Source organism: Streptomyces sp. NPDC001920 (genome assembly GCF_053594495.1).
Map to the genome: position 1 here is coordinate 169296 of NZ_JBSFEP010000014.1, position 55454 is coordinate 224749.

The following is a 55454-nucleotide window of genomic DNA, read 5'->3' on the forward strand; positions in this document are numbered from 1 at the left end:
CGTAGCACCGACCCGCACGGCAGGCGTCACAACTCGGGGGCGGGCGGCAGCTCTTCCGTACGGAAGGCGAGCCGCCCGTCCTCCACATCCACCGTCACCCGGCCGCCCTCGCCGATCCGGCCGTCCAGGAGCAGCCGGGAGAGCTGGTTGTCGACCTCCTTCTGGATGGTGCGACGCAGCGGGCGGGCGCCGTACTCCGGCTGGTAGCCGCGCTCGGAGAGCCAGTCCACGGCCGAGCCCGTGAACTCGACCGAGACGCCCTGGGCCCGGAGCAGACCGCGGGTCTGGTCGAGCAGCAGGTTGGTGATGCGCTCCAACTGCTCGTGCGTGAGCTGCTGGAAGACGACGATCTCGTCGATACGGTTGAGGAACTCGGGCCGGAAGTGCTCGCGCAGCGGCCGCAGGATCCGTTCGCGCCGTGCCTCCTCGTCGGCCACCGCGTCCCCCGCGCCGAAGCCGATCCCCGAGCCGCCCCGGCTGATCGCCTCGGAGCCCAGGTTGCTGGTCATCACGATGACCGTGTTGGTGAAGTCGACCGTCCGCCCCTGGGAGTCGGTCAGCCGGCCGTCGTCCAGGACCTGCAGCAGGATGTTGAAGACGTCCGGGTGCGCCTTCTCGACCTCGTCGAGCAGCAACAGCGCATACGGGTGACGGCGCACGACCTCCGTGAGCTGTCCGGCCTCCTCGTGCCCGACGTAACCGGGCGGGGCGCCGACCAGACGGCTCACGGTGTGCCGCTCCTGGTACTCGCTCATGTCCAGCCGGACCATCCGCTCCTCGCTGCCGAACAGCGCCTCGGCGAGCGCCCGCGCCAGCTCGGTCTTGCCGACACCGGTCGGACCGAGGAAGAGGAAGCTGCCGATCGGGCGATGCGGGCTCGCCAGTCCGGCACGCGAGCGCAGCACCGCGTCGGAGACCACGCGCACGGCCTCGTCCTGGCCGATGACCCGCTGGTGCAGATGCTCCTCCAGGCCCAGCAGCCGGTCCTTCTCCTCCTCGGTGAGGCTGCTCACCGGTATACCGGTCTGCCGCGACACGACCTCCGCGATCGCCTCGGCGGTGACCTCCAGGTGCTGGCCCTCGTCGACCTCCTCGGTGTCCGACGCCTCCGCGATGCGCTTGCGCAACTCGACGATACGGTCCCGCAGTTGCGTCGCCTGCTCGTAGCTCTCGTCGGCGACCGCCTGGTCCTTGTCCCGGTACAGCTGCTCGACCTCGCGCTCCATGGCCCGTACGTCGGTGCCCTTGGTCCGCGCCCGCAGCCGGACCCGGGCGCCCGCCTGGTCGATCAGGTCGATCGCCTTGTCCGGCAGGCGGCGGTCGGTGAGATAGCGGTCGGACAGCTCCACGGCGGCGACCAGCGCCTCGTCGGTGTAGCGGACCTGGTGGTGGGCCTCGTAACGATCGCGCAGGCCGCGCAGGATCTCGATGGCGTCCGCGGGGGTGGGCTCGGGGACGAGGATCGGCTGGAAGCGGCGGGAGAGCGCCGCGTCCTTCTCGATCCTGCGGTACTCCTCCAGGGTGGTCGCTCCGACGATGTGCAGCTCGCCGCGCGCGAGGGCCGGCTTCAGGATGTTCCCGGCGTCCATGGAGCCGCCCTCGCCACCGCCTCCGGCGCCCACGACGGTGTGCAACTCGTCGATGAAGACGATCAGTTGGTCGGAGTGCGAGCGGATCTCGCCGACGATGTTGTTGAGCCGCTCCTCGAAGTCGCCCCGGTAGCGGGTACCCGCCACCACGCCCGTCAGGTCCAGCGCGACGACCCTGCGGCCGCTGAGCACGTCGGGCACGTCGGCGTCGGCGATCCGCTGGGCCAGGCCCTCCACGACCGCCGTCTTGCCGACGCCCGCGTCACCGATCAGCACCGGGTTGTTCTTGCCGCGCCGCGAGAGCACCTCGACGGTCTGCTCGATCTCCTCCTCCCGGCCGATGACCGGGTCGATCCGGCCCCGGCGGGCGAGGTCGGTGAGGTCGCGGCCGTACTTGTCGAGGGTGGGCGTGCCGCCGTCGACACGGGGCCGCTGGTCGGTGCCCGGACGCTGCTGGGTACTGTCCTGTGCCTCGGAGGGCATGCCGGAGGGCGCGAAGCGGGCCGCGTTCAGGATGTGGCCCGCCGCGGAGTCGGGGTTCGCGGCGAGGGCGCTGAGCACGTGCTCCGGGCCGATGTAACCGGCGCCCCGCGCCCTCGCCAGGTCGTGCGCGTCCAGCAGGGCGCGCTTGGCGGCCGGCGTCAGGGACAGCGACGTGGGGGGCGGGGCCTCACCTGGCGGGTGCTGGACCGGGCCCGACCGCTCGTCGATCTCCGTCGCCAGCGAGTCCGGGTCCGCGCCGGCCCGGCTGAGCAGGCTCCGGGTCGGCTCCGAGGACAGCGCGGCCCGCAGCAGATGCTGGGTGTCCAGATCGCGGCTGCCGTGCTCGGCGGCGTACTGGGCGGCCCCGCGCACCAGCTCCCGCGCCGGTTGACTGAGCAGCCGGCCGATGTCGATCTGGCGGGGACCGGGACGCGGTCCGCCGAAGAAACGGGCGAGGAATTCTCCGAAGGGGTCGTAGTCCTCCGGACCACTGAAGCCGCTGGTCATGGCGTTCCCATCCGGCGTCCCTGCGCGGGCAGGGTCGCCCTCGCTGATCGACGTGCCGGAGTCGGGTAACCCGGTTCGGACTCGCTCATGCAACGATGGCACGTTCTCGCCCAGGGGGCATGTGCAGGGACGCGCGGGGCCGCGGCCTCCCGCCACCACATGCCGCGGCCAGGTGAGTGTGGCAGGGCGTGCTCCGGGGTGTCCTCCTCGGCGGTTCGCGCTCAGCCGTTCGCGCGGCGCCCTTCGCCGGGGGCGGACGGGCCGCCGGGGCGCAGCATCTGGCTGGTGGCCAGTTCCCGGTAGAGGGGGTCGCGGGCCAGCAGGTCCTCGTGGCGTCCGCAGGCGGCGGTACGGCCCTCGTGGAGCACGACGATGTGGTCGGCGTGCTGCACGGTGGACAGGCGGTGGGCGATGACCAGCAGGGCGCATTCCTGGGCGACGTCCTTCATCACCGTGGTCAGCGCCGCCTCGTTGATCGCGTCGAGGTGGGAGGTCGGCTCGTCCAGCAGGAGCAGCCCGGGACGGGCGAGCAAGGCACGGGCCAGGGCGACGCGTTGGCGTTCGCCGCCCGAAAGGGTGCTGCCGCGTTCGCCGACGACGGCGTCCAGACCACCGGGCAGCCGCTCGACGAGTTCCTCCAGACGGGCGAGCGCGAGGACCCGCCGCACCTCTGCCTCCGGGGCGTCGGGCACGGCGTAGGTGATGTTCTCCCGCAGGGTGCCGTGGACGACATGAGTGTTCTGGGCCACCACGGCGATGCGCCGGCGGCAGGCGTCACGGCCGAGTTCCGCCGCGGGCCGGCCGTCGAACAGCACGGCGCCCGCGTCCGGTTCGTAGAACCCCGCGATCAGCGCGAACACGGTGCTCTTGCCGGCCCCCGAGGGACCCACCAGGGCGACGTGCCGACGGTGCGGGACGGTGAACGACACCCCGGACAGCACCGGCCGGCCCGGGGCGTAGCCGAACCGGACGTCCTCCAGCGCGAGCGCGGGCGGGTCGGCCGGGGCGGACGGTACGGGCCGGCCGACCCGGGGGAGAGACGGCCCCGTACGTTCCACGGGGAGGCGCAGCGCCTGGTCGACACGCCGGTAGGCACCCATGCCGCGCTGGATGAGGCCCACCGCGTGGAACACCGAGGACAGCGGCAGGACGAGGTACGAGGCGTACAGCAGGAACGCGACCAGGTCCCCGAGGGAGCCGGAGCTGCCGCTGACGCGCAGGCCCCCGACGACCAGGACGACCAGGAAGGAGCCCTGCACGGCGAGTTCGACGGCGGGACTCATGACGGACGCCAGCTTCGCGGTCCGTACGCCCGCGTCGTAGGCGTCCTCGATCCGGGCTCCGATCCTGGCCGCCTCCCGCTCCTCGGCGCGGTGCACCCGGACCATGGGCAGGGCGCCCAGGGCCCGTTCCAGATCCGCGGCGACGGCGCCGACCGAGTCCTGCATGCGTTCGGAGGCGCGCCGGATGCCCTGGAGCAGGGAGGTGACCACGGCGGCCGCCACGGCCACGGTGGTCACCACCAGAAGCAGCAGCAGCGGGTCGAGCCACGCCATCAGGATCAGCGCTCCGGCGGCGACGATGCTTCCGGTCACCAGGTCGACGAGGGCCTGCGAGACGACCTCGCGCAGCAGGATGGTGTCGGAGGTGACCCGGGAGACGAGGTCGCCGCCCCGGTGGCGGTCGTACTCCCGCATCTCCAGCCGGAGCAGACGTCCTACCAGGCCGATCCGCAGCTGGCGTACGACACCCTCGCCCATCCGCTCCAGCAGGAAGCATCCCGCCGACCCGATGGCCGCCTCGACCAGGAACAGCACGCCGAGGAGCGCCAGCAGCGGCCAGACGACCTGGCCGCGCCCGCTCGCGTCCACCGCTTGCCGGGCCACCAGGGGCTGCGCCAGCCCCAGGGCGGAGCCGGCCAGCGTCAGCACGCCCGCCACGGTGACGGCGGTCCGGTGCCCGGCGGTGAGCCGGAACAAGGTGACCACCGCCGCACGGGTCGATCTGTCCTCGCCGTGGGCCTCCCGCCCGCCGTCCTCGGCCGCCGTGCCGGCCGCCGGCTCGGTCTCCGTGGCCGTACCGCCCCTCATCGCTCGGCCGGCTCCACGGCCACCAGCCGGGCGAAGTAGCCGTCCGGCACGTCCTCGCCGACGGGGCGGCCCGCCACCTCGATCCAGGCGTGCGCGGTGAAGGGCGGCACCACCCGGACCCCGGTGCACCACGTCGGCCACGTTCCCTGGAGCCGGCACAGCAGCGCGGCCCCCAGAGAACGCGGCAGGCACCCCTTCGGCCCGGTGCAGCGCAGGCTGACCGCGCACATGGCGTCCCGTCCGGCCTGGGCCTGCGCGGTGGTGGCCGGCGCGGCCCCGCGGCGCAGGACACCGAGGACGGCGCGGATGCGGCGGGGCGGCAGCAGGGCGAGCGCGACGGCCGGGAGTAGCACGAGGCGGGCGGCCAGGCGGCGGCCGAACGGCACACCGGTGGGGCGTTCCAGCGCGCTGGGTGTCGTCATGACGCCAGCCCCGCCTCACGCAGGTGCCCGACGAGCGCCTCGACGTCCTGCTGGGCCTGCGCCCGGTCGATGTCGAACTCGCGGACCAGGGCGGCGGCCGCGTCCGCCTCCTCGCCACCGTCGAGCAGGGTGCGGACCACCAGTGTGGCCGTCGGGTTCAACTCCCAGTAGGTGCCGGCACGTTCGTCCAGCAGGACGGTGCCGTAGTCGGTCTCGGCCGTGGAGATGTGTGCGTCGAACCGCAAGGGCATGCGCTCGCCTTTCTGACGCGGCGGGGGTTCTCAGTGGGTGCGGGCACGGCTGCGGGACAGCCCGCGCAGCCACACCTCGGCGGCGATGGTGGAGTAGAGGACGGCTTCGGACAGGCCCAGCGAGGCGGGCCGCAGGGCGAGGCGGCGCAGCTCGGCGCCGTCCACCAGGCCCAGCTGTGCCAGCCGGGAGTCCTCCCACAGCGCCAGCAGGTCGGCCCGGTGGTCGCGCAATCCGTTGGCGGCGTCCATGGAGGCCGCGGCCTTGGTGGTGCGACGCAGGCACGCCTCGGGCACCAGCCCGCTCATGGCGGCGGTCAGCACCGGCTTGTACGCCCACGGGGTGACGCGCTCGCCGGGGCGTACGGCCAGACACGCCTCGATGACGCGGTCGTCGAGGAAGGGGGAGGCCATCGGCAGACCGGCGCGAGCCGCCATGTGGTCCCACTGGCGGATGACCCGCGTGGTCGAGCGGATCTGCTCCAGGTCCGCGTGCATCCCCCGGTCCGGGTGCAGGGGTGCCGCGGTGGCCGCGGCGTCGAGCAGTGCCCGGCGCGCCAGCCGCTCGGCGTCGGCGGTCACCCAGCCGAACAGCCGCGGGGCCATGGCCCAGCCGAGCCCCGAGGCCACGGACGAGGGCGACGGATCGCGCAGGTCGCCCGCCGCGTCGGCGAGCCACCTCCCGTACGGCCGGGAGTCCGCGAGGGCGCGGGCCGTGCCGCCGAGCGGCCACTGCCACAGGGCCCGGAAGCCGCGCAGCTGCCGCACAGCGAACAGCGGACGGGTGCGCAGCAGCCGGTGGTAGTAGGCCTCGGAGCACCAGGCCACGTGGTCGCCGCCGATGCCGGTCAGGTGCACCCGGCTGCCGCGTGCGGCCAGGGCCGGCAGGTGGTGCAGGACCCGGGAGCGGTCCATGACGCCGATGGTGGGCTCGTCGAGGAGGTCGTCGATGTCGAGGAGGTCGTCGTAGACCAGCGGTGAGGCGTCCGCGTCCCAGATGACGTGCTCGACGTCCGGGAGGTGCCGCGCGGCCTGTTCCGCCCAGTGCAGGTCGGTGTCCGCCGGATCGCGGCCCGGCCAGGTGCTGGCCACCACGCGGGCGGGGGAGCGGTCGGCGAGGAAGCAGATCGATGTGGAGTCCAGTCCGCCGGACAGGTCGCAGCTGACCACGCCGCCCTGCCGGGTCCGTGCGTCCACGGCCTCCTTCAGCGTTTCCCGGATCACGGGTGCCCCCTCGGCGAGGGACCGGACCGGGGCCGGGGGTGTCCACCAGCGGGTGTGCCGCACGGAGCGGCCGTCCGCCGCGACGATCACGGCGTCCTGCGGGGGCACGGCGGTGACCGCGCGCCACAGGGAGTTCTCGAACAGGGGGTAGGGGGCCGGCCACAGCAGCCGCACGGCCAGTTCCCGCGGATCGGGGTCGAGGCCGAGGGCGGCGGCCAGCGTGTCGGCCCGGGTGGCCGCCACCCGTACGCCGTCGATCTCCGCGTGGAAGACCAGCCGCAGTCCTGAGGCGGTGCCCTGCACCCGGACCTGACCGTCGAGGGCGGCGACGAGGTGGAAGCTGCCGGGGAGGGAGCGGGCCAGGGTGTCGAGCTCCGCGAGGTCCCTGAGCCGCGCGGCCCTGCGCAGCAGTTCGTCCGCCGTGACCGGGCAGCAGCCGATGACGGCCAGCGCGGCGCCACCGGCGCTCGCCGTGACGATGTCCGCGTCGTGCCAGCGGCCGACCAGCCAGGGCCGGCCCGAAGGGTGGGTGAGGGTGCGGAGACCGGGCTGGGCGAAGGAGCGGGCCACGGCGGCCGCGTCCGCACGGTCGGTGAAGACCGTGAAGTCCGCGTCGCCGAGGCCCGTCCCCGCACTTTCGTGCAGTTCAGTCATGACGTCGGGTCAGTACCGTCGCCCGTCAGTTCTTGCTCAGGATCAGCCGGTCGTTGCCGTGCTTGCCCAGGAGCCCCGTCTCCTTGCGGAACGAACCGAGCCGGACGAGCGTCGGTGCCTCGTACGCCTTCTTCATGACTTCTCCTCACTCACTGCGGTGTCGACCCGGACCCCAGGGCGGGGAACGGGCGCAGCACCAGCTAGCGATGAAACGTGAGGGCGGGGCAAGGGGCGGCACGAAAGTATGACGGTACGAAAAGGCGGATGTCTCTGGCCTGGGGGCAGCGCGCAACTGCCTGGCACGGGGCCTCGCATCGTGCGGTGGTTTGCCGTGCGCATGTGCGAAGAAACGTTCTCGGCTGTGTCCTTCCGGGGGCGCGTCCGCTGCGCACGACGACCGGGGGAGGGGAGCCGCCGGGGCGCACACCAAGGTCGTCGCCGCACACCACCCAGGCGGCGGCGGCCCGGCGTGCGGCGTGATCAGAGGGCTTGCCGGGCGGTGAGAACGCGCGGTCCCGCGTCGGTGATCGCCACCGTGTGCTCGACGTGCGCCGCCCTGGAGCCGTCGTTCGTGCGCAGGGTCCAGCCGTCCGGGGCCGCGTGGTAGCCGTCCGTGCCGCCGCCGATGAGCATCGGCTCGATGGCGATCACCATGCCGTGCCGCAGGCGCGGTCCATGCCCGGGGCGCCCTTCGTTCGGCACCGGCGGGTCCTCGTGCATACGGCGGCCGATGCCGTGCCCGCCGAAGCCGTCCGGTACGCCGTATCCGGCGGCCCGGCACACCGAGCCGACGGCGTGCGCGATGTCGCCGATGCGATTGCCGACCACGGCCGCCCCGATGCCCGCCTTCAGTGCCCGCTCCGCCGTCTCGATCAGCCGTACGTCGGCCGGGCGCGTCCTGCCCACCGTGAAGCTGATCGCCGAGTCGCCCACCCAGCCGTCCAGTTCGGCGCCGCAGTCGATGGAGACCAGGTCGCCGTCGCGCAGCCGCCGCCCGGTCGGGATGCCGTGCACGATCGCGTCGTTCACCGAGGCGCAGATGACCGCGGGGAAGGGGACGGGTGCGAAGGAGGGGCGGTAGCCGAGGAAGGGGGAGGACGCCCCCGCCGCGCGCAGGACCTCCCGCGCCACCTCGTCCAGCTCCAGCAGGGAAACCCCCACGTCGGCGGCCTTTCGCACCGCCGTGAGGGCCTGCCCCACGACCTGCCCGGCCGCGTGCATCGCGTCGATCGACGTGTCTGTCTTCAGCTCAACCATGCCAATTATTATACCGGTATTTGAATAGGGGGTGACGGGGCGGTATTAGAATGGGCGCCATGGTGCGCACTCCTCTCACCCCCGAAGAGCGTGAACGCGGCGAGCGGCTCGGCCGGTTGCTGCGCGAGGCCCGCGGCGAACGCAGCATGGTGGAGGTCGCCGCGAGCGCCGGCATCTCCGCGGAGACACTGCGCAAGATCGAGACCGGGCGGGCGCCGACCCCGGCCTTCTTCACGGTCGCCGCCCTCGCGCACGCTCTCGGCCTGTCCATGGACGCACTGGCCGGGCGGTGCTCACCGGTCGTCGGCACAGCCGCCTGACGGGTTCGCACGTCACGTTCCGGCAGGCCCGGCGTACTCTGCGTTCAAGAGGAAAACTCCCCGTAGCGCGTTCGTAACATCGCTGGTGTTGCCTAGCGGACCGGAGTGATCCGGTCTGGCGGGAGTGGGCGATGTCACTGGAACAACTCCCGGCTCAAGTACGGGAGTTCGTGGACTACCTGGACGGCCTTCTGGCGCGCCTGGACCAGGGCGGCGGCTGGTGCGCCGTGTTCTGGCAGCGCGATCCGGACGGTATGCAGGCCTGCCTCGACGGCCGCGAGGTGCCGCCCTGGGACGTGGTCGAGGCCCTCCTGCACGACCTCGCCGCCCAGTACGGCCCCGGCGGCGCCGACCCCGAGACCGAGCGGGCCCGTGCCCTGCACGCCGCCGCCCTCGCCGCGTACGACGCCCGGCCGGACGCCCGCAACGTCCTCGGGGACCGGCTCGACGTCATGCTCCGCGAACAGCGGTACGCCGCCGAACGGCACGCGGAACTGGGCCGGTTGCTCGCCTCCGCCACCACCCGGGAGCAGGTCGACGCCATCCGCCTCGACCTCGCCTGGGCCCGCGACGACCACGAACGGGCAACCGCCCGCTGCGCCGAGCTCCGGGAACGCATGGCCGGCCTGGACGCACGCCCCGCCCGGCCGGACGCCCACCACAGGGGCGCCGACGTGGTCCACCCCCGGCAGCCCGCCGACCGGGCCACCCCGGCCCGAGCCCCCGCATCTCCCGCCTGGGCGGACGCACACCCCGCCCCCGCCCAGGCGCCCGCGGACACCGCCGGCCCCGACCCCAAGAAGCGCAAGCGCCGCCGAGGCGGCGCCCGGTTCGCCGGGCTCGTCGAGGAGGAGGCCGCCCCCATCGTCGTACCGCCGACGGCCGCGCCGACCCTCCCCGCCCAACCGGCCGCCCCGCGCCGCACCCCGCGCGGTGCCCGGTTCGCCGGGGCCGCCGCCGATGCGCCGGAGGTCGCCCCGCAGCCGCAGACCGAGCCGATGGGCGAGGCGGACCGAAAGGCGGTCGCCCGGACCGTGGAGGCGCTGGTCCGGCTGCGTGCCGAGGGCCGCAGCGGTGAGGCGCACGCGTTGCTCGTGGAGGCCGCGTACTGGTCCTCCGCCCGCTTTCCCGCGCTCGCGGCCGCCATGGAGCAGGCCGGACTCGGTGCCGACTGGGCGACCCTGCTGTGGGAGGCCGCCTCGCTGCCGGCCGAGCGGCTCGTCGCCGCCGCCGACGCGCTGACCGCGGCCGGGCGCGCCGAGGACGGGGAGCAGATCCTGCGGCAGGGCGTGGCCCGGCCCGCGACCGAGATAGGGCAGGCCGTGGCGGCGCTGGTCGGCGAGGGCCGGGAGCGTGAGGTCCGCGCGCTGCTCGCCGCCTACGTCAGCGTGCGCACCCCCGAGGAAGCCGCCCGCAGCGCCGCACCCGACCCGAAGACGCTCGTACCACTCCTGCTGGAGGCCGCGCGGGGCGTCTCCGACGAGCGCCGCTGGGACCTCGTCCACGCCCTTCGGGTGGCGGGCTTCACCGCCTGACCACGGCTGCCGCATCCGTCCCACCGGCCCCGTCCGTCACCCACTGGAGTGTGAAACGTGATCGACTCAGCGGGTTAACGACGATGGTCTTGGCAAGGCTGTTTCGGGGGCTTACTTTCAAGCCTCTACGGCCCCCCTCTACGGGCGTAGAGGCTCTGACGTCCCGTCGAAGGAGCAGCTCATGGCCAACGTCGTTCGTGCCGCCCTGGTCCAGGCCACCTGGACCGGCGACACCGAGTCCATGGTGGCGAAACACGAGGAGCACGCCCGCGAGGCGGCTCGACAGGGCGCGAAGATCATCGGCTTCCAGGAGGTCTTCAACGCCCCCTACTTCTGCCAGGTCCAGGAGCCCGAGCACTACCGCTGGGCCGAGCCGGTCCCCGACGGGCCGACCGTGCGCCGTATGCAGGAGCTCGCCCGCGAGACCGGCATGGTCGTCGTCGTACCGGTCTTCGAGGTCGAGCAGTCCGGCTTCTACTACAACACCGCGGCCGTGATCGACGCCGACGGCACCTTCCTCGGCAAGTACCGCAAGCACCACATCCCGCAGGTCAAGGGCTTCTGGGAGAAGTACTACTTCAAGCCGGGGAACCTCGGCTGGCCCGTCTTCGACACGGCCGTAGGCAAGGTGGGCGTCTACATCTGCTACGACCGGCACTTCCCGGAGGGCTGGCGCCAACTCGGCCTCAACGGCGCCCAGCTCGTCTACAACCCCTCAGCCACCCACCGCGGCCTGTCCTCCTACCTCTGGCGCCTGGAGCAACCGGCGGCGGCGGTCGCCAACGAGTACTTCGTCGCCGCGATCAACCGGGTCGGCGTCGAGGAGTACGGCGACAACGACTTCTACGGGACGTCGTACTTCGTCGACCCGCGCGGCCAGTTCGTCGGTGAGATCGCCAACGACAAGACCGAGGAACTGGTCGTCCGCGACCTCGACTTCGACCTCATCGAAGAGGTGCGGCAGCAGTGGGCCTTCTACCGCGACCGCCGCCCCGACGCCTACGAAGGGCTGGTGCAGCCGTGACCAAGGACCTGCTGGGACGCCACCGCGCCGTCATGCCGGACTGGCTCGCCCTGTACTACGAGGACCCGCTGGAGATCACCCACGGCGAAGGCCGCCACGTCTGGGACGCCGAGGGCAACCGGTACCTCGACTTCTTCGGCGGCATCCTCACGACGATGACCGCGCACGCGCTGCCCGAGGTCACGAAGGCGGTGAGCGAGCAGGCGGGGCGGATCATCCACTCCTCCACCCTGTACCTCAACCGGCCGATGGTCGAACTCGCCGAGCGCATCGCCCAGTTGAGCGGCATCCCGAACGCGCGCGTCTTCTTCACCACCTCCGGCACCGAGGCCAACGACACCGCTCTGCTGCTCGCGACGACCTACCGGCAGAGCAACACGGTCCTCGCGATGCGCAACAGCTACCACGGCCGCTCCTTCAGCGCGGTCGGCATCACCGGCAACCGTGGCTGGTCGCCGACCGCGCTGTCCCCGCTGCAGACGCTGTACGTCCACGGCGGTGTGCGCACCCGCGGTCCGTACGCCGCGCTGAGCGACGCCGACTTCATCGCGGCCTGCGTCGAGGACCTCAAGGACCTCCTCGGCCACACCCGCCCGCCCGCCGCCCTGATCGCCGAGCCCATCCAGGGGGTCGGCGGCTTCACCTCCGGCCCGGACGGCCTCTACGCCGCCTTCCGCGAGGTGCTCGCCGAGCGCGGCATCCTGTGGATCGCCGACGAGGTGCAGACCGGCTGGGGCCGCACCGGCGAGCACTTCTGGGGCTGGCAGGCGCACGGCCAAGCCGGACCGCCGGACATCATGACCTTCGCCAAGGGCATCGGCAACGGCATGTCCATCGGCGGTGTCGTCGCCCGCGCCGAGATCATGAACTGCCTGGACGCCAACAGCATCTCCACCTTCGGCGGCACCCAGATCACCATGGCGGCCGGCCTCGCCAACCTCAACTACCTGCTGGAGCACGATCTCCAGGGCAACGCCCGGCGGGTCGGAGGGCTGCTCCTGGAGCGGCTGCGGGCCGTCGCCGCGCAGGTGCCGCACGTGCGGGAGGTGCGCGGCAGGGGCCTGATGCTGGGCATCGAGATCACCCGGCCCGGCACCGACGAGGCCGACCTCTCCGCCGCGTCCGCGGTGCTGGAGGCGGCCCGCCAGGGCGGCCTGCTCATCGGCAAGGGCGGCGGGCACAACACGAGTTCGCTGCGGGTCGCCCCGCCGCTGTCCCTCACCGTCGCGGAGGCCGAGGAAGGCGCCGCGATCCTGGAGAACGCTCTGAGGAGCATCTAGGTCGTGTCCACCCGAGCAAGGGAAGCACTGCCATGGCCACCACCTCCAAGTCGCCGAAGCCCGCGGAACCCCTCGAACCGGCGCTGTCGGTCCGTCAGGTCCTCACGTTGGAGCGTGTCCTGGCCGGAGAGCCCGAGGTGGTGGCCGGCGCCGGTCAGCTCGACCGCCCCGTGCGCTGGGTGCACGTCGCCGAGGCGCCGGACGTCGGGGTGATGCTCACCGGCGGGGAGATGGTGCTCACCACCGGGGTGCTGCTCGCCGGGGACGAGGACAAGCAGGCCGAGTACATCCGTTCCCTGCACCGGGCCGAGGCAGCCGCCGTCGTCCTGGGACTCGGCCGGGCGTTCCCCGCTCCGCCGCCCGTGATGCGCCGGGCGGCCGAGCGGTGCGGCCTGCCCATGGTCGTGCTGCACCGGCCCTTCCCGTTCGCCGAGCTGACCGAGGAGGTCCAGTCCCGGCTCGTACGGCGCAAGTACGCCGCCGTCAGCCTCTCGGAGGCGGTACGGACCGCGCTCACCGGACTCATCACCGCGGGTGCCCCGCTGCAACGCCTCCTCGACGAGGTCGCCTCGCACAGCGCCTGCCCCGTCGTCGTCACCAACCTCGCCCACCGTGTCCTCGCCACGGCGGGGGAGCGGCCGGCGGTGGACGACGTGCTGCGCGACTGGGAGCGCATCGCCCGCCAGGCATGGGGGCACGACCCAGGCCCTCCAGGCACCGGGGGAGGCAGGGAGGGCGACGGCTGGATCCGCGCCGAGCTGGGCGGGCGCGGGGAGCGGTGGGGCCGGATCGTGCTGTGCGGATACCGGGGCGACACCGCCACCGGGCGGCTGCTCGCCGACCGGGCCGCCGAGGCGCTCGTGCTGCACCGCATGCTCGGCGGCACCTCCGCGCACACCTGGGAGGAGCAGTCCGCGCAGAGCCTGCTGACCGACCTGGTCAGCGGGGTCGTACCGGCACGGCAGCTGCTGCCACGTGCGCGGGCAGCCGGACTGCCGGTCAATCGGCGCACCTTCGTGCCGCTGGTGGTGCGGGACGGCGGGACGCACCGGCTGGAGCGCGTGCTGCGGCTGCTGGGGCTGCCCGGGATCGTCGCCGAGCTCGCCGACGGGGCCACCGCCGTGCTGCTGAGCCTCGCCCGGGACCAGGACGCCGGCGTGCTCACCGCGAACTTCGCCGCCCGCGCGCGCTCCGAGCCGGGCGCCGCCCCGGCCGTCGTGGCCGCGGCCGACCCGCGCACCGTGTGGGACGAGGTGCCGGCGGGACTGCGGGAGGCCCAGCACGTCGCCGACGCCGTGGCCGACTCCTCGGCGGCCCTCGACCTCCCGGACGTCGTCCGCCTCAGGGACGTCCACCTGCGCGGCCTCGTCCGCCTCCTGCGCGACGACCCGCATGTGCAGTCCTTCGCCGAACGGGAGCTGGACGGGCTGCTGCGCGCCGCGGACGGGGACCTGCTCGCCGTCCTGCGGACCTACCTCGCCACCGGCCGCAACAAGTCCCGCACCGCCCAGCTCCACCACGTCTCCCGGCCCGCGCTCTACCGCCGCCTGGAGGCGATACAGACCCGGCTCGGGGTCGACCTCGACGACTTCGAGCAGGCCGCCTCGGTGCACATCGCACTCCTCGCGCACGACGCGCAACACGGTTGAAACCCGCAATGACCAGGGGAAACGGCGGTGAAACATGGTTCCACGAGAAGGTGACACCGTGGCACGCCGGACGCCCGCAGACGTGACACCGTGCAACTCAAAGCGGGCTCGCCGGCTTCCTACGCTCCTCGGACACCGAGCGACCGGAGGTCCCGATGAGCAGAGTGATCCGTGCCGCGATCTTCCAGACCGCCTGGACCGGCGACAAGGAATCCATGATCAAGGTCCACGAGCAGGCGGCGCGCGACGCGGCCGCGCAGGGCGCCCAGGTCCTGTGCTTCCAGGAACTGTTCTACGGGCCGTACTTCTGCCAGGTCCAGGACAAGGCGTTCTACGAGTACGCCGAGCAGATCCCCGAGGGCCCGATCGTCAGGCGCTTCCAGGCACTGGCGAAGGAGCTGGGCCTGGTCCTGGTCCTGCCCATGTACGAGGAGGAACAGCCCGGCGTCCTCTACAACACGGCCGCGGTGATCGACGCCGACGGCTCGTACCTCGGCAAGTACCGCAAGCACCACATCCCCCAGGTGCCGGGGTTCTGGGAGAAGTTCTACTTCCGCCCCGGCAACGCCGGCTGGCCGGTCTTCGACACCGCCGTCGGCAGGATCGGCGTCTACATCTGCTACGACCGGCACTTCCCCGAGGGCTGGCGGGCGCTGGGCCTCGCGGGTGCCGAGCTGGTCTTCAACCCGTCGGCGACCTCGCGCGGCCTCTCCCGCTACCTGTGGCAGCTGGAGCAGCCGGCGGCGGCCGTCGCCAACGAGTACTTCGTGGGCGCCATCAACCGGGTCGGGGTCGAGGACCTGGGCGACAACGACTTCTACGGGACGAGCTACTTCGTCGACCCGGAGGCGCAGTTCGTCGGGGAGGTGGCGAGCGACAAGGAGAGCGAACTCGTCGTGCGCGACCTGGACATGGCCAAACTGCGGGAGGTCCGCGACCGCTGGCAGTTCTACCGCGACCGCCGCCCCGACGCGTACTCCCCGCTCACCGCTCCGTAACCGGCCCCGCCCGCCGCCGGTCCGGAGCACGGGGGCCGGACCGGCGGCACCGACCGACTCGTACGACACCAGGAGAGGGACCATGAGCAGCCGTACCGTCATCCGCGGCGGTCTCGTCATCACCGCGTCCGACGAGATCCACGCCGACGTCCTGATCGAGGACGGCCGTATCGCCGCCCTCGCCGCGAGCGGTACCCCGGCCGCCGAGGCCTGGACGGCCGGCCGCACCATCGACGCGAGCGGGAAGTACGTCATCCCGGGCGGCGTCGACGTCCACACCCACATGGAGCTGCCGTTCGGCGGCACGTTCGCCTCCGACACCTTCGAGACCGGCACCCGGGCCGCCGCCTGGGGCGGTACCACGACGATCGTCGACTTCGCCGTGCAGAGCGTGGGCCACACCCTGCGCGAGGGCCTGGACGCCTGGCACGCCAAGGCCGAGGGCAACTGCTCGATCGACTACGGCTTCCACATGATCGTCTCCGATGTGAACCAGGAGACGCTCAAGGAGATGGACCTGCTGGTCGAGGAGGGCGTGACCTCCTTCAAGCAGTTCATGGCCTACCCCGGCGTCTTCTACTCCGACGACGGCCAGATCCTGCGGGCCATGCAGCGCTCCGCCGAGAACGGCGGCCTGATCATGATGCACGCTGAGAACGGCATCGCGATCGACGTGCTCGTCGAGCAGGCGCTCGCCCGTGGGGAGACCGACCCGCGCCATCACGGCGAGGTCCGCAAGGCGCTCCTCGAAGCCGAGGCCACACACCGCGCCATCCGGCTCGCCCAGGTCGCGGGCGCACCTCTGTACGTCGTGCACGTCTCGGCGATGGAGGCGGTCGCCGAGCTGGCCAGGGCACGTGACGAGGGGCTGAACGTCTTCGGCGAGACCTGCCCGCAGTACCTGTTCCTGTCGACGGACAACCTCGCCGAGCCCGACTTCGAGGGCGCCAAGTACGTGTGCTCCACGCCCCTGCGGCCCCGGCAGCATCAGGCCCAGCTCTGGAAGGGCCTGCGCACCAACGACCTCCAGGTGGTCTCCACCGACCACTGCCCCTTCTGCTTCGTGGGCCAGAAGGAGCTCGGCCGGGGCGACTTCTCCAAGATTCCCAACGGCCTGCCGGGCGTCGAGAACCGTATGGACCTGCTCCACCAGGCCGTCGTGGACGGCCATATCTCACGCCGCCGCTGGATCGAGATCGCCTGCGCGACCCCGGCCCGGATGTTCGGCATGTACCCGAAGAAGGGCACGATCGCGCCGGGCGCCGACGCCGACGTCGTGATCTACGACCCGGCGGCCGAGCAGGTCATGTCCGCCGTCACGCACCACATGAACGTCGACTACTCGGCGTACGAGGGCAAACGCACCACCGGCCGGGTCGAGACGGTCCTCTCGCGCGGCGAACTCGTCATCACCGAGCGGGAGTACACCGGGCGCGCCGGGCACGGCGTCTACACCCCCCGCTCCACCTGTCAGTACCTCAACTAGGAGCGGAGTACATGGACTTCGGACTCGTCCTGCAGACCGACCCGCCGGCCTCGCGGGTGGTCAGCCTGATGAAGCGCGCCGAGCGCAGCGGCTTCACCTACGGCTGGACCTTCGACTCCGCCGTGCTGTGGCAGGAGCCGTTCGTGATCTACAGCCAGATCCTCGCGAACACCGAGAGGCTGAAGGTCGGCACGATGGTGACCAACCCGGGCACCCGCACCTGGGAGGTCACGGCCTCCACCTTCGCCACCCTCAACGACATGTTCGGCAACCGCACGGTCTGCGGCATCGGCCGCGGAGACTCCGCGATGCGCGTCGCGGGCCGCAAACCCAACACCCTCGCCCGCATCAGCGACGCCATGAAGGTCATCAGGGCGCTGGGCCGCGGCGACGAGGCCGACCTCGGCGGCGGGACCGTCGTCAGGTTCCCGTGGATCGAACCGGGCGCCGAACTGCCGGTGTGGATGGCGGCGTACGGTCCCAAGGCGCTGAAGATGACCGGTGAGGAGGCCGACGGGTTCATCCTGCAGCTCGCCGACCTGTATCTGACCGAGTACATGGTCAAGGCCGTCAAGGACGCTGCCGTCGCCGCCGGGCGCGACCCCGACGACATCACGATCTGCGTCGCCGCCCCCGCGTACGTCACCGCGGACGACTCGCCCGACGCCCTCGCCCACGCGCGCGAGCAGTGCCGCTGGTTCGGCGGGATGGTCGGCAACCACGTCGCCGACCTGGTCTCCCGGTACGGGGAGCACTCCGCCGCCGTACCCGACGAACTCACCGACTACATCAAGGCCCGAGAAGGGTACGACTACTCCCATCACGGCCGTGCCGACAACCCCGACACCGCGTTCGTGCCCGACGAGATCGTCGACCGGTTCTGTGTCATCGGGCCGGTCGAGAAGCACATCGAGAAGCTGAACGCGCTGCGTGAGCTGGGCGTCGACCAGTTCGCCGTGTACGACATGCACGACGCGCAGGAAGCGGTGATCGACGCGTACGGCTCGTCCGTCATCCCCGTCGTCAACTCCTGACACCCGGCGGCGAGTTCACGCACCGCACCCCCCGACCCCCCACACCTTGTCTCCCTCCCCGCGGTCCCGGCCTCCCCGCCGCCCCGGGGAGGGGCCCAAGGCCCCCGCACGGCCTTTCCCGTCCCACCTGATCGATTGGCCTGCCCATGACCGAAACAGTCCCCACGGGGTCACCCATGTCCCAGTTCGCCCAGGCCGACGGCCGCGTCGAACTCGCCCCCGAGGCATTCCCCGCCCACAGCCCCTTCGCCAACGAGGACCTGCGTCCCGTCCCGGTCTCCGAGCGCAAGTGGACGACGTACAACTTCGCCGCGCTGTGGATATCCATGGCCCACTGCATCCCCAGCTGGACCCTGGCCTCCGGACTGGTCGCCCTCGGCATGGACTGGAAGCAGGCCGTCTTCACCATCGCCCTGGCCAACGTCATCGTGCTGCTGCCGATGCTGGCCACCGGTCACGCCGGACCGAAATACGGCATCCCGTTCCCGGTGCTGGCACGGGCCTCCTTCGGACTGCGCGGCGCCAACATCCCGGCGATGATCCGGGCCGCCGTGGCCTGCGGCTGGTTCGGCATCCAGACCTGGATCGGCGGCAGCGGCATCTTCGCGCTGGGCTCGAAGCTCACCGGCGGCGGATGGGAGAACGCGAGCCGGATCGCGGGCAACCCGTGGCCGCTGTGGCTCTGCTTCATCCTCTTCTGGGCGCTGCAGATCGCCATCATCTACCGCGGCATGGACTTCCTCCGGCACTTCGAGAACTGGGCCGCGCCCTTCGTGATCGTCGGCGCCTTCGTGCTGCTGATCTGGATCGCGGTCAAGGCGGACGGCTTCGGGGCACTGCTCGACCAGCCGTCGAAGCTGGGCTGGGGCGCCGACTTCTGGCCGGTCTTCTTCCCGTCCCTCATGGGAATGATAGGTTTTTGGGCCACTTTGTCCCTCAACATTCCTGACTTCACCCGCTTCGGCGCCAGTCAGAAGGCGCAGACCTGGGGGCAGTCGCTGGGGCTGCCCACGACGATGACGCTCTTCGCCGTCCTCGCCGTCCTCGTCACCTCCGGCTCCGAGGTCGTCTACGGCGAGGCCATCTGGGACCCGGTCACCCTCGCCGCCAAGACCGACAGTGTCTTCGGCCTGCTGTTCGCGCTGATCGTCGTCCTCGTCGCCACCGTCTCGGTGAACATCGCGGCGAACGTGGTCTCCCCGGCGTACGACCTCGCCAACCTGGCGCCCAGACTCATCAACTTCCGTACCGGCGCGCTGATCACCGGTGTCGTCGGCGTCCTGATCTTCCCGTGGAAGCTGATCTCCACGCCCGAGTTCTACATCTTCACCTGGCTCGGCGTCGTCGGCGGCCTCCTCGGCACGGTCGCCGGCATCCTGATCGCCGACTACTGGATCATCCGCCGTACCGTCCTGCACCTGGCGGACCTGTACACGCCCGGTGGGCGCTACTGGTACTCGTCCGGCTGGAACTGGCGCGCGATCGTCGCCTTCGCGGCCGGCGGCCTCCTCGCGGTCGGCGGCTCGTACTCGGGTGTCGGAGCGGACGGCCCGAAGACCGGTCCGTTCCCGGTCGACGGCCTGGTCCCGTTCCTCAAGCCCCTGGCCGACTACGGCTGGGCGGTGGGCCTCGGCGCCTCGCTGCTGCTGTACGTGGCGCTGATGTCCGGCCACCGGGAACGCGACGAAGCCTGAAACCGGCTTCGGAGGACGGTCAGCCCTGCCGGCCGTCCTCCAGGGCGGCCACCGCCTCCTTGGCCGCCTTGATCGCGCCCTTGTTGATCTCGTCCGTGGCGGGCGCCTTCTTCGACTCGAAGTCGCTGCCGCTGTACGTCACCGAGATCAGCGCGTTGGAGGCGCGGACCAGCACCACGCCCTCGCGGGTCTGTTGCCCGTCCTCGGTGGTGAGGTTCACCACCGAATAGCCGGAGTCACCGATGCCCGGGACGTCGCCCCCGCCGCTCCTGGCCGCGACCCGCTCCTTGAACGACGTCAGTGCCGCGTCATCGGACGCCGTGATCTCGAAGGACACGTCCAGCCACCGGTAGTCGTAGCCCTTGAGCGCGTTCCACGAGCAGGTGCGGCGCAGCTTCGAGTCGGTCGACGGGATCTCCTTGCCGGCCGTCCTGGCGCCCGGCACGAGCGACTTGACCGTCTTCGCGCCCAGGCTGTCGCACGGCGCCGGGGCGGCCGGGTACGTCTTCGACACCGCCGTCGTCGCGGGGGCCGCGGGCGACTCCTCCTCGGCCTTCTGCGCCGTCCGGCCCTCGGCGGCCGGCGTCGCGGCGAACGGACCGGACGACAGCGCCCAGCCCGCCGCGGCGAGCACGACGACGGGCGACAGACGCGCGGTGAGGGCGATCGGCAGGGGAAGAGAACGCACGGCGCACTTTTCGTGGGGGACGGTGCGGAGGGAGTCCGCACTGCGGACGGGACGCCAGTGTCACATGGCTCCCTGTGAGGCGGAAGTGCGAACTCGCTCCGTACCGGCGCCACTACAGCGCAGCCTCAATTACGTGGTGGTGTGGGCCAGTTATACAGCCTCCTGCATGTTTTGGGTGGAAAAGGTGCTTTCGATACGGTCCACGGCGAGGAACGCCCCGTATGCCACGAGGTGCACCAGACAGTGGTCGGTGTGCTCCGGCCGACGCCAGGCCGCCACGTCCGCGTCCGTGATGCGGTACGGCGCGAGGGCGGCCAGCAGCGCGAGGCGGGCGCCGGGCCGCTCCCGCCGGTCCGGGAACCCGGCCAGGTCCAGCGGTGGATGCGTGCCGTCCCAGTCCTGCATGACCGACTCCACGAGGTCCTGGTCGTCGGTGTCGAGCAGGCCCGCTCCCGACAGGGCGGCCCTGAGCAGCGCCGCGTAGGCGAGGCCGACGGGCGTGCCGGCCGCCCACGCCGGGGCTTCGCCGGGGTCGGGATGGTCGAGCAGCGACAGGGCGGCACCGGGCCGTGCCGGGCGGCGTACGGTCCGGGCGAGCGAGCGGCCCGCGAGGCTGCGCACCGCCCGGAACCGCTGGGCGCCCGCAGGCAGCAGGTTCTCGGTCAGCAGGGCCGACGCCATCCGGTTGATGAAGTGAAAGGTCAGCGCGGTGCCGAGGTAGGCGGGGGCGTGGGCGCGTGGGAAGGGGTACGGAGTCGAAGCCGCGCCGGGCACCCGCGTGCGGCGGCCCCATTCGAGCACGCGCGCGTGCTCCTCGTCCTGCGGGGGCAGGCCGCGCGCCAGCCGCTCCGCGAGCGCGTGGTCGCCGGTGGCGTGCAGCAGCACGGTGTGCGCGTCCACGCAGAACGGGCACTTGTTGGCGAGCGACACCCCGAGGGCCACCAACTCCTTGCCGGTCCTGTCGCCGGCCCCGGCGATGAGCGACTCGCGCATCAACGCCCAGGTGGGGGCGAGAAGTCCGGGAGCGGAGGAGAGGACCACGAACGTGGAGGGCTCGGCGATGCCGAAGTCGAGACCGAGTTGCGCGTAGACCTCGGCGACGGTGCCGGTGGCCGACTTGGGCGGGAGGGGTTCGGTGTGGCGGAAGGGTGTGGGCATGGGCAGTAGCGTGCGCCGCCGGGGCCGGCCGGGTCGTCGTACCGCCGAAGACAGTCGGGACTGCGACGGCCGGGCGGAGCGGCCCCGGTAAGTACTGCGGGGGGAGTAGTCCGGGAGCCGTCCACAGGGGTGACGTCACTGTCGGTGCGGCGGTCTAGTGTGCGGGCATGAGCGGGAGTCGGATCACACGCGAGCGGCTCGTCGACGCGGCCGCCGCGGTCGTGGTCGGCGCGATCGCCATGCTCGTCGCCCTGGGGGACGGCCGTGACGGACCCGTCGACCTCGCGTTGATCGCCGTCGGCTCCCTGGCCCTCGCCGCGCGCCGCACGGCTCCCCGCGCGGTCCTGGCGGTCACCACGGCCTGCCTGCTCGCCGAGGTGGTCCACGCCGGGACCTCGACCATCATGGCCCTGCCCGTGGTGGGCGCCGTGCACACCGCGGGGCGGTCCGGACACCGGGGGACGGCCGCCGCGGCCGCCGCCGTCTTCCTCGGCGGCTATGTGGCCGCGGGTTCGGCGAGCGCCTCCGTGGCGCGCGAGGCACTGCTCCTGGCCGGCTGGTTCCTGTGCGCGGTGGTGACGGGCCTGGCCGACAGCAACTGGCAGGCGTATCTGCGCCAGACCGAACAGCGCGCCCTGGAAGCCGAACGCACCCGCGAGGAAGCGGCGTTGCGCAGGGCGGGGGAGGAACGGCTGCGCATCGCACGCGAGTTGCACGACTCGCTCACCCACAGCATCTCCATCGTCAAGCTCCAGGCGGGCGTCGCCGTGCACCTGGCCCGCAAGCGCGGCGAGGCGATACCGCCCGCGCTGCTCGCCATCCAGGAGGCGAGCGGCGAGGCCATGCGTGAGCTGCGCGCCACACTGGAGGTGCTGCGCACGGACGAGCCGACCGGCACACCCGCGCTGCTCGTGGAGCGGGCGCGGGCGGCGGGCCTCGCGGTGGAGCTGACGGTGACGGGGCAGGAGCGGCCACTGGCGGCCCCGGTCGACCGGGCGGCGTACCGCATCGTCCAGGAGGCCCTGACGAACGCCGCGCGGCACGCGGGACCGGCGAAAGTGCTCGTCGGACTGGCGTACGGCACACGGGAGCTGGCCATCGACGTGGAGGACGACGGCACCGCCGACCCGTCCCGTCCTCCCACCCCCGGCATCGGCTTGACCGGCATGCGTGAACGCGTCACCGCCCTCGGCGGCACACTGGACGCCGGCCCGCGCCCGGAGGGCGGGTTCGCGGTGCGGGCGCAGTTGCCGCTGGGGGAGACGGGATGACGGACGACGTGATCAGGGTGGCGCTGGTCGACGACCAGGCGCTGATGCGGGCGGGCTTCCGCGCACTCCTGGAGGCCGAGGACGGCGTCGACGTGGTCGGCGAGGCGGCGGACGGGGCACAGGGCCTGGAACTGGTCCGCGCCCACGTGCCCGACATCGCGCTGATCGACGTGCAGATGCCGGTGATGACGGGCATAGAGGCCACGCGCCGGATCGCCGAGGACCCGGCGCTGTCGCCGGTCCGCGTGGTCATCCTGACGAACTACGGCCATGACGAGTACGTCTTCGAGGCGCTGCGCGCCGGCGCGAGCGGCTTCCTGCTGAAGGACACCGAACCGGCCGACCTGCTCCAGGCGATCCAGGTCGTGGCGCGTGGGGAGGCGCTGCTGTCCCCGTCGGTCACGCGCACACTGATCGGCGAGTTCGTCTCCAGACCGCCGGACCGCACCACGGCCCCCGGCCTGGAGTGCCTGACCCGGCGCGAGCGGGAGGTGACGGCACTGGCCGCCCGCGGCCTCACCAACGAGGAGATCGCCGCGCACATGGTCATCAGCCCGTTCACCGCGAAGACCCACGTCAGCCGCGCCATGACCAAGCTGGGGGCACGGGACCGGGCCCAACTCGTGGTGTTCGCCTACGAGTCCGGACTGGTGACGGCACGCGGCAACCGACCGCCGGTGTAAGCCTGCTGCGCCCGGGGCAGGGCTGACGCCCGCCTGACAGCGGGCGGATCAGTGTGTTGAGGGAGGCGCACCGGGTGATCCGAACGGCCGGACCGGCCGCATCGGCCGGACGGCGGCCGGGGCCCTGTAGGACAGCCCGGCCCAGGGCCTGCCCCGCGGATGCCGCCGGACAGGCCCTGACCCCGGGGGCTCAGCGCTTGAGCGTGAAGGTGAAGTCGGTGGAGAGCCGGCTGTTCAGCCGGACTGCCGAGACGAGCCTCCCCTCCGTGATCAGTTTGTCGACCTCGGCCCGTGACAGACCGCAGCCCTCGGCGATCAGCCGCACCGGCCGGACGGGGACCCGGGCCGCGAAGCGGACCGAGACATCGATCACCTCGCTGTCCAGGTGATCCGATCCGCCGGTGTCGAGGCGCCAGGCGCCGTCCCAGTCGAGGGCGACGCGGTTACGGCGCAGCACGAGCGGATCCTGGAGCAACTCCGCGGTCAGACCGGGGTCGTTGGCGTGCAGGCGGTCCAGCAGCTCAGGTCGTACGGAGCGTACGTTCATCCGCTCCAGGACCGTGAGCTTCGCGGTTTCCCCGCAGGCGGTACAGAGCACGAGGAGCCAGACGTCGAGGAGCTTGTGGTGTGCGTTGACGCGAAATCTGCCGCTGGCCCGGAAGCGCTCGGACGCGCACGTGTGGCAACGGCGGAGCACGAGCGGCAGGCAGGTGGGCGCGACGACCCAGTTATTGAGCACAGAAGTACACCGGTTTCAGTGAGAAATCCGCAGCAAGAAAGAGCGCGGCGCGAAGGCGCGACGCGCGACGATTCAGCGCTCGGGGGGTCTCACACGGTGTACAACGGCACGTCCTCGATCAGACGACTCGGGTCGGCAGCACGGTAATGGCGCACGGTGGCGCCGCTCCACTGGTTTTCGGGCGTCTCACCGTTGCCGGGGCGGGTCGCCCTTGAGCATGCAGGCTCCCTCTCGGACGTGGTCGGCCTGCGGCAAACGATCGGAGGGCGGCTCAGTGCAGGCAGAGGCAGAACGGATGCCCGGCCGGATCCGCGTAGACCCGCCAGTTGGCCCCCGGGCGGATCTGGTCCGTCCGCTCCAGCACGGTCGCACCGAGGGCGAGCGCCCGCTTCTCCTCACCGTCGAGGTCGTCCACATCGAAATCCAGATGGAGCTGCTGCGGGCGCTCCTGACCGGGCCACTCGGGCGGTCGGTAGCCGTCCACCCGCTGGCAGGCGAGCGGTGTCCCCTCGAACCCGTGCACCTCGACCCAGTCGGCGTCCTCGGCGTCCACGACCACCCGGCCGCCGAGCAACTCCGCGTAGAACTCCGCGAGCCGTACCGGATCAGCACAGTCCAGCGCGACAGCCTGCAGTTTGCGAATCACTTACGACGCCCCTCGCTCTCCGGCCGCTTCCGCGACGCCCCGGTACGGGAAGGGTCGTACCCGCCGCCGCGAGGGACATGCGCACCGCCCGCCCCCGCGCCGATCAGCGGTGCACCCCAGCGGGAACGGCCCGTACGCCACAACCCGGCTCAGGGCGCCGGCCCGGCGTCGACGTAGCCTGACGCCATGCGCACGTGGCACACGTGAGAAGTGAGGTGGAAGGCCCCATGTTCACGACCCGCCCCACACTCCAGGGCACCTTCGGCATGGTGTCCTCCACCCACTGGCTGGCCTCCCAGTCCGCGATGGCGGTCCTGGAGGACGGCGGAAACGCGTACGACGCCGCCGTGGCGGGCGCCTTCGTGCTGCACGTCGTCGAGCCGCACCTGAACGGCCCCGCGGGCGAGGTGCCGATCCTGCTCGCGCCCGCCGACGGCGAGGTGCGGGTGCTGTGCGGACAGGGCGTCGCGCCCGCCGGGGCGACGGTCGCGCACTACAGGGGGCTCGGCCTGGAGCTCGTGCCCGGTACGGGGCCCCTCGCCGCCGCCGTCCCCGGGGCCTTCGACGCCTGGATGCTGCTGCTGCGCGACCACGGGACCAAAACCCTCGCCGAGGTGCTCAAGTACGCCGTCGGGTACGCCGAACGCGGGCACGCGCCCGTGGAACGCGTCGGCGAGACCGTCGAGACCGTAAGGGAGTTGTTCGAGACGCAGTGGACCTCGTCGGCCGAGGTGTATCTGCCCGGCGGGAAGGCACCCCGCCCCGGCGAGCTGTTCCGCAACCCCGCCCTCGCCACCACCTGGAAGCGGCTCCTCGCCGAGGTCGCCGGGGCCGGGGACCGCGTCGCGCAGATCGAGGCCGCGCGGGAGGTGTGGCGCACCGGGTTCATCGCCGAGGCACTCGTACGGCAGGCCCGGCGTCCCACCCTGGACACCAGCGGTGAACGGCACTGCGGCACCCTCACCGCCGCCGACCTCGCCGGCTGGTCCGCGACCTACGAGGCGCCGGTGACGTACGACTTCCACGGCTGGACCGTGTGCAAGGCCGGCCCCTGGAGCCAGGGCCCGGTCCTGCTCCAGCAACTCGCCCTGCTCCCGCCCGAGCTGCCCCGCCACGGCTCCGCCGAGTACGTCCATCTGCTGATCGAGGGCTGCAAGCTCGCGATGGCCGACCGGGAGGCCTGGTACGGGGACGCCGCCGACGTGCCGCTCACCGAGCTGCTGTCGGATCCGTACAACGCGGCCCGGCGGAAGCTGGTGACGGACCGGGCCTGGCACGAACTGCGGCCCGGCAGTCCGGGCGGACGCGCCCCTCGGCTCTGCGCGCACGCCCACGCCGTGGCCGGCGAGCAACCCGGCTTCGACGTGCTGGGGGCCGGGGAACCGACGGTCGCCGAGCGGCCCACGTCCCCCGTGCCGGGCGAGCCGGACGTCGGCACCGACGGAGGCACTCGCGGCGACACCTGCCACCTCGATGTCGTCGACCGCTGGGGCAACATGATCGCGGCCACCCCGAGCGGCGGCTGGCTCCAGTCCAACCCCGTCGTGCCCGAGCTGGGCTTCCCGCTCGGCACCCGGCTCCAGATGACCTGGCTCGAGGAGGGCCTGCCGAACTCGCTGACGCCCGGCCGCCGCCCCCGCACCACCCTCACGCCCTCGATCGCCCTGCGCGACGGCGTGCCCGTGATGGCCTTCGGGACGCCCGGCGGGGATCAGCAGGACCAGTGGCAGCTGCACTTCTTCCTGGCGGTGGCGCTGCGCGCCCGGGTCCGCGGCGGCCTCGACCTCCAGGGCGCGATCGACGCCCCCAACTGGCACAACGACAGCTTCCCCGGCTCCTTCTACCCGCGCGGGATGCGACCGGGCAGCGTCACCGTGGAGTCCCGCATGGACGCCGGGGTGGTCGAGGAGCTGCGCAGGCGCGGGCACACGGTGACCGTCGGTGAGCCATGGTCGGAGGGGCGGCTGTGCGCCGTCGCGCGGGATCCGGCGACAGGTGTGCTGTCGGCGGCGGCCAACCCGCGGGGCATGCAGGGGTACGCGGTCGGCCGCTGACGAGGCGTGACGCCGCGGGACCGGCCGGCGCTGGGGACCACCCACTGTTCCGACCCGCTGCCCGCACGCCCCCCGAGTTCATGCCGGTGCCCCCTGCCGTTCACCGGCCGGGCGGGGATTGTCAGTGGCGCGTGCTCTCATGGAGGGGTGATCGAAAACAACGAAACCATCGACGAGTTTCTCGCACAGCACTCGGCCGACGTGGAGGAAGCCGTCCGTGAGGCGGCCGCGGCCGAGATCATGCCGCGCTTCCGGCAGCTCGCCGCGCACGAGATCGACCAGAAGAGCGGACCGCACGACCTGGTGACCGACGCCGACCGGCTCGCCGAGCAGTACCTCACCAAGACGCTCGGCGCGCTCCTGCCCGGCTCGATCGTGGTCGGCGAGGAAGCGGTGCACGCCAACCCGGCGTCGTACGAAGCGATCCAGGCCGACGCCCCCGTCTGGATCGTCGATCCCGTCGACGGCACCCGCCAGTTCGTGCACGGCGACGACGGCTTCTGCACGCTGGTCGCCCTCGCACAGGGCGGCGTCCTGCTGGCCTCCTGGACGTACGCGCCCGCCCGCGACCAACTGGCCACGGCGACACGGGGCCGGGGCGCCTTCCTCGACGGGAAGCGACTGAACTCCGGCGCGCCCGAGCCCGGCTCCGACCTCCGGGTCGCCACGTCCCACCCGGACTACACGACCGACGAGGAAAAGCGCGCGCTGCTCGGCCTGTGGACCGACGGCGTCGCCCCACGCCCCTGCGGCTCGGCCGGCCTGGAGTATCTCGCCGTGGCACGCGGCGAGTCGGACGCCGTCGCCTTCTCGTGGGAGGCGGCCTGGGATCACGCGGCGGGACTGCTCCTGGTCGAGGAGGCGGGCGGCGCCCACCTGACCCTGACCGGCGAGCCGTTCCGCATCACCGGGGGCAACGCGCTGCCGTTCACGGCGGCCCGGGACGCGGCCACGGCTCGCCGGGTGGCGGGACTGCTGTCGGCCGGAGCCTGATCTGGGCACGGCCGCCGCCGACACGCAGGTCGAGCACCTCGAACTCGGCGGGCGTGCCGTCCGCGGGCCACCGGCACCCCGCCCGCAGCAGCACCGCGGCGTCCACGAAGCCGTGGGCCGGCAGGCCGACGTCGACGAACACGCCCGTCACACCGGGACCCCAGGGGGAGCCGGTGAACGTGCCGGGCAGCCTGGTGCCCACGGGCAGCGGGCCGCCGTCGTGGCGGACCTCGCACTGCCGGTAGGCGCGTGCGCGGCCCCAGGTGAGGTCGAACTCCCTGGCGTCCACCTGCCGCGCGTCCGGTGGCTCCACGAGCGGGCCGCGCGCCGGCAGCCCGTACACGGCCTCGTACAGCTGAGCGCCCCACTCCCCGCACGTCTGCCGGGCGAGGGCGAGTTCGGCGAGGTCGGCGGCGACCACCGGAACCCGCTCGGGCCCCCGCAGGGAGATCTGCCGCAGCACCTGGGCGGTGTCCCGCACCTCGAACCAGTGCCACTGGTCGCTCTCGGGCGCATGGCAGCGGAAGCGGCGCGTCACCCGGTGGACTTTACCCGCGCTCCGGCGCTGTCAGCGGCCCGGCATATCCTGATCCCTCAAGGCCATCGGCTGACGAAGGGGTCCGAAGGTGCCGTCGATGCTCGATGCGGTCGTGGTGGGTGCGGGGCCGAACGGGCTGACCGCTGCCGTGGAGCTGGCCCGGCGCGGCTTCTCCGTGGCCGTGTTCGAGGCGCGCGACACCGTGGGCGGGGGAGCCCGTACGGAGGAGCTGACCCTGCCCGGCTTCCGCCACGACCCGTGCGCCGCCGCGCACCCCCTCGGTGTCAACTCACCCGCGTTCCGTGCCATGCCGCTGGAGCGCCACGGCCTGGAGTGGCTGCACGCCGAGCTGCCCATGGCGCATCCCTTCCCCGACGGCACCGCGGCCGTGCTGTCCCGCTCCGTCGCCGAGACCGCGGCCTCCTTCGGCCCGCGAGACGCGGGGACCTACCGCAGGCTGGTCGAGCCGTTCCTGACGAAGTGGGACACGCTGGCCCGCGACTTCATGTCGCTGCCCCTGACCGCCCTGCCCCGCGACCCGGTCACGCTGGCCCGGTTCGGCATGGTCGGCCTGCCGCCGTCGACCTGGCTGATGCGCCGATTCCGCGACGAGCGGGCCAGGACCCTCTTCGCCGGGCTCGTCGCCCATGTCATCGCCCCGCTCGGCGGCTTCGCCACCAGCGCCATCGGCTTGGTCTTCGCCCTCGCAGCCCACGCCCGCGGCTGGCCGGTGGCCCGCGGTGGCTCCCAGTCCATCTCCGACGCCCTCACCGCCTACCTCAAGGACCTCGGCGGCAGTGTCCACACCGACTACGAGGTCAAGCGGCTGGACGACCTGCCGCCCGCGCGTGCGTACATCTTCGACACCTCACCCACCGCGCTGGCCCGTATCGCGGGCTTCGGCAACTACTACGAGGGCTACCGGTACGGCGCCGCCGCCTTCAAGATCGATTACGCCCTCGACGGACCCGTGCCCTGGACCGCGGCGGAGGCCCGGCGCGCCGGCACCGTGCAGGTCGGAGGCAGCGGCGCGGAGATCGGCGCCGCCCTGCGCGCCGCGTCCCGGGAGGGCCGCGCACCGGACCCGCCGTTCCTGATCACGGTGCAGCCCAGCGTCGTCGACCCCACCCGCGCCCCGCAGGGCAAGCACGCCTTCTGGGCGTACGGGCATGTGCCGAACGGCTGGACCGGAGACCTCACGGACGCCATCGAGCGCCAACTGGAGCGTTTCGCACCGGGATTCCGCGACCGCGTCCTCGCCCGCGCCACCGCGGGCCCGGCCGAACTCGTCGCCCGCAACGCCAACTACGTCGGCGGCGACATCGCCTCCGGCGCGGCATCCGGACTTCAACTCCTGCTCCGTCCCAAGCTGTCGCTCTTCCCCTACGCCACCCCGCACCCGGCGGTCTTCATCTGCTCGTCGGCCACGCCACCCGGACCGGGGGTGCACGGCATGTCGGGGCACAACGCGGCCAAGGCCGTGTGGAAGCGCTTGCGGCAGGAAGCGTAGCCTGCTCGAACGACCCTAAATTCACCGCGAGTTGACGCCCCCGAAGCGCCTGACGGCCCCGCCCGGGCGGCTCGCGCTGTCGAGGAGCACGGTCCGCGGGGTGCGCGCCCTGCCCGTCGCCCGGCGGTGAGCCCGCGTGGCCATCCCGGCTGCTATAGAGGGGGACATGACCACGATCAGCCTCGTTCAGGGCGACATCACGCGGGAGAGCGTCGACGCGATCGTCAACGCCGCCAACTCCTCCCTCCTCGGCGGGGGAGGAGTCGACGGCGCCATCCACCGCAGGGGCGGCCCCGCGATCCTCGACGACTGCCGCAGACTGCGCGCCTCCCGGTACGGCAGGGGCCTGCCCACGGGGCAGGCGGTCGCCACGACGGCGGGTGAGCTGGACGCGCGGTGGGTGATCCACACCGTGGGCCCGGTCTACTCCCCGCAGGAGGACCGCGCCGATCAACTCGCCTCCTGCTACCGGGAATCGCTGCGGGTCGCCGATGAACTCGGCGCTCGTACCGTCGCCTTCCCCGCGATCTCCACCGGCGTCTACCGCTATCCGCTGGCGGACGCCGCACGGATCGCCGTGGAGACGGTGCGGGCGACGGAGACCGACGTCGAGGAGGTCCGGTTCGTCCTCTTCGACGAACGGGCGTACGAGGCGTTCGCCGCTCAGGTCGGCTGAGGGGGCGCGCCGCCCTTCCGGAGCGACCTCGTTCGGCCTCCGCCGTCGTTCGGGTGCTGTTTCGCCGCGAGATCACGAACACCGGCGCGTCGCCGGTGCATTTCGGGCTTTTCACACTAATCTCTCATAACTGTACGAAGTCGATCTCTCGCGGATCGCACCCCCACTCACTCCATCGGAGATGGCATGCACAAGCTTCACAAGGCTGCGGTCGTGGTCGTCGCCCTCGGCAGCGTCGGTCTCCTGAGCGCCGGCACCGCCACCGCCCAGGGCCTCGACGGCGGCGGCAAGGGCGGTCACTACAGTGTCCTGCAGAGCTCCAGCTGCAAGTCGCACGACCTGAACGTCGACGTCCTCGGCCAGGTCGGTGTGCTGAACGGCGTGCTCGGCAACGCGCTCAACGGCGAGGGCAACTCGGGTGGCCAGGACACGCACCTCGGCTCGTCCATGGGCTGTGACAACAAGGCGTTCTGAGCCGCGTCCCCCAGAGCGGGCCGGTGCCGCGTCACCGTTGCCCGATGCACAGCTCGTCAGGCCGTCCGCAGGCCGACGGAGGCCGATCCCCGGCTTCCGTCGGCGGTGCGGGACCGGTGGCCCCAAGGCGAGACCTACCGGTGGAGTACGGGCCGTGGCGGACAGTCCACGGACTGTCGCGCCGTTGGCAAGGCACCGGTGCCCGGCGGGCCGTGCAGACCGGGTTGCAGGCCGAGGCCGCATCCCGGAAACCAGTCAGGGGCCTGATCCGCTGTTCGCGGGTCGGGCCCCTGGCCGCGTGCTGCACCGTGCGCCTACCGTGGACACATGGCGGCACCCCTGGACGCGCTCGTGGTCGGCGCGGGACCCACGGGGCTGGCGCTCGCCGCGCAACTGAGCGCTCACGGTGCCACGTTCCGTCTCGTCGACCGTTGCCTCGACCGCGTCCACGAGTCCCGGGCGCTCGGCGTCCAGCCCCGCACCCTGGAGGCGTTGGCCGGCCTCGGTGTGACCGACCGGCTGGTGGCCCGCGGCAATCCCGCGGTGGGTCTGCGCCTGCATCTGACCCGGCGCACGGTGTCCTTGCCGCTCTTCGACGTCGGGCTGGCCGACAGCCCGTACCCCTTCCTGCTCTTCCTCTCGCAGGCCGAGACCGAGAGCGTCCTCGGTGAACACCTGGCCGAGCGCGGGGTGACGGTCGAGCGCGGCACCGAACTGGCCGCGCTGGAGCAGCGCGGCGCACACGTCGACTGCCGGCTGCGCCGTCGCGACGGCACTCGGGAAACCGTCGCCGCGCGGCACGTCGTCGGCTGCGACGGCGCCCACAGCACCGTGCGAACCCTGGCGGGCATCGCCTTCGAAGGCCACGCCTATCCGCAGACGTACCTGCTCGCCGACCTGGACGTCGACGGCCTGGAGCCGGGCGCCGTGCACTCCTACATGACCGCGGACGGCATGCTGTTCTTCTTCCCGCTGGGCTCGCCCGCCCCGTGGCGGAGGCTCGCGATGCGCCCCGGCGATGTCCCGGACGGCGAGGTGACGCTGGCGCTCCTGCGGCGGATCGCCGATCAGTACGGAGTGCGCGGGCACTGCCTGCGGGATCCGGTCTGGATGACGGCCTTCCGGCTCCACAACCGCGGCGCCACCCACTACCGTCGCGGACCCTTCTTCCTGGCGGGCGACGCGGCCCACATCCACAGCCCGGCGGGCGCCCAAGGCATGAACACCGGCATCCAGGACGCCCTCAACCTGGGCTGGAAGATCGCTCTGGTGTGCCGCGGAGCCGCCCCGCCGGAGCTCCTGGACACCTACGGCATCGAACGCGGCCCGGTCGGCCGTGAGGTACGGCGTCTCACCGACCGGGCCTTCGTCGTCGGGACCAGCCCTCATCCGCTTCTGCGGTTCGCCCGTGCCCGGCTCGCCCCGCGCGTCGCCCCTCTGGCGGTACGGGCGACAGCGCCGCGCGAGTGGGTCTTCCGCACCGTGTCCGAGCTCGCCATCCACTACCGGCGCAGTCCGCTCTCCGCGACCGGCGTACGACGGCCCCGCCGCGGCCCCCGGGCCGGGGACCGGCTGCCCGACCTGCCCCGAGGGCTCCAGGCACGGCTCGCCGCCCCCTGCTGGCACCTGCTGCTGACCGGACCACCCCACCTCTGGCCGGACCGGTTCCTCGACCCGGTGCTCAGGGGCCGGGCGGAGCTGGTCACCGTGCACCGCCTGGACGCTCGCGGCCCCTGGCCCGGCGTCGCCCATGGACTGCTGCGCCCCGACGGCCACCTCGGATATGTCGCGCGCGGCACCGATCTGGCGGGGCTGCGGGCCTATGCCGCCCGCTGGCTGCCGAGCGCAAGCGCCGCATGACACGAGGTGAACGGCGTCCGGCGTGGATCCGTACCCCTCTGCGTGCAGTCACACCGAGGAAGCAGCGTGCGGACACAGCGAGGAAGGACCGGCCGCGGCATGGCGGCCGGCAGTCTCATTCTTCTGTCCTTGACCACAGCGTGCGGCGCAGGGGGTGAGGACGAGGGGGGCGCCGCCAAGAGCACCCCCACCGAGGTCGCCGCCACCGCGGCAGGCGTGGTGGCACCGGCGAAGGTCGAGGTGATCGCCGGCCTGACGGGCTGCAAGGCCAAGATCCGCACCGAGGCCGACGAACTGCGTGAGGGCGTGTGTCACACGAAGCGGGGCGACTACCTCATCACCACCTTCCCCGCGGAGAAGTACAAGCTGACCTGGCTGGACGCCGCCGCCGTCTACGGGGGCGAGTACCTCGTCGGCACCCGCTGGGTGGTCAGCGCCGAACCGGCGTTGCTGGAGCGGCTGCGCCCCCGGCTGGGTGGGAGCATCCGGAAGTTGCGGGGCGTGGGGCCGACCGCCCCGGGCACGTCATAGCGCGACCGGGCCGGCGGCGCGGCTCATTCGGCCGCGTCGCTGATGCCCAGGCGCAGATGCTCCACGTGGTAGACGGCCTGGTCGAGCAGTTCGGCGACATGGTGGTCGTGCAGTGTGTACACGACCGAGCGGCCGTGTCGTTCGCCCACCACCAGGCCGAGGTTGCGCAGCAGGCGCAGCTGGTGCGAGCACGCGGACTGCTCCATGCCGACCTCCGCCGCCAACTCCGTGGCCGGCAGCGGCCCTTCGCGCAGGCGCGCCAGGATCAGCAGACGGGACGGGGTGGAGAGGGCCTGGAGGGTGGTGGCCACCTTGGCGACATTGGCCGCGTCCAGGCGTACGCGCTCGCCGGAGTCCTGCGCGGTGGTGACGGCTCCATGACCCATGAGCGGTATCTTACTCATCGTACATGAACACATGAATGATTCTTCATGTGCTGGGTCGGGTGCGGACCGGAAGCCGGTCCGGCGGTCCAGGTCCCCAGACCCCGGCGATCCGGTAGTTCCCAGCACAACCGAGGTTGATGTCGGATTCTCGCCAGCCCTCGGGTCGCCGGTGGTCGATGCTGGACGCATGCAGAAGGGGATGCACACCGAGACCGAGCGCTGCGTGCGCGCGGTCCAGTCCAAGGACGCCCGCTTCGACGGCTGGTTCTTCACAGCGGTCGTCACGACCGGGATCTACTGCCGGCCCAGTTGCCCGGTGGTCCCGCCCAAGCCGGAGAACATGCGGTTCCTCCCGAGCGCGGCCGCCTGCCAGCAGGCCGGGTTCCGGGCCTGCAAGCGCTGCCGCCCGGACACCAGCCCCGGCTCCCCTGAGTGGAACCAGCGCGCCGACCTCGTGGCCCGCGCGATGCGGCTGATCGCCGACGGCGTCGTGGACCGCGAGGGCGTACCCGGCCTCGCCGCCCGGCTCGGCTACAGCACCCGGCAGATCGAACGCCAGCTCCTCGCCGAACTCGGCGCCGGCCCACTGGCCCTCGCCCGCGCCCAGCGCGCCCAGGCGGCCCGGCTCCTCATCGAGACGACGCCCCTGCCCATGGCGGACGTCGCCTTCGCGGCCGGCTTCGCCTCCATCCGCACCTTCAACGACACCGTGCGCGAGGTCTTCGCCCTCTCCCCGACCGACCTGCGCGCCCGCGCCCCCCGCAGCACCCCGGGAAACACCGCGGGCGCCCTGACCCTGCGCCTGCCGTTCCGCGCCCCCCTCAACCCCGACAACCTCTTCGGCCACCTCGCGGCGACCGCCGTACCCGGGGTCGAGGAGTGGCGGGACGGCGCGTACCGGCGCACGCTCCGGCTGCCGTACGGGCACGGCCTCGTGGCCCTGACCCCGCAGCCCGACCACATCGCCTGCCGCCTCACCCTCAGCGACCTGCGCGACCTGACCGTCGCGATCAGCCGGTGCCGCCGGATGCTCGACCTGGACGCCGACCCGGTCGCGATCGACGACCAGTTGCGCACGGATCCGGTGCTCGCGCCCCTGGTCGACAAGGCGCCCGGCCGCCGGGTCCCGCGCACGGTCGACGAGGCGGAGTTCGCCGTACGGGCCGTGCTCGGCCAGCAGGTGTCCACGGCCGCCGCGCGCACCCACGCGGCCCGCCTGGTCCTCGCGCACGGAGAACGGGCCGAGGACCCCGAGGGCGGCCTCACCCACCTCTTCCCGGCCCCCGAGGCACTGGCCTGCGTGGACCCGGAATCACTGGCGATGCCCCGCACCCGCCGTACGACCTTCACCACACTCGTACGCCAACTCGCCGACGGCGAGATCCGGTTGGGGCCCGACAGCGACTGGACCGCCACCCGAGCCCGGCTGCTGGAGCTGCCCGGATTCGGCCCCTGGACGGTGGACGTCATCGCGATGCGGGCCCTCGGCGACCCCGACGCCTTCCTGCCCACCGACCTCGGCATCCGCCGCGCCGCCCAGGAGTCGGGTCTCCCGTCGACCCCGGCGGCCCTCACGGCCCGGGCGGCCGCGTGGCGGCCCTGGCGGGCGTACGCCGTGCAGTACCTGTGGGCGACGGACAGCCACCCGATCAACTTCCTCCCGGTGTAAGAACGTAAGGAAACCGCAGATGCAGAAGGACCAGACGAGGCAGATGAAACGGCACACCGTCATCGACAGCCCCTACGGCCCCCTCACACTCGTCGCCGAGGACGGCGTGCTGTGCGGCCTCTACATGACCGAGCAACGGCACCGCCCGCCCGAGGAGTCCTTCGGCACACGGGACGCGTCCCCCTTCGGGGAGGCCGAGGAGCAACTGGAGGCCTATTTCAAGGGCGAGTTGAAGGAGTTCACCCTCGAACTACGCCTGCACGGAACGCAGTTCCAGCGCAGCGTCTGGACGGAACTGCAAAAGATCCCGTACGGCGAGACCCGCTCCTACGGCGAACTCGCCGACACCCTCGGCAACTGCGGTGCCTCCCGCGCGGTCGGCCTCGCCAACGGCAAGAACCCGATCGGCATCATCGTGCCCTGCCACCGCGTCGTCGGCGCGAACGGCGGCCTCACCGGATACGGTGGCGGCCTGGACCGCAAGAAGCGGCTGCTCGACTTCGAGAGCGGAACCGCGCTCTTCTGAACCCGCCCGCCTGCGCCACCCATGGATGTGCACGCGCGCTGCCGCGGCGTCCTTCCTACGCCCCGAACCCGCTCAGCAGCTTCGGCAGCGCCGTGCCGATCGGTTCCCGGATCACCTCGTCGGCACGGTCGTCGTACGGCGTCGGCTCGGCGTTGACGATGATCAGCCGAGCGCCGTGGTCGGCGGCGACGCCCGCGAGCCCGGCGGCGGGCTGCACCTGAAGGCTGGTGCCGACGGCGACGAACACCTGGCACGCCTTGGTGATCGCGACCGCCTCACCGAGCACCACAGGATCGAGACGCTCGCCGAACATCACCGTCGCCGACTTCAGGATGCCGCCGCACTCCAGGCACGGGGGATCCGCCTCTCCGGCGTCGACCCGAGCGAGGGCGTCCTGCATCGACCCGCGCGCGTGGCACCGCGTACAGACCACGCCGCGCGCGCTGCCGTGCAGTTCGAGCACCTTGCGGGCGGGCATCCCGGCGAGCTGGTGCAGCCCGTCCACGTTCTGCGTGATCACCCGCACCGGCACTCCGGACCGCTCCAGCTCGGCCACCGCCCGGTGCGCCGCGTTCGGCTCGGCCCTGAGCGTGCGGTTCTGGCGCCGCATCTGCCAGGAGCGGCGCCGGATCTCCGGATCGGACATGTAGTACTCGTACGTCACGAGCTTCTCGGCCTCGGGATCCCGCCGCCACAGCCCGTTCGGTCCGCGGTAGTCGGGGATGCCGGAGTCGGTCGAGACACCGGCGCCACTGAGGAGGGCGACGAGGGGCGGCTTGGTCATGTCACCGAGCGTAGGACGGGCTCGGAGGCCGGGCGAACGGATATCCGAGCGGTTCGCCGTCGGCCCCAGGGGCCCGTCGCCTGCATCGTGCCGGCGTCGCGGGCCGGATCGGCCGGGGCCGGCCCGTCGGCCGTGGGCTCGCTGCGACGACACCCGCCGCGCCGGGGCGGCGGCCGGGTTCCCGGCCCGTTTCAGCCGTTCCCGCCCGCTACGGAAACACCGGGGGGACGGCTCCGATGTCCACCGGGTGACCGTTCTCCAACTCCACCGTGCTCCCGCCGTTCGCGAGGACGTCCAGCGCGGCCAGGACGCGGCGGCCCAGGGCACCCGGCAGATGGGCGGTGATCTCCTCGCGCGCGACCAGCCGCCAGGACAGCAGCTCCTCCTCCTGCAACCGGATCGCCTTGAAGTCGTCCTCGCCGAGGACCCCGCCGTCGTACAGGTACGCCACCAGCGGCGGCCGCCCCGTCCCGCCCACCCAGTCCACCGCGAGCAGGCGGCCCAGATCCCGGTCCAGGCCGATCTCCTCGGCCGTCTCACGCCGCGCGCCCTGGCGGGGCGTCTCACCGTCGTCCGACTCGATCGTGCCCCCCGGAAGCGCCCAGCCCTCACGGTAGTTGGGCTCCACGAGCAGTACCCGGCCCTCGGCGTCCCGGAACAGGGCGGCGGCACCGGCGAGGACCCGGGGGAGACCGGCGATGTACGTGGCGAAGTCTGGCGTGGTGGTCATGGGGGAAGCGTAACCAGCCCACGCGATCACACTCCGGCCTCCCGCCCCGCCCACGGAAGCACAAGCCCCGCGCAGGAAGGCGCCCCCCGGCGCACCGCCGCCCGCCTCCGCACCCCGGCGCCCGTCCGCCGCGGCCGCGGTGCCTCGGATGCCACCGGCCGCACCGGCTACCCCTCGGCCCCGGCCAGCCGCACCGTCCGCTCCGCCAGCTCGCTGATCCGCATCCCGTCGAAGCCGAAGACCGCGCTGCGCACCGTGTCCTCCAGCGGCACGGTCCACTGGTCCGGGATCGCCGCGGCGCCGGACAGCACACCGGCCACCGAACCGGCCGTCGCCCCGTTGGAGTCGGTGTCCAGGCCGCCGCGCACGGTGAGTGTGATCGTCCGTGTGAAGTCTCCGTCGCCGTACAGGAGCCCGGCGGTGAGCACGGCGGCGTTCGGGACGGTGTGGATCCAGCCGAGCCCGGCGGTCTCCTGCGTCAAGGTGGCGAGCGTGTCCTCCCAGGCCATCCGGGTGTCATGGAGCGAGACGACGCGGCGTACGGTTCGGGCGAGACGGCTGCTCGCCGGAATGACCGCGAGCGCCTGGTCGACCGCCTGCCGGACGGTGGCCGCCGTGAACGCCGCCGCGATCAGGGCCGCCGCCCACATCGCGCCGTACACGCCGTTGCCGGTGTGCGACAGCACCGCGTCCCGGCGGGCGAGCGACGCGGCGCGGCGGGGGGCGCCCGGGGAGGTCCAGCCGTAGATGTCGGCGCGGATGAGGGCGCCGATCCACTCCTGGTACGGGTTGTCGTACGTGGCGGTGAGCGGCGGTTTCAGACCGTTGGCGAGGTTGCGGTACGCGGCCCGCTCCGCCGTGAAGGTCTGCAGGAACGGCAGCCGCAGCAGCCACAGGTCCCCGACCTGCTCGGTGCTGAAGGCGAAGCCGTGGGTCTCCAGCAGGTCCAGGCCGAGGATCGCGTAGTCGACGTCGTCGTCGCGGCAGCTGCCGTGGATCCGGCCGCGGACGCACTGACGCCACTCGGGGCGCAGCTCGAAGCCGTCGCTCTCGCTGATCGGCTCGGGCAGGTAGTCGGTGAGGGGCAGGGCGGCGGCCTGCCGCAGATAACGGTCGATCCGGTCCCGCGTCCACAGGTCGCCCTGCTCGACCGGTTTGCCGAGCATGTTGCCCGCGATCCGGCCCAGCCAGCCCCCGAGGACGCGGTCGGCGAGCTCAGTCTCAGTGCCCACAGGGGTCATAGGACCGGTTTACCCAATTCCGGGGGCGAGCGCGCGGGGGCCGACCGCCGGGTTCGGGGCCGCGGGGCGTTCTCAGGCTCCGGGCAGGGCATGACGGCGCGGGCGTCGTGAGGTTAAGGTCGCAGCGGCGCGACTGGCCTTGACATGCGCGAGGCCCGGAGAGCAAGGGGAAATCAGGTGACACAGCGCGTGCTCATCGCCGCGGACAAGTTCAAGGGCTCGCTCACGGCCGTGCAGGTCGCCGAGCGGGTGACGGCCGGTCTGCGCCGGGTCGTGCCGGGCCTCGACATCGAGGCCATGCCCGTGGCCGACGGCGGCGACGGGACCGTGGACGCGGCGGTCGCGGCCGGGTTCGAGCGGCGGGAGGTGCGGGTCGCCGGGCCCCTCGGAGACGAGGTGACGGCGGCGTTCGCGCTGCGCGGCGAGACCGCGGTCGTGGAGATGGCGGAGGCGAGCGGCCTGCAGCGGCTGCCCGCCGGAGTCTTCGCACCGCTCACGGCGTCCACGTACGGCTCCGGCGAGCTGCTGCGCGCCGCCCTCGACGCGGGCGCCCGCACCATCGTCTTCGGCGTCGGCGGCAGCGCCACCACGGACGGCGGCGCCGGCATGCTGACCGCGCTGGGCGCCCGCTTCCTGGACGCGGACGGGGAGCCGGTGGCGCCGGGCGGCGGCGGCCTGGGCGCCCTCGCCACCGCGGATCTCTCGGGCCTGGACCCGAGGCTGGCCTCGGTCGACCTGGTCCTGGCCAGCGATGTCGACAACCCGCTGACCGGCCCGAAGGGTGCGCCGGCCGTGTACGGCCCGCAGAAGGGCGCCTCGCCGGACGACGTGCGGACGCTGGACGCCGCCCTCGCGCACTACGCGAAGGTCCTGGAGGAGACCGTGGGCGCCCGGGCCGCCGAGCACGCCGCGTCGCCGGGCGCCGGAGCGGCGGGCGGTATCGGCTACGCGGCCCTGCTGATCGGCGCGGGCTTCCGGCCCGGCATCGACGTCATGCTGGACGTCCTGGGCTTCGCACCGGCGCTGGAGCGCGCCTCCCTGGTGATCACCGGCGAGGGCTCCCTGGACGAGCAGACCCTCCACGGCAAGGCCCCGGCAGGCGTGGCGGCCGCGGCCCGCGCGGCCGGCAAGGAGGTGGTCGCCGTCTGCGGGCGCCTCTTGCTGGCACCGCAGGCCCTGGGCCGGGCCGGCATCCGGCGGGCGTACCCGCTGACGGAGGTCGAGCCGGACGTGGCGAAGTGCATCGCGGACGCGGGTCCGATTCTGCAGCGGGTGGCGGAGCGGATCGCCGCCGACTTCCTGGACTGAGCCGGCGCACGTACGCCGAAGGGCCCCGAGCCGGGTGGCTCGGGGCCCTTCGTGTGGTCGTACCGTCAGCCCCTGGGCGTGTCCGCTTACGGAATCTGTGCCGCCCGGGCCTCACGCCGGTTGTCCCGGAAGGTGTTCACCCGGCGCGCCGTGGCGAACAGCGGGATCGTCGCCGCCATCACGATCTGCAGTGCGCAGCCCATCTGCAGCAGCACCTGGCCGCCCGGCGCGTCGAACGCCCAGGCCGCCAGCAGGCCCATGGCCGACACGATCCAGCCGAGCACCGCCACCGCCAGGACGCCCCGCGGCTTCGGGTACTCGACCCGGCTGACCATCAGCCACGCGGTACCGACGACCGCCAGCAGCGTCGCCTCGAACGGCAGCTCCAGCAGCACGATCGAGACGACGGTGAGCGCACCGAACGGCGAGGGCATGCCCTGGAACGTGCCGTCCTTCACGGTGACGCACGAGAAGCGGGCAAGCCGCAGCACCACCGCCAACAGCACGACGATCGCGCCCACCGCCGCGACCCGCTCGTGCGCGTCGCTCGCGACCATGCCGTACACGAGAACGAAGTACGCGGGCGCCAGGCCGAAGCTGATCAGGTCGGAGAGGTTGTCCAGCTCCGCGCCCATCGGCGAGGACCGCAGCTTGCGGGCGACGAGGCCGTCGAAGAGGTCGAAGACGGCCGCGCACAGCATCAGTATCACGGCCGTGGCCGCGCTGTTGCGGGCCATGCCCGAGTCGTCCCCGGACAGGTGCGGGATCAGGATGCCGGTGGTGGTGAAGTACACCGCCATGAAGCCGCACGTGGCGTTGCCGAGGGTGAGGGTGTCCGCTATTGAGAGGCGGAGAGAGAGCGGCATCTCCTCCTCTTCGTCCACCTCGTCGGCCTCGGGCACCCAGCCCGCCTGGGTCTCAGGATCAATCACGGTCAATGCGAGTCACCCCAGCCACGGTCTTCTGACCGACCTCGACCGCGACCTCCACGCCCTCGGGCAAGTAGATGTCGACACGCGAGCCGAATCGGATCAGACCGATGCGGTCGCCCTGCTCGACCTTCGTGCCCTGCGGGATGTAAGGGACGATGCGACGGGCCACCGCGCCGGCGATCTGGACCATCTCGATGTCGCCGAGCTCGGTGTCGAAGTGCCAGACGACACGCTCGTTGTTCTCGCTCTCCTTGTTGAACGCCGGAACGAACCCGCCGGGGATGTGCTCGACCGACGTCACCGTGCCGGAGAGCGGGGCACGGTTGACATGGACGTTCAGCGGGCTCATGAAGATCGCGACGCGGGTGCGGCCGTCCTTCCACGGCATGATGCTCTGCACCACACCGTCGGCGGGCGAGATGACCCGGCCCTGGGCGATCTCGCGCTCGGGGTCGCGGAAGAACCACAGCATGCCCGCCGCGAGAGCGGTGGCGGGCACGGCGACGGCCTTGGCGACGCCGGAGCGGCGGGCGCGCAGCAGGCTGACGGCTGCGGTGGCGACGGTCGGGAGAAGCCACGGCGATGCTCCGCGCGCGAGGCGTACGCCGCCGACCTGGCTGTCGCGTGGTGCAGAGGTTTGGCTGTGGGGCATGGATGACCTTCGTAGCGGATGATGCCGCGCGGTATCAGGGGACGGCGGCTTTCCCGGGATCGTACCGGTCGCGGGCCACAACTGGGCAAGCCAGGAAGCCGAGTCGGCGGCTGAAGAGTGTTGACGGGGTGTGATCTTCTTCTCCAAGAAAACACCCCGTATCCGGACAATCAGCCCTGGAATCGATACTCTTCGAGCAACCTACGACCGATGATCATTTTTTGGATCTCGGCAGTACCTTCACCGATCAGCAGCATCGGGGCCTCCCGGTAGAGGCGCTCGATCTCGTACTCCTTGGAGAAGCCGTAGCCGCCGTGGATCCGGAAGGCGTCCTCAACGACCTCCTTGCAGTACTCGGAGGCGAGGTACTTCGCCATACCGGCCTCAAGGTCGTTACGTTCCCCGGAGTCCTTTTTGCGTGCCGCGTTCACCATCATGGCATGGGCGGCCTCGACCTTGGTAGCCATCTCGGCCAGCTTGAACTGGATCGCCTGGTGCTGGGCGATCGCCTTGCCGAAGGTGTGGCGCTGCTGGGCGTACTGGACACCCAGTTCGAACGCACGCTGAGCGACACCGCAGCCACGCGCCGCCACATTGACGCGCCCGACCTCGACGCCGTCCATCATCTGGTAGAAGCCTCGGCCGGTGACGCCGCCGAGCACCCGATTGGCCGGAATTCGCAGGCCGTCCATGATGAGCTCGGTCGTGTCGACCCCCTTGTAGCCCATCTTCTCGATCTTGCCGGGGATGGTGAGGCCGGGGCGGACCTCCCCGAAGCCGGGCTCCTTCTCGACGAGGAAGGTCGTCATCGACTTGTGGGGCGCGGTGCCCTCGGGGTGTCCTTCGTCACTTCGGACGAGTACGGCAACCAGGGTTGACGTTCCGCCGTTCGTCAGCCACATCTTCTGGCCGTTCAGGACGTACTCGTCGCCGTCCTTGACCGCCTTGGACGTGATGGCCGACACATCGGAGCCCAGGCCCGGCTCCGACATCGAGAAGGCGCCCCGGATGTCGCCGGCCGCCATCTTCGGCAGGAAGTGGTCCTTCTGCTCCTGCGTGCCGTGCTGCTTGAGCATGTACGCCACGATGAAGTGCGTGTTGATGATGCCGGAGACCGACATCCAGCCGCGGGCGATCTCCTCGACGCACAGGGCGTACGTCAGGAGGGACTCGCCCAGGCCGCCGTACTCCTCGGGGATCATCAGGCCGAAGAGGCCCAGTTCCTTGAGGCCGTCGACGATCTGCTGCGGGTACTCGTCGCGGTGCTCCAGCTCGGTCGCGACCGGGATGATCTCCTTGTCCACGAAGTCACGGACGGTGGAGAGGATCTCCTGCTGGACGTCGGTCAGACCGGCGGTCTGGGCGAGACGGGCCATGGCCTACTTCTCCTGCTGCTTCAGTTCCGGGCGGCCGGGCTGCTCGCCGCCGCGCTCCTTGATGTACGTCTCGGTGGGCACCATCACCTTGCGGCGGAACACGCAGACCAGCGTCCCGTCCTGCTTGTAGCCCTTGGTCTCGACGTAGACGATGCCGCGGTCGTTCTTCGACTTCGACGGCCACTTGTCGAGCACGGTCGTCTCACCGTAGATCGTGTCGCCGTGGAAGGTCGGCGCCACGTGCTTGAGCGACTCGATCTCCAGGTTGGCGATCGCCTTGCCGGAGATGTCCGGGACGGACATGCCGAGCAGCAGCGAGTAGATGTAGTTCCCGACGACGACGTTCTTGCCGAAATCCGTCGTCTTCTCCGCATAGTTCGTGTCCATGTGGAGCGGGTGGTGGTTCATGGTGAGGAGACAGAACAGGTGGTCGTCGTACTCCGTGACCGTCTTTCCCGGCCAGTGCTTGTACGTCGCCCCGACCTCGAACTCCTCGTAGGTGCGTCCGAACTGCATGGCGCTCAGCCCTCCGGGATCTCGAACTTGCTGGTGCGCTGCATGCCGGCCGCGCGTCCCTTGCCGGAGATGACCAGCGCCATCTTGCGGCTGGCCTCGTCGATCATCTCGTCGCCGAGCATCGCCGAGCCCTTCTTGCCGCCCGCCTCAGACGTGTAGTAGTCGTACGCGTCCAGGATCAGCTCGGCGTGGTCGAAGTCCTCCTGCGACGGCGAGAAGATCTCGTTGGACGCCTCGACCTGGCCCGGGTGCAGCACCCACTTGCCGTCGAAGCCGAGGGCGGCGGCGCGCTGGGCGACCTCGCGGTAGCCGTCGATGTTGCGGATCTGCAGGTAGGGGCCGTCGATCGCCTGGAGGTTGTTGGCTCGGGCGGCCATCAGGATCTTCATCAGGATGTAGTGGTAGGCGTCCGCCGGGTAGCCGGGCGGCTGCTCGCCCACGACCAGCGACTTCATGTTGATGGACGCCATGAAGTCGGCCGGGCCGAAGATGATCGTCTCGACGCGCTGGGAGGCCGTCGCGATCTCGTTGACGTTGTTCAGGCCCTGGGCGTTCTCGATCTGCGCCTCGATGCCGATCTTGCCGACCTCGAAGCCCATCGTCTTCTCGATCTGGGTCAGCAGGAGGTCGAGGGCGACGATCTGCTGAGCCGTCTGCACCTTCGGCAGCATGATGCAGTCGAGGTTCTGGCCGGCGCCCTCGACGACCGTGACGACATCGCGGTACGTCCACTCGGTCGTCCAGTCGTTGACGCGCACGACCCGCGTCTTGCCCGTCCAGTCACCCTCGTTGAGGAACTTGACGATGGTGTGCCGCGCCTCGGGCTTGGCGAGGGGGGCGCACGCGTCCTCCAGGTCGAGGAAGACCTGGTCCGCCGGGAGGCCCTGTGCCTTCTCCAGGAAGCGGGGGTTCGAGCCCGGTACCGCCAGGCAGGAACGCCGGGGGCGAAGGCGGTTGACCGTGGTCATGCGGGGACCTCCAGGGGGTCGAGCTTGTTCGCTTTGCGGATCTCGTCGACGATGCGGCCGATGATCCCGGTGATGTCGAAGTCCTTCGGGGTGAAGACAGCGGCCACTCCGGCGGCCCTGAGCTGCTCGGCGTCACCATTCGGGATGATGCCACCGGCGATCACCGGTATATCTGTGGCACCGGCCACACGGAGCCGCTCCAGCACGTCCGGCACCAGCTGCGCGTGCGAGCCGGACAGGATCGACAGCCCGACCGCGTGCACGTCCTCGGCGAGGGCCGCGTCGACGATCTGCTCGGGCGTGAGCCGGATGCCCTGGTAGACGACCTCGAAGCCGGCGTCACGCGCCCGCACGGCGATCTGCTCGGCGCCGTTGGAGTGCCCGTCCAGGCCGGGCTTGCCGACCAGGAAGCGGAGCTTGCCGACGCCCATCTCCTGCGCGGTCAGGTCGACCTTGCGGCGGACCTGCGACAGGGCCGAGCCCTCCTCGGCGGGTATCGCCACCGGCGCCGAGGACACGCCCGTCGGCGCCCGGAACTCCCCGAACACCTCGCGCAGCGCCCCGGCCCACTCGCCGGTCGTGACCCCGGCGCGGGCGCACTCCAGGGTGGCCTCCATGAGGTTGGCGGTGCCCTTGGCGGCCTCCTTCAGCCGCTCCAGCGCCTTGCAGGGGCGCGGGTGGTTGAAGGGCGGCTGGTAGCGGGTGTCACGCCAGTTCTGCAGGGAGGCGATGACACGGGCCTCGACGGCCGGGTCGACCGTCTGGATGGCCGTGTCGAGATCGGCCGTCAGCGGGTTCGGCTCGGTCGTCTCGAAGATGTTGACGCCGACGATCTTCTCCTGGCCGGACTCGATACGGCCCCGGCGCTCGGCGTGCGAGGCGACGAGCTGCGACTTGAGGTAGCCGGACTCGACGGCCGCCATCGCGCCGCCCATCTCCTGGATCCGCTCGATCTCGGCCAGCGACTCCTCGACCAGCCCCGCGACCTTCGCCTCGATGACGTGCGAGCCCTCGAAGATGTCCTCGTACTCCAGCAGGTCGCTCTCGTGCGCCAGGACCTGCTGGATGCGCAGCGACCACTGCTGGTCCCAGGGCCGGGGCAGGCCCAGCGCCTCGTTCCAGGCGGGCAGCTGCACGGCACGCGCGCGGGCGTCCTTGGAGAGGGTCACGGCCAGCATCTCCAGGACGATCCGCTGGACGTTGTTCTCGGGCTGCGCCTCGGTCAGACCGAGGGAGTTGACCTGGACGCCGTACCGGAAGCGGCGCTGCTTGGGGTTCTCGATGCCGTACCGCTCGCGCGTGATCCGGTCCCAGATCCGCCCGAACGCCCGCATCTTGCACATCTCCTCGATGAAGCGGACGCCCGCGTTCACGAAGAAGGAGATACGGGCCACGACGTCCCCGAACTTGTCCTCGGGGACCTGCCCTGAGTCGCGCACGGCATCGAGAACCGCGATCGCGGTGGACATCGCGTACGCGATCTCCTGGACCGGCGTGGCGCCCGCCTCCTGCAGGTGGTAGCTGCAGATGTTGATCGGGTTCCACTTCGGGATGTGGGAGACCGTGTACGCGATCATGTCCGTCGTCAGCCGGAGTGAGGGCCCCGGCGGGAAGACATGGGTGCCCCGCGACAGGTACTCCTTGACGATGTCGTTCTGGGTCGTGCCCTGGAGCTTGGTGATGTCCGCGCCCTGCTCCTCGGCGACGACCTGATAGAGCGCCAGCAGCCACATGGCGGTGGCGTTGATCGTCATCGAGGTGTTCATCTGCTCCAGGGGGATGTCCTGGAACAGCCGGCGCATGTCACCGAGGTGTGCGACGGGCACGCCGACCCGGCCGACCTCGCCGCGGGCGAGGATGTGGTCGGAGTCGTAGCCGGTCTGCGTCGGCAGGTCGAACGCGACCGACAGGCCGGTCTGCCCCTTGGCGAGGTTGCGCCGGTACAGCTCGTTGGACGCCTCGGCCGTGGAGTGGCCGGCGTACGTGCGCATGAGCCACGGCCGGTCCTTCTCCCGCGCGCCTTCGGCGGGCTGACGCTCAGTCATCTATGACCTCGGGTGTCTCAGATGTCGCGGATCAGATGTTGCGGAAGCGGTTGATGGCGTCGATGTGCTTGGCGCGCATCTCCTCGTCGCGCACGCCCAGGCCCTCCTCGGGGGCGAGGCAGAGCACGCCGACCTTGCCCTGGTGGAGGTTGCGGTGCACGTCGTAGGCGGCCTGGCCGGTGTCCTCCAGGGAGTACACCTTCGACAGGGTCGGGTGGATCTTGCCCTTCGCGATGAGCCGGTTGGCCTCCCATGCCTCGCGGTAGTTGGCGAAGTGCGAGCCGATGATCCGCTTCAGGGACATCCACAGGTAGCGGTTGTCGTACTCGTGCATGTAGCCCGAGGTCGAGGCGCAGGTGGTGATGGTGCCGCCCTTGCGCGTGACGAAGACGGAGGCGCCGAAGGTCTCGCGGCCGGGGTGCTCGAAGACGATGTCGATGTCCTCGCCGCCGGTGAGCTCGCGGATGCGCTTGCCGAAGCGCTTCCACTCCTTCGGGTCCTGGGTGTTCTCGTCCTTCCAGAACTTGTAGCCCTCGGCGTTGCGGTCGATGATCGCCTCGGCGCCCATCGAGCGGCAGATGTCCGCCTTCTGCGGCGAGGACACGACGCAGATGGGGTTGGCGCCGCCGGCCAGCGCGAACTGGGTGGCGTAGGAGCCGAGTCCGCCGCTCGCGCCCCAGATCAGGACGTTGTCGCCCTGCTTCATGGCGGCGCCGTTGCGGGAGACCAGCTGGCGGTAGGCGGTGGAGTTCACCAGGCCCGGCGCGGCGGCCTCCTCCCAGCTGAGGTGGCCCGGCTTGGGCATCAGCTGGTTGGACTTGACCAGGGCGATCTCGGCGAGGCCGCCGAAGTTGGTCTCGAAGCCCCAGATGCGCTGCTCGGGGTCGAGCATCGTGTCGTTGTGGCCGTCCGAGGACTCCAGCTCGACGGACAGGCAGTGCGCGACGACCTCGTCACCGGGCTTCCAGGAGTTCACGCCGGGGCCGGTGCGCAGGACGACGCCCGCGAGGTCGGAGCCGATGATGTGGTACGGCAGGTCGTGGCGCTTGGCCAGCTCGCTGGTGCGGCCGTAGCGCTCCAGGAACCCGAACGTGGACAGCGGCTCGAAGATCGAGGTCCACACCGAGTTGTAGTTGACCGAGGAGGCCATCACGGCCACCAGGGCCTCACCCGGGCCGAGCTCGGGCAGCGGCACGTCGTCCAGGTGGATCGACTTGCGGGGGTCCTTGTCGCGAGTGGCGAGGCCCGCGAACATCTCCGTCTCGTCCTTGTGCACGGTGATCGCACGGTACGACTCGGGGAGCGGCAGGGCGGCGAAGTCCTCCGACGTGGAGTCGTGCGACTGGATCGCGGCCAGGATGTCCTTCACGGTCACGGTATTGCCTCCGGCGATGCGCACCCTGAGGGAGGGGTGCTGAGGGTTACGTCGGTGCTGCTGAGGGTTTTTGGTGAGTTGCCGTCGGTTCGGCCGGTGGTGCTGTTCGGCAGCGCTTTGTGGCGCGGGAGGTTGCCTGTGACGCAGGCGCCGGGCGCGCAGGTCCCGGGAGGGACTTGCGGGGACAGCCGGCGTACGAAAGGTCTCTGCACGCCGGCCGCCCGGACTCCTTCAACGTATGGCACGGCGTGTCACGTGGCAAGGCACTGGGTGCCAGAACTTCCCCTCAGATGAAATCTTTACGTAACAAATGAGCGATGATCGATCAAAGCTACTCGTGAGTAGGTGCTTATCGGGCGCAAAGGGATACCGGCCGGGGCGCCGTGACGCACGCCCCCGCCCGTGGTGAAAGCGCTGGTCTCGGGAGTGCCGTTCAGGGCAGGCTCGTCCGCATGACTTCGGTGGTGCAGAACGTGGCGATCGACTGTTCCGATGCCTATGAGCCGGCGCGGTTCTGGAGCGAGGTGACGGGCGGCGCGGTGCACCCGCAGGACGGGCCGGGCGACCCGGAGGTCCGGGTGATGCTCGCGGAGGGACCGCTGCTGTACTTCAACCAGGTGCCGGAACCGAAGACGGTCAAGAACCGGATCCACCTGTGCCTGCGCCCGACCACCACGCGCGACGCGGAGATCGAACGGCTGGTGCGGCTGGGAGCCACCCTGGTCGCTGACCGCCGGGAGCCCGACGGCGCGGGCTGGGCGGTGCTTGCGGATCCCGAAGGCAATGAGTTCTGCGTTCTGCGCAGCGAGTCGGACCGGGCCGCGGCGCCCTCCTGAGACCCGCGGGAGCTCACGCGGGCCGACGGGCCGGGTGTGCCCCGAGGGCCACCGGGCCTCGACCGGGGCTCACCGGCCGTTCACCGGACCGTCGCGTCCCGCGAGACCATGTCCCGCGAGACGCGATCATCCAGAACGGTGAGCCGCGCTCAGGCCCCCAGGCCGAGCAGAGCCACCTGCAGCGGCAGCGCCGGCTCCTCGGGCAGGGCCGGGGGCTCCTCGCCCCGGCCGGTGTGCGTGGGCGGGACGGCGCGCAGGCCCTGGATGCCGTCGGCGGCCCACTGGGCGTCCGTGGGGGGCAGGGACAGGGTCATCCGCCGTCCGTCGGCCAGTGTGGTCTCCAGCCTGGCCGGGTCGTTCGTCTGCATGGCAACCCACTTCCGTCGCTCACCTGAAGATCAGCCTCGCCAGGGAAGACGGACGTGCCCGCCGAATGGTTCCCCTGCCAGGAGCCCGGCGAGGAATCGCCGTGCGCCCTACGCCCGCTCCTTCAGGGCGTGTTCGATGGTCCGCATCACCTCGTCGAGCGGAGCGTCGGTGCGGGCCACCGCCACCAGGACCTCTCCCTGGGCGGCCACGGAGGCCGGCGCCGTGCGCGGTGCCGTCTCCCGGCCCGCCCCGATCCCCGTGCCGAACGTCCTGCGCACGATCGCGAAGGCGTGGTCCAGCTGCGCCTCCACGTCGCCCTGGCCGCCCGCGCGCAGCCAGCGCCGCAGGACGTGGTTGTGCGCGGTGACCACCGCGGACGCGGCGACCTCCGCCAGCAGCGGGTCGTCGTTGGCGTCGTCGTCGTGCGCGTGCTCGTCGAAGTGGCCGAGGAGGTAGCGGGTGAACAGACGCTCGTAGCGGGCCACCGAGGCGATCTCCGCCTCGCGCAGGGTGGGCACCTCGCGGGTGAGCTTGTAGCGGGCGACCGAGATCTCCGGCCGGGCCGCGTACATGCGCATGACTTCCTTGATCCCGCGGCACACCGTGTCGAGCGGATGCTCGTGGGCGGGCGCGGCGTTGAGCACGGCCTCCGCGCGGATCAGCGTGTCGTCGTGGTCCGGGAAGATCGCCTCTTCCTTGGAGCGGAAGTGGCGGAAGAACGTGCGGCGGGCGACCCCGGCAGCGGCCGCGATCTCGTCGACGGTGGTCGCCTCGTACCCCTTGGTCGCGAACAGCTCCATCGCGGCGGCCGCCAGTTCTCGGCGCATCTTGAGTCGCTGGGCGGCCGCGCGACTGCCTGCGGCACTCTCCGGCGCGTCGGGCGTGGCTGGTGTACGTGAGGACTTGGCGGGCTGGGACATGACCCGAACGTACTGCATGTGCGCAGCGTGCTGCGCATGTACGGGGATGCCGCCGCCCGCGGCGGGCGGGGGAGGGCCGGGTTCGCGGGGCGGGGCCGAGCCGCGCCGCGGGGCCGCGGGCGGGCTGCCGGGGTCCAGCAGCCCGCCCCACTCCTGACCGCCCGCGAACCGGTCCCCGGGTCGCTCAGCGCCGGGCATATTCGCGGAAGCCACGGCCGGTCTTGCGGCCGAGGCAGCCCGCGGCCACCAGGTGCTCCAGGAGCGGTGCCGGGGCGAGACCGGGGTCGCGGAACTCCCGGTGCAGGACCTTCTCGATGGCGAGGGAGACATCCAGTCCGACGACGTCCAGCAGCTCGAACGGGCCCATCGGGTAACCGCCGCCCAGCTTCATCGCCGCGTCGATGTCGTCGAGTGAGGCGTAGTGCTCCTGCACCATCTTGATCGCGTTGTTCAGGTACGGGAACAGCAGCGCGTTGACGATGAATCCGGCCCGGTCACCGCAGTCGACCGCGTGCTTCTTGATCTGGCCGCAGACCTCGCGGACCGTCGCGTGGACGTCGTCGGCGGTCAGCACCGTACGGACGACCTCGACCAGCTTCATCGCCGGCGCCGGGTTGAAGAAGTGCATGCCGATCACGTCCTGCGGACGCGAGGTGGCACGGGCGCAGGCGACGACGGGCAGCGACGAGGTGGTGGTGGCCAGCACCGCGCCCGGCTTGCAGACCTTGTCCAGCGTCGCGAACAGCTGCTGCTTGATCTCCAGGTCCTCGGCGACCGCCTCGACGGCGAGGTCGACGTCGGCGAACGCGTCGTACGAACCGGCCGCGGTGATCCGGTCCAGGGTCTGCGCGGCGGCCTCGGCGGTCATCCGCCCCTTGTCGACGGAGCGGGAGAGCGACTTGCCGATACGGGCCTTCGCGGCCTGCGCCTTCTCCTCGCTGCGCGCGGCGATCACGACCTGGTAGCCGGCCTTCGCGAAGACCTCCACGATGCCGGACGCCATGGTGCCGGAACCGGCGACGCCGACGGAACGCACCGTACGGCCGGGAGTGAGGGCGGCGCCCTCCAGGGGCGTCAGCGCGTCCCGCACGACGGTGGCGCTGCCGGGAGCCTCGTACGTGTAGAAGCCACGGCCCGACTTACGGCCCGTCAGGCCGGCCTCGCTGAGCTGCTTGAGGATCGGGGCGGGGGCGTGCAGCCGGTCGTGGGACTCGGCGTACATGGCGTCCAGGACGGTGCGCGCGGTGTCGATGCCGATCAGGTCGAGCAGGGCGAGCGGGCCCATCGGCAGCCCGCAGCCCAGCCGCATCGCGGCGTCGATGTCCTCACGGGAGGCGTACTTCGCCTCGTACATCGCGGCGGCCTGGTTGAGGTAGCCGAAGAGCAGTCCGTCGGCGACGAACCCGGGCCGGTCACCGACCGCGACCGGTTCCTTGCCGAGGTCGAGGGCGAGGTTGGTGACCGCGGCGACGGCCTGCGGCGCGGTCAGCACGCTGGAGACGACCTCGACCAGCCGCATCGCGGGCGCCGGGTTGAAGAAGTGCAGGCCCAGCACCCGCTCGGGGCGGGCGGAGTCAGCGGCCAGGCGCGTCACGGACAGGGCGTTGGTGCCGGTCGCCAGGATGGTCTCGGGGCGCACGATCCCGTCCAGCTCGCGGAAGATCTGCTGCTTGATCTCGTACGACTCCGGAGCCACCTCGATGACCAGGTCCGCGTCCGCCGCGGCCCGCAGGTCGGTGGAGGTGCGGACCCGGGCGAGGGCGTCCGCGCGCTCCTGCTCGGTCAGCTTGCCGCGCTCCACGGCACGGGCGGTCGAGGCCTCCAGGGCGGCGACGGACGTCGCGGCCGCGGCGTCGCTGATGTCGATGCCGACGACGTCGCGGCCGGCCTTGGCGAGGACCTCGGCGATGCCGGTGCCCATCGTGCCGAGGCCGACGACGGCGACCGTCTTGAGCGGGGACAGAGGGGTGTCGGACAGGGGAGTGGCCATCGCGGGACTCCAGGAATGAGGGTGACGACTGGAAGTGCGCCGGGTGCGCCGAAGGGGGCCCGACCGAAGTCGAAGCCGAACCATGGGCGCACCGGGTGCGAAAGGAGTGCGGGTGTTGCCGGGCTGCGAGCGCACACGCCCGGTGCCGTCGCTGCGGACGTGCACACGTCCGAGGAGCGGTGATGACCGACCGGCCCTGTCCCGAGGCCGAGTCGTACTGCGGTACTCGATGTACCGAACCGACTGCTTCTCGCGGCGACTGCGTCACCAGGCCGCCACGAGGGGTTCGCGAGTGGGTAACTCGCTCGTCTGAGCTTAACCAGTGGGTAACGAGCGCGCCAGCCCCCGAGTTTGTGATGTAGGTCCCGCTCTCCGGTCGCCCCCTCTACCCTCGCCTTCATGGACGAAGAGTTGCGATCACTCACGGAGCGCTTACGGCAGGAGTCCGGGGCGTCGGCCGCGTACGACCGCCTCACGGCGACCGAGGACGCCGACGAACTGGCCGACGTGCTCACCGCGCCGGGACAGCCGCTGTGGGCCAGGGAGCTGGCCGCGTTCCGGTTGGGCCTCGCCGGGGACCGCCGGGCCTTCGAGTCCCTCGTCCTGCTCCTGAACCACCGCGACCCCCAGCGCTGCGCCTCCGCCGCCCACGCCCTGGCCCGCCTCGGCGACCCGCGCACCGCCCGTGCCGCGGCCGCCCTGGCCACCAACGAACTGCGGGTCGCCTACGCCCTGCACCCCGTCCGGCTGCTGGTCCGGCTGCGCGCCCCCGAGTCCGTGCCGGCCCTGATCACCACCCTGGAGCGAAGGCTGCGCCCGCACGACCCGTACCGCCGTGTCGCCCTCGCCTGCGTGGAGGGGCTCGGCAGCCTCGGCGACACCCGCGCCAGACGGGTCCTGAACGAGGCGCTCGCCCACCCGGCCCTGGCGGAGGCGGCGGTGCAGGCGCTGGCGCGGATCCCTCGTCAGCGCTGAAGAACGGCCGCCCGGTGCTGCCGAGCGGCCCTTCAGCGCGCTCCCAGTGCCCGCGCGTACCGCACCTCCGGCACCTCCACGCCGTCCACTTCGAAGTGCTCCCGCGCACCGTCCGCCCGAAAGCCCGCCCGCTCGTAGAAGCGACGGGCGCGGGCGTTGGCTTCCAGGACCCACAGGAACATACGGGGATGTCCGGCGGCCGTGCACCGGCGCACCGACTCCTGGAGCAGGGCCCGGCCGATGCCGGTGCCGAACCGCCCGGGATCCACGTAAAGGGCGTACAACTCGGCGTCCGGCGTGCGCGTTTCACGGTCCCGGTACGGACCGTGGCAGGCCCATCCCGCGATCTCACCGGCGCGCTCGGCGACCAGGTCCAGCACGCTGCCGTCGGATCGCGCGAGACAGGCGCGGCGGAACTCGGCGTCCTGGGCCACGTCGAGGGAGTCCACGTACGACTGCGGCACCAGGCCCCGGTAGGCGCTTCGCCAGCCGCCGACGCGGATCTCGGCGACACGGTGGCAGTCGGCCGGGGTCATGGGGCGGATCCGTGTGTGTTCCTCGTCCATGACGGCACCGTAGGCACCGAACGTCCCGGCCGCCTCCGATTACCCGGGCACCACCGCGAACGCCTCGACCTCCATCAGGAATTCCGGCCGCACCAGCCCGGCGACCTGCACCGCCGACGCCGCCGGCAGACGGTCCTCGGGTATGTGCGCGGCGCGGGCCGCGCGAATGGCGGGCATGTGCGCCATGTCCGTGACGAAATAGGTGAGTTTCACCACGTGGTCGAAGGACGCGCCGGCCGCGGCCAGACAGCGCCTCAGGTTCTCGAAGACCTGGTGGGCCTGGGCCGCCGGGTCGCCTTCGCCGACGAGTTCGCCTTCCTCGTCCAGGGCGAGTTGGCCGGAGACGGCGATGAAACGGCCGGCGCCGAGCACGACATGCGTGTACTGGGCGGCGGGCGCGACTCCGTCGGGGGCGGGGATCCTCGTCAGCTCACTCATGCGTCCCATGGTGGACCATGGGTCTGACAACGCCCCCGACGGACGGTCGGGCGAGGCCGGCTCAGTGGCGGAAGCCGAGCAGTTCGTGCAGTTCGGCGCCGCGCGGCGAGATCGAGGCCACCTTGGAGCGCAGCGGCTCGGGGTCGGGCAGCGCCGCGCACACCGCGTCGAACGCGCCCCTGCCGCGTGGCACGGTGCCGTCGGCGAGGTAGGCCGCGAGGTGCTTGTCCAGGCACCGGTTCCCGCCCAGCGTGACGGCGTGGTTGCCGCCGCCCCGCTCGATCACCAGGCTGGACCCGGCGAGCTTGCGGTGCACCGTCACGGCGCCCTCGTACGGGGTGGCCGCGTCGTCGGTCGCCTGGAACAGCAGCATCGGCGGCACCTCGGTGTTGTCGATCTCCACCGACCGGAGCGGGCTGGTCGGCCAGAACGCGCACGGCGCGTTGTACCAGGCGTTGTTCCAGGTCATGAACGGCGCCTTCGCGTACATCTCCCAGTTGTCCGCCCGCCAACGCCCCCATCCGCGCGGCCAGGCGGCGTCACGGCACTGCACCGAGGCGTAGACGCTGTAGCCGTTGTCGTCCGAGGCGTCGGCCGCGCCGAACTTCTCGTACGCCTCGATCAGCGGGTCGGTGTCCTTGTCGTTCACGTACGCCGCGAACACCTCGGCGAGATAGGGCCAGTAGCCGTTGTAGTAGCCGCCGGGCAGGTAGGTGTCCTCCAGCTCCGCGGCGCCCACCTTCCCCTCTGCCGGCTTCCTGGCCAGCGCCCTGCGCATGGCGTACCACTTGGCCTCGACCACCGCCGGATCGCTGCCCAGCCGGTACGTGGTGTCGTACTTGGCGACCCACGCCATGAACGCGCGGTGGCGGTCGTCGAAGGCGAGGTCCTGAGCGAGGTTGGCCTCGTGCCAGACACCGGTCGGATCGACGACCGAGTCCAGGACCGCGCGCCGCACCCGCTGCGGGAAGAGCTTGGCGTAGACCGCGCCGAGGTAGGTGCCGTAGGAGTACCCGAAGTAGTTGATCCGCCTCGCGCCGAGTGCCGCGCGGATCCGGTCCATGTCCCGTACGGCGCTGACCGTGTCGATGTACGGCAGCACATCCGCGTACTTCTCGCCGCAGGCCCGCGCGAAGGATCTGGCGCGCGCGAGGTTGGCCCGCTCGATCCGCGAAGTCCTCGGCACGGAGTCCGGTCGGACCGCGTCGAAGTGGCCGGGTCGGCAGTCGAGGGCGGGCTTGCTGCGGCCGACGCCGCGCGGGTCGAAGCCGATGACGTCGTACTGCGCCGCCACCGCCCTGGGCAGCGCGGAGGCGACGTATCCGGCGAGCCGCCGCCCGCTGCCGCCGGGGCCGCCGGGGTTGACCAGCAGGGGCCCCTGGAACTTCTTCGCGGTGTGCGGGACGCGGGTCAGGGCGAGCGTGATCTGCCGTCCCCGCGGACGGGTGTGGTCGAGCGGCACCTTCAAGGACGCGCACTGGAGCGTCGGGTAGTCCTTGGTGCCGCACTTCTTCCAGGTGAGCGCCGCGGCGTGAGC

At 71.8% G+C, this 55454-nt stretch carries 53 protein-coding genes (2 of these 53 cut by a window edge); 24 read left to right on the top strand and 29 right to left on the bottom strand.

The annotated features are described in order from the left end of the window. A protein-coding gene (ggt, locus tag ACWCPI_RS24730; RefSeq protein WP_451040163.1) for a gamma-glutamyltransferase crosses the window boundary here: on the top strand, positions 1-5 show its final stretch. The gene continues 1795 nt to the left of window position 1, outside the view; the window shows 5 of its 1800 coding nt (coding positions 1796-1800); its start codon lies beyond the left edge, outside the window; the stop codon is at positions 3-5. Positions 6-26: 21 nt separating this feature from the next. On the opposite strand, the gene ACWCPI_RS24735 is transcribed toward ggt, so the two are convergent. The 7 genes from ACWCPI_RS24735 to map all read right to left on the bottom strand — a co-directional run bounded on the left by ACWCPI_RS24735 (position 27) and on the right by map (position 8474). Further along, positions 27-2579: an ATP-dependent Clp protease ATP-binding subunit gene (locus tag ACWCPI_RS24735; protein WP_451040164.1), complete on the bottom strand. Its 2553-nt coding sequence runs from the start codon at positions 2577-2579 to the stop codon at positions 27-29. Positions 2580-2800: 221 nt separating this feature from the next. Then, positions 2801-4669, bottom strand: coding sequence for an ABC transporter ATP-binding protein (locus tag ACWCPI_RS24740; protein WP_451040165.1), 1869 nt, complete (start codon positions 4667-4669; stop codon positions 2801-2803). Next, positions 4666-5091 carry a lasso peptide biosynthesis B2 protein gene (locus ACWCPI_RS24745; protein WP_451040166.1) on the bottom strand — a complete coding sequence of 142 codons (426 nt, stop codon included), beginning with the start codon at positions 5089-5091 and terminating at the stop codon, positions 4666-4668. Before ACWCPI_RS24745 ends, ACWCPI_RS24740 begins: the two co-directional genes overlap by 4 nt. Continuing rightward, positions 5088-5342, bottom strand: a complete 255-nt coding sequence (locus ACWCPI_RS24750; RefSeq protein WP_451040167.1) for a lasso peptide biosynthesis PqqD family chaperone — start codon at positions 5340-5342, stop codon at positions 5088-5090. The genes ACWCPI_RS24745 and ACWCPI_RS24750 overlap by 4 nt, the downstream gene beginning before the upstream one ends. Positions 5343-5372: 30 nt before the next feature. Further along, complete coding sequence (locus ACWCPI_RS24755; protein WP_451040168.1) at positions 5373-7217, bottom strand: lasso peptide isopeptide bond-forming cyclase; 1845 nt, start codon at positions 7215-7217, stop codon at positions 5373-5375. Positions 7218-7242: 25 nt separating this feature from the next. Further along, positions 7243-7353, bottom strand: a complete 111-nt coding sequence (locus ACWCPI_RS24760; RefSeq protein WP_451040169.1) for a keywimysin-related RiPP — start codon at positions 7351-7353, stop codon at positions 7243-7245. Between the two features lie 344 nt (positions 7354-7697). Then, the gene (gene map, locus ACWCPI_RS24765) at positions 7698-8474 is read right to left on the bottom strand and encodes a type I methionyl aminopeptidase (RefSeq protein WP_451040170.1); all 777 of its coding nucleotides are present in this window, start codon (positions 8472-8474) and stop codon (positions 7698-7700) included. A 59-nt stretch (positions 8475-8533) separates the two neighbouring features. Here map and ACWCPI_RS24770 point away from each other — a divergent pair, with 59 nt between their 5' ends. The 9 genes from ACWCPI_RS24770 to ACWCPI_RS24810 all read left to right on the top strand — a co-directional run bounded on the left by ACWCPI_RS24770 (position 8534) and on the right by ACWCPI_RS24810 (position 19494). Then, positions 8534-8794, top strand: a complete 261-nt coding sequence (locus ACWCPI_RS24770) for a helix-turn-helix domain-containing protein (RefSeq protein WP_388808258.1) — start codon at positions 8534-8536, stop codon at positions 8792-8794. A gap of 131 nt (positions 8795-8925) precedes the next feature. Then, entirely contained in the window at positions 8926-10329 is a 1404-nt protein-coding gene (locus ACWCPI_RS24775) for a hypothetical protein (RefSeq protein WP_451040171.1), read from the top strand. 181 nt (positions 10330-10510) lie between these two features. Beyond that, a complete protein-coding gene (locus ACWCPI_RS24780) occupies positions 10511-11353 on the top strand; it encodes a nitrilase-related carbon-nitrogen hydrolase (protein ID WP_451040172.1) in 843 nt (280 codons plus the stop codon). Further along, positions 11350-12633, top strand: a complete 1284-nt coding sequence (locus ACWCPI_RS24785) for an aspartate aminotransferase family protein (protein ID WP_451040173.1) — start codon at positions 11350-11352, stop codon at positions 12631-12633. Before ACWCPI_RS24780 ends, ACWCPI_RS24785 begins: the two co-directional genes overlap by 4 nt. Positions 12634-12665: 32 nt before the next feature. Continuing rightward, positions 12666-14282 carry a PucR family transcriptional regulator gene (locus tag ACWCPI_RS24790; RefSeq protein ID WP_451040174.1) on the top strand — a complete coding sequence of 539 codons (1617 nt, stop codon included), beginning with the start codon at positions 12666-12668 and terminating at the stop codon, positions 14280-14282. A gap of 155 nt (positions 14283-14437) precedes the next feature. After that, positions 14438-15280: a nitrilase-related carbon-nitrogen hydrolase gene (locus ACWCPI_RS24795; protein WP_451040175.1), complete on the top strand. Its 843-nt coding sequence runs from the start codon at positions 14438-14440 to the stop codon at positions 15278-15280. An 82-nt stretch (positions 15281-15362) separates the two neighbouring features. Beyond that, positions 15363-16766 (top strand): dihydropyrimidinase, encoded by a 1404-nt coding sequence (hydA, locus tag ACWCPI_RS24800; protein WP_451040176.1) that lies wholly within the window; start codon positions 15363-15365, stop codon positions 16764-16766. A gap of 11 nt (positions 16767-16777) precedes the next feature. Beyond that, positions 16778-17800: a TIGR03842 family LLM class F420-dependent oxidoreductase gene (locus ACWCPI_RS24805; protein WP_451040177.1), complete on the top strand. Its 1023-nt coding sequence runs from the start codon at positions 16778-16780 to the stop codon at positions 17798-17800. A gap of 146 nt (positions 17801-17946) precedes the next feature. Next, positions 17947-19494, top strand: a complete 1548-nt coding sequence (locus ACWCPI_RS24810; protein WP_451040178.1) for an NCS1 family nucleobase:cation symporter-1 — start codon at positions 17947-17949, stop codon at positions 19492-19494. Between the two features lie 19 nt (positions 19495-19513). On the opposite strand, the gene ACWCPI_RS24815 is transcribed toward ACWCPI_RS24810, so the two are convergent. Together ACWCPI_RS24815 and ACWCPI_RS24820 are read right to left on the bottom strand one after the other, a co-directional pair. Continuing rightward, positions 19514-20182: a hypothetical protein gene (locus ACWCPI_RS24815; protein WP_451040179.1), complete on the bottom strand. Its 669-nt coding sequence runs from the start codon at positions 20180-20182 to the stop codon at positions 19514-19516. Between the two features lie 150 nt (positions 20183-20332). After that, positions 20333-21340, bottom strand: coding sequence for a carboxymuconolactone decarboxylase family protein (locus ACWCPI_RS24820; RefSeq protein WP_451040180.1), 1008 nt, complete (start codon positions 21338-21340; stop codon positions 20333-20335). A 167-nt stretch (positions 21341-21507) separates the two neighbouring features. On the opposite strand from ACWCPI_RS24820, the gene ACWCPI_RS24825 reads away from it, so the two are divergent. Both ACWCPI_RS24825 and ACWCPI_RS24830 read left to right on the top strand, forming a co-directional pair. Beyond that, positions 21508-22611 carry a sensor histidine kinase gene (locus ACWCPI_RS24825; protein ID WP_451040181.1) on the top strand — a complete coding sequence of 368 codons (1104 nt, stop codon included), beginning with the start codon at positions 21508-21510 and terminating at the stop codon, positions 22609-22611. Then, entirely contained in the window at positions 22608-23294 is a 687-nt protein-coding gene (locus ACWCPI_RS24830) for a response regulator (RefSeq protein ID WP_451040182.1), read from the top strand. Before ACWCPI_RS24825 ends, ACWCPI_RS24830 begins: the two co-directional genes overlap by 4 nt. Before the next feature lie 190 nt (positions 23295-23484). Here ACWCPI_RS24830 and ACWCPI_RS24835 read toward each other — a convergent pair whose 3' ends face one another. Both ACWCPI_RS24835 and ACWCPI_RS24840 read right to left on the bottom strand, forming a co-directional pair. Beyond that, entirely contained in the window at positions 23485-24033 is a 549-nt protein-coding gene (locus ACWCPI_RS24835; protein WP_451040183.1) for a DUF1062 domain-containing protein, read from the bottom strand. A 271-nt stretch (positions 24034-24304) separates the two neighbouring features. Then, the gene (locus ACWCPI_RS24840; protein ID WP_451040184.1) at positions 24305-24679 is read right to left on the bottom strand and encodes a VOC family protein; all 375 of its coding nucleotides are present in this window, start codon (positions 24677-24679) and stop codon (positions 24305-24307) included. A gap of 227 nt (positions 24680-24906) precedes the next feature. On the opposite strand from ACWCPI_RS24840, the gene ACWCPI_RS24845 reads away from it, so the two are divergent. Both ACWCPI_RS24845 and ACWCPI_RS24850 read left to right on the top strand, forming a co-directional pair. Continuing rightward, positions 24907-26733 (top strand): gamma-glutamyltransferase family protein, encoded by a 1827-nt coding sequence (locus tag ACWCPI_RS24845; RefSeq protein ID WP_451040185.1) that lies wholly within the window; start codon positions 24907-24909, stop codon positions 26731-26733. A 147-nt stretch (positions 26734-26880) separates the two neighbouring features. Continuing rightward, positions 26881-27726, top strand: coding sequence for an inositol monophosphatase family protein (locus ACWCPI_RS24850; RefSeq protein ID WP_451040186.1), 846 nt, complete (start codon positions 26881-26883; stop codon positions 27724-27726). On the opposite strand, the gene ACWCPI_RS24855 is transcribed toward ACWCPI_RS24850, so the two are convergent. Beyond that, the gene (locus ACWCPI_RS24855; protein WP_451040187.1) at positions 27662-28264 is read right to left on the bottom strand and encodes a hypothetical protein; all 603 of its coding nucleotides are present in this window, start codon (positions 28262-28264) and stop codon (positions 27662-27664) included. The two genes, ACWCPI_RS24850 and ACWCPI_RS24855, sit on opposite strands and share 65 nt — an antisense overlap. A 97-nt stretch (positions 28265-28361) precedes the next feature. On the opposite strand from ACWCPI_RS24855, the gene ACWCPI_RS24860 reads away from it, so the two are divergent. The 5 genes from ACWCPI_RS24860 to ACWCPI_RS24880 all read left to right on the top strand — a co-directional run bounded on the left by ACWCPI_RS24860 (position 28362) and on the right by ACWCPI_RS24880 (position 33315). Then, a complete protein-coding gene (locus ACWCPI_RS24860) occupies positions 28362-29774 on the top strand; it encodes a phytoene desaturase family protein (RefSeq protein WP_451040188.1) in 1413 nt (470 codons plus the stop codon). A 166-nt stretch (positions 29775-29940) separates the two neighbouring features. After that, a complete protein-coding gene (locus ACWCPI_RS24865; RefSeq protein ID WP_451040189.1) occupies positions 29941-30450 on the top strand; it encodes an O-acetyl-ADP-ribose deacetylase in 510 nt (169 codons plus the stop codon). Between the two features lie 186 nt (positions 30451-30636). Beyond that, positions 30637-30924 carry a hypothetical protein gene (locus tag ACWCPI_RS24870; RefSeq protein ID WP_019760071.1) on the top strand — a complete coding sequence of 96 codons (288 nt, stop codon included), beginning with the start codon at positions 30637-30639 and terminating at the stop codon, positions 30922-30924. 327 nt (positions 30925-31251) lie between these two features. Further along, a complete protein-coding gene (locus tag ACWCPI_RS24875; protein WP_451040190.1) occupies positions 31252-32784 on the top strand; it encodes an FAD-dependent monooxygenase in 1533 nt (510 codons plus the stop codon). 99 nt (positions 32785-32883) lie between these two features. After that, a complete protein-coding gene (locus ACWCPI_RS24880) occupies positions 32884-33315 on the top strand; it encodes a hypothetical protein (protein ID WP_451040191.1) in 432 nt (143 codons plus the stop codon). Positions 33316-33338: 23 nt separating this feature from the next. Here ACWCPI_RS24880 and ACWCPI_RS24885 read toward each other — a convergent pair whose 3' ends face one another. Then, complete coding sequence (locus ACWCPI_RS24885) at positions 33339-33701, bottom strand: ArsR/SmtB family transcription factor (protein ID WP_451040192.1); 363 nt, start codon at positions 33699-33701, stop codon at positions 33339-33341. 199 nt (positions 33702-33900) lie between these two features. On the opposite strand from ACWCPI_RS24885, the gene ACWCPI_RS24890 reads away from it, so the two are divergent. Together ACWCPI_RS24890 and ACWCPI_RS24895 are read left to right on the top strand one after the other, a co-directional pair. Further along, positions 33901-35370 (top strand): AlkA N-terminal domain-containing protein, encoded by a 1470-nt coding sequence (locus tag ACWCPI_RS24890; protein WP_451040271.1) that lies wholly within the window; start codon positions 33901-33903, stop codon positions 35368-35370. A 43-nt stretch (positions 35371-35413) separates the two neighbouring features. Then, entirely contained in the window at positions 35414-35896 is a 483-nt protein-coding gene (locus ACWCPI_RS24895) for a methylated-DNA--[protein]-cysteine S-methyltransferase (protein ID WP_451040272.1), read from the top strand. A gap of 55 nt (positions 35897-35951) precedes the next feature. Here the strand turns inward: ACWCPI_RS24895 and ACWCPI_RS24900 are convergent, their stop codons facing one another. The 3 genes from ACWCPI_RS24900 to ACWCPI_RS24910 form a co-directional block, all read right to left on the bottom strand. Next, positions 35952-36680 (bottom strand): SIR2 family NAD-dependent protein deacylase, encoded by a 729-nt coding sequence (locus ACWCPI_RS24900; protein ID WP_451040193.1) that lies wholly within the window; start codon positions 36678-36680, stop codon positions 35952-35954. Between the two features lie 208 nt (positions 36681-36888). After that, positions 36889-37410 (bottom strand): NUDIX domain-containing protein, encoded by a 522-nt coding sequence (locus ACWCPI_RS24905; protein ID WP_451040194.1) that lies wholly within the window; start codon positions 37408-37410, stop codon positions 36889-36891. A gap of 167 nt (positions 37411-37577) precedes the next feature. Further along, entirely contained in the window at positions 37578-38651 is a 1074-nt protein-coding gene (locus ACWCPI_RS24910; RefSeq protein ID WP_451040195.1) for an ADP-ribosylglycohydrolase family protein, read from the bottom strand. Positions 38652-38840: 189 nt separating this feature from the next. Here ACWCPI_RS24910 and ACWCPI_RS24915 point away from each other — a divergent pair, with 189 nt between their 5' ends. Beyond that, positions 38841-39959, top strand: a complete 1119-nt coding sequence (locus ACWCPI_RS24915; protein ID WP_451040273.1) for a glycerate kinase — start codon at positions 38841-38843, stop codon at positions 39957-39959. Between the two features lie 86 nt (positions 39960-40045). Here the strand turns inward: ACWCPI_RS24915 and pssA are convergent, their stop codons facing one another. The 7 genes from pssA to ccrA form a co-directional block, all read right to left on the bottom strand. Then, a complete protein-coding gene (gene pssA / locus ACWCPI_RS24920; protein WP_388808213.1) occupies positions 40046-40897 on the bottom strand; it encodes a CDP-diacylglycerol--serine O-phosphatidyltransferase in 852 nt (283 codons plus the stop codon). Next, positions 40884-41543: a phosphatidylserine decarboxylase gene (locus tag ACWCPI_RS24925; RefSeq protein ID WP_301995591.1), complete on the bottom strand. Its 660-nt coding sequence runs from the start codon at positions 41541-41543 to the stop codon at positions 40884-40886. The genes pssA and ACWCPI_RS24925 overlap by 14 nt, the downstream gene beginning before the upstream one ends. Positions 41544-41713: 170 nt before the next feature. Beyond that, positions 41714-42919 carry an acyl-CoA dehydrogenase family protein gene (locus tag ACWCPI_RS24930; protein WP_388808212.1) on the bottom strand — a complete coding sequence of 402 codons (1206 nt, stop codon included), beginning with the start codon at positions 42917-42919 and terminating at the stop codon, positions 41714-41716. 3 nt (positions 42920-42922) lie between these two features. Further along, entirely contained in the window at positions 42923-43435 is a 513-nt protein-coding gene (locus ACWCPI_RS24935) for a MaoC family dehydratase (protein WP_019757884.1), read from the bottom strand. A gap of 5 nt (positions 43436-43440) precedes the next feature. Then, positions 43441-44403 carry an HpcH/HpaI aldolase/citrate lyase family protein gene (locus ACWCPI_RS24940; protein WP_388808211.1) on the bottom strand — a complete coding sequence of 321 codons (963 nt, stop codon included), beginning with the start codon at positions 44401-44403 and terminating at the stop codon, positions 43441-43443. Continuing rightward, a complete protein-coding gene (locus ACWCPI_RS24945) occupies positions 44400-46448 on the bottom strand; it encodes a protein meaA (RefSeq protein ID WP_451040196.1) in 2049 nt (682 codons plus the stop codon). The genes ACWCPI_RS24940 and ACWCPI_RS24945 overlap by 4 nt, the downstream gene beginning before the upstream one ends. 31 nt (positions 46449-46479) lie before the next feature. Further along, complete coding sequence (gene ccrA, locus ACWCPI_RS24950; protein WP_451040274.1) at positions 46480-47817, bottom strand: crotonyl-CoA carboxylase/reductase; 1338 nt, start codon at positions 47815-47817, stop codon at positions 46480-46482. A 458-nt stretch (positions 47818-48275) separates the two neighbouring features. On the opposite strand from ccrA, the gene ACWCPI_RS24955 reads away from it, so the two are divergent. Continuing rightward, a complete protein-coding gene (locus ACWCPI_RS24955) occupies positions 48276-48659 on the top strand; it encodes a VOC family protein (RefSeq protein ID WP_451040197.1) in 384 nt (127 codons plus the stop codon). A gap of 149 nt (positions 48660-48808) precedes the next feature. Here the strand turns inward: ACWCPI_RS24955 and ACWCPI_RS24960 are convergent, their stop codons facing one another. The 3 genes from ACWCPI_RS24960 to ACWCPI_RS24970 form a co-directional block, all read right to left on the bottom strand. Then, positions 48809-49027 carry a hypothetical protein gene (locus tag ACWCPI_RS24960; protein ID WP_388808205.1) on the bottom strand — a complete coding sequence of 73 codons (219 nt, stop codon included), beginning with the start codon at positions 49025-49027 and terminating at the stop codon, positions 48809-48811. A gap of 108 nt (positions 49028-49135) precedes the next feature. Further along, entirely contained in the window at positions 49136-49966 is an 831-nt protein-coding gene (locus tag ACWCPI_RS24965; protein WP_451040198.1) for a TetR family transcriptional regulator, read from the bottom strand. A 166-nt stretch (positions 49967-50132) separates the two neighbouring features. After that, complete coding sequence (locus ACWCPI_RS24970) at positions 50133-51938, bottom strand: 3-hydroxyacyl-CoA dehydrogenase family protein (RefSeq protein ID WP_451040199.1); 1806 nt, start codon at positions 51936-51938, stop codon at positions 50133-50135. Between the two features lie 399 nt (positions 51939-52337). On the opposite strand from ACWCPI_RS24970, the gene ACWCPI_RS24975 reads away from it, so the two are divergent. After that, positions 52338-52913, top strand: a complete 576-nt coding sequence (locus ACWCPI_RS24975; RefSeq protein ID WP_451040200.1) for an adenylosuccinate lyase — start codon at positions 52338-52340, stop codon at positions 52911-52913. 32 nt (positions 52914-52945) lie between these two features. Here ACWCPI_RS24975 and ACWCPI_RS24980 read toward each other — a convergent pair whose 3' ends face one another. From ACWCPI_RS24980 to ACWCPI_RS24990, 3 genes are all read right to left on the bottom strand, one after another. Further along, on the bottom strand, positions 52946-53479 hold the full coding sequence (locus ACWCPI_RS24980) for an N-acetyltransferase family protein (RefSeq protein WP_451040201.1): 534 nt from the start codon (positions 53477-53479) through the stop codon (positions 52946-52948). Positions 53480-53518: 39 nt separating this feature from the next. Further along, positions 53519-53917: a RidA family protein gene (locus ACWCPI_RS24985; protein ID WP_451040202.1), complete on the bottom strand. Its 399-nt coding sequence runs from the start codon at positions 53915-53917 to the stop codon at positions 53519-53521. Between the two features lie 61 nt (positions 53918-53978). Beyond that, on the bottom strand, positions 53979-55454 hold the 3' portion of the coding sequence (locus ACWCPI_RS24990) for an alpha/beta hydrolase (protein WP_451040203.1). Its footprint extends 102 nt past the window's final position; 1476 of the gene's 1578 nt are visible here — the last part of the coding sequence; its start codon lies beyond the right edge, outside the window; its stop codon occupies positions 53979-53981.

Coding starts and splice junctions, on each gene's coding strand:
- ACWCPI_RS24735 (WP_451040164.1), bottom strand. CDS start 2,579: ATGACCAGCGGCTTCAGTGGTCCGGAGGACTACGACCCCTTCGGAGAA.
- ACWCPI_RS24740 (WP_451040165.1), bottom strand. CDS start 4,669: ATGAGGGGCGGTACGGCCACGGAGACCGAGCCGGCGGCCGGCACGGCG.
- ACWCPI_RS24745 (WP_451040166.1), bottom strand. CDS start 5,091: ATGACGACACCCAGCGCGCTGGAACGCCCCACCGGTGTGCCGTTCGGC.
- ACWCPI_RS24750 (WP_451040167.1), bottom strand. CDS start 5,342: ATGCCCTTGCGGTTCGACGCACACATCTCCACGGCCGAGACCGACTAC.
- ACWCPI_RS24755 (WP_451040168.1), bottom strand. CDS start 7,217: ATGACTGAACTGCACGAAAGTGCGGGGACGGGCCTCGGCGACGCGGAC.
- ACWCPI_RS24760 (WP_451040169.1), bottom strand. CDS start 7,353: ATGAAGAAGGCGTACGAGGCACCGACGCTCGTCCGGCTCGGTTCGTTC.
- map (WP_451040170.1), bottom strand. CDS start 8,474: ATGGTTGAGCTGAAGACAGACACGTCGATCGACGCGATGCACGCGGCC.
- ACWCPI_RS24770 (WP_388808258.1), top strand. CDS start 8,534: ATGGTGCGCACTCCTCTCACCCCCGAAGAGCGTGAACGCGGCGAGCGG.
- ACWCPI_RS24775 (WP_451040171.1), top strand. CDS start 8,926: ATGTCACTGGAACAACTCCCGGCTCAAGTACGGGAGTTCGTGGACTAC.
- ACWCPI_RS24780 (WP_451040172.1), top strand. CDS start 10,511: ATGGCCAACGTCGTTCGTGCCGCCCTGGTCCAGGCCACCTGGACCGGC.
- ACWCPI_RS24790 (WP_451040174.1), top strand. CDS start 12,666: ATGGCCACCACCTCCAAGTCGCCGAAGCCCGCGGAACCCCTCGAACCG.
- ACWCPI_RS24795 (WP_451040175.1), top strand. CDS start 14,438: ATGAGCAGAGTGATCCGTGCCGCGATCTTCCAGACCGCCTGGACCGGC.
- hydA (WP_451040176.1), top strand. CDS start 15,363: ATGAGCAGCCGTACCGTCATCCGCGGCGGTCTCGTCATCACCGCGTCC.
- ACWCPI_RS24805 (WP_451040177.1), top strand. CDS start 16,778: ATGGACTTCGGACTCGTCCTGCAGACCGACCCGCCGGCCTCGCGGGTG.
- ACWCPI_RS24810 (WP_451040178.1), top strand. CDS start 17,947: ATGACCGAAACAGTCCCCACGGGGTCACCCATGTCCCAGTTCGCCCAG.
- ACWCPI_RS24820 (WP_451040180.1), bottom strand. CDS start 21,340: ATGCCCACACCCTTCCGCCACACCGAACCCCTCCCGCCCAAGTCGGCC.
- ACWCPI_RS24825 (WP_451040181.1), top strand. CDS start 21,508: ATGAGCGGGAGTCGGATCACACGCGAGCGGCTCGTCGACGCGGCCGCC.
- ACWCPI_RS24830 (WP_451040182.1), top strand. CDS start 22,608: ATGACGGACGACGTGATCAGGGTGGCGCTGGTCGACGACCAGGCGCTG.
- ACWCPI_RS24845 (WP_451040185.1), top strand. CDS start 24,907: ATGTTCACGACCCGCCCCACACTCCAGGGCACCTTCGGCATGGTGTCC.
- ACWCPI_RS24860 (WP_451040188.1), top strand. CDS start 28,362: ATGCTCGATGCGGTCGTGGTGGGTGCGGGGCCGAACGGGCTGACCGCT.
- ACWCPI_RS24865 (WP_451040189.1), top strand. CDS start 29,941: ATGACCACGATCAGCCTCGTTCAGGGCGACATCACGCGGGAGAGCGTC.
- ACWCPI_RS24870 (WP_019760071.1), top strand. CDS start 30,637: ATGCACAAGCTTCACAAGGCTGCGGTCGTGGTCGTCGCCCTCGGCAGC.
- ACWCPI_RS24875 (WP_451040190.1), top strand. CDS start 31,252: ATGGCGGCACCCCTGGACGCGCTCGTGGTCGGCGCGGGACCCACGGGG.
- ACWCPI_RS24880 (WP_451040191.1), top strand. CDS start 32,884: ATGGCGGCCGGCAGTCTCATTCTTCTGTCCTTGACCACAGCGTGCGGC.
- ACWCPI_RS24885 (WP_451040192.1), bottom strand. CDS start 33,701: ATGGGTCATGGAGCCGTCACCACCGCGCAGGACTCCGGCGAGCGCGTA.
- ACWCPI_RS24890 (WP_451040271.1), top strand. CDS start 33,901: ATGCACACCGAGACCGAGCGCTGCGTGCGCGCGGTCCAGTCCAAGGAC.
- ACWCPI_RS24895 (WP_451040272.1), top strand. CDS start 35,414: ATGAAACGGCACACCGTCATCGACAGCCCCTACGGCCCCCTCACACTC.
- ACWCPI_RS24900 (WP_451040193.1), bottom strand. CDS start 36,680: ATGACCAAGCCGCCCCTCGTCGCCCTCCTCAGTGGCGCCGGTGTCTCG.
- ACWCPI_RS24905 (WP_451040194.1), bottom strand. CDS start 37,410: ATGACCACCACGCCAGACTTCGCCACGTACATCGCCGGTCTCCCCCGG.
- ACWCPI_RS24910 (WP_451040195.1), bottom strand. CDS start 38,651: ATGACCCCTGTGGGCACTGAGACTGAGCTCGCCGACCGCGTCCTCGGG.
- ACWCPI_RS24925 (WP_301995591.1), bottom strand. CDS start 41,543: ATGCCCCACAGCCAAACCTCTGCACCACGCGACAGCCAGGTCGGCGGC.
- ACWCPI_RS24930 (WP_388808212.1), bottom strand. CDS start 42,919: ATGGCCCGTCTCGCCCAGACCGCCGGTCTGACCGACGTCCAGCAGGAG.
- ACWCPI_RS24935 (WP_019757884.1), bottom strand. CDS start 43,435: ATGCAGTTCGGACGCACCTACGAGGAGTTCGAGGTCGGGGCGACGTAC.
- ACWCPI_RS24940 (WP_388808211.1), bottom strand. CDS start 44,403: ATGACCACGGTCAACCGCCTTCGCCCCCGGCGTTCCTGCCTGGCGGTA.
- ACWCPI_RS24945 (WP_451040196.1), bottom strand. CDS start 46,448: ATGACTGAGCGTCAGCCCGCCGAAGGCGCGCGGGAGAAGGACCGGCCG.
- ACWCPI_RS24955 (WP_451040197.1), top strand. CDS start 48,276: ATGACTTCGGTGGTGCAGAACGTGGCGATCGACTGTTCCGATGCCTAT.
- ACWCPI_RS24960 (WP_388808205.1), bottom strand. CDS start 49,027: ATGCAGACGAACGACCCGGCCAGGCTGGAGACCACACTGGCCGACGGA.
- ACWCPI_RS24965 (WP_451040198.1), bottom strand. CDS start 49,966: ATGCAGTACGTTCGGGTCATGTCCCAGCCCGCCAAGTCCTCACGTACA.
- ACWCPI_RS24970 (WP_451040199.1), bottom strand. CDS start 51,938: ATGGCCACTCCCCTGTCCGACACCCCTCTGTCCCCGCTCAAGACGGTC.
- ACWCPI_RS24975 (WP_451040200.1), top strand. CDS start 52,338: ATGGACGAAGAGTTGCGATCACTCACGGAGCGCTTACGGCAGGAGTCC.
- ACWCPI_RS24980 (WP_451040201.1), bottom strand. CDS start 53,479: ATGGACGAGGAACACACACGGATCCGCCCCATGACCCCGGCCGACTGC.
- ACWCPI_RS24985 (WP_451040202.1), bottom strand. CDS start 53,917: ATGAGTGAGCTGACGAGGATCCCCGCCCCCGACGGAGTCGCGCCCGCC.